We start from the raw sequence: 40,489 nt of genomic DNA, 5'->3' as shown, positions 1-40,489 counted from the left end.
AAGCTCATCCTCCTCGCCAACACCGTCCTCAAGCGCGACACGCCATGGCAACCAAACCCGCCGTCCTGAGACGGTTGCTTGATTCCGCGCGGGGGACAGGAGGCAAATGGCAGCAACACGCCACTCGCCCCCGTCACGCTCCGCGCACCCATCCTCCGCGCCACCGTGATGAGAGGGGACACAACCCGGCCTGATCCTCGTGCTGACGCATATCCCCGACGCGGACAACGCCCCACCTGCCTCAATTTGATGCAGAAATGACTCGCGTTTTCGCGGCGCGGTCTGCCACAGTGGTGGCACTACGTCAGAACCTTGGGAGGGGGATTTGCGGTATATTCCACTTGTCATCAGCATTTTCCTGATACCGGCGGGCCTGATCCTCGCGGCATGGCTGCCGTTTCTCGGCGGGCTGATCGCCGGGGTGGCGGGGATCGTGGCGCTGATCGGGCTTTACGATTTCTTTCAGGCCCGCAGCGCGGTGCTCAAGAATTATCCGATCTCGGCGCGGCTGCGCTTTGTCTTCGAGCATTTCCGCCCCGAGATCCGGCAATATTTCCTCGAAAGCGACCACGAGGAGACCCCCTATTCCCGCGAGCAGCGCGCGCTTGTCTATCGCCGTGCCAAGGGCATCGAGGGGCTGCGCCCCTTCGGCACGCTGCGCAACGTCAACGAGATCGGCCATGAATGGATCAACCATTCGATGGCGCCCACGCATCTCGACAGCCATGATTTCCGCGTCTCCATAGGCGGGCCGGATTGCACGCAGCCCTATGCCGCCTCGCCGCTCAACATCTCGGGGATGTCCTATGGCGCGCTGTCGCCCAACGCGATCGAGGCGCTGAACTGGGGGGCGAAGATCGGCGGGTTCGCGCATACCACCGGTGAGGGCTCGATCTCGCGGTTTCACCGCAAACATGGCGGCGACCTGATCTGGCAGATCGGCTCCGGCTATTTCGGCTGCCGCACGCCCGAGGGCGCGTTTGACCCCGAGACCTTCGCCGCCACCGCCGCCGACGATCAGGTCAAGATGATCGAGATCAAGCTCTCACAGGGGGCCAAGCCCGGCCATGGCGGCATCCTGCCCGGTGCCAAAGTGACCGAGGCCATCGCCGAGGCGCGCGGCGTGCGCGTGGGGCAGGATTGCATCAGCCCGCCGGGCCATTCGGAGTTTTCCACTCCCGAGGGGCTGTGCGCCTTCATCGCAAGGCTGCGCGATCTGTCAGGCGGCAAGCCCATCGGGATCAAGCTCTGCGTGGGCCACCCGTGGGAATTTTTCGCGATGGCCAAGGCATTTCACGCCACCTCGATCACGCCGGATTTCATCACCATCGACGGGGCCGAGGGCGGCACCGGCGCGGCCCCGGCGGAATTCGCCGATCACAAGGGGGCACCCATCCGCGAGGGGCTGATGCTGGTGCATAACACGCTGGTGGGCATAGGGCTGCGCGAGCGTATCCATCTGACCGCCTCGGGCAAGCTGGTGAGCGCGTTCGATTTGTGTCGCATGTTCGCGCTCGGGGCGGATGGCTGCAACATCGCGCGCGGTTTCATGTTCGCGGTGGGCTGCATTCAGGCGCAGGTCTGCCATTCCGGCAAATGCCCCACCGGCGTTACCACGCAGGATCCGGGCCGCTACCGCGCCCTCGTCGTGGCCGACAAATACAAACGCGTCGCCAATTTCCACCGCAACACGATGGTGGCGCTCAAGGAGGCGGTGGAATCCTCCGGCCTCACCAGCCCGAAGGAGTTCACCCCCCATCACCTCATGATCCGGGTCAGCAGTCGCGAGGTGCGCTCGGCGGCGAGCCAGTATCTGTGGCTGGAGCCGGGTGAATTGCTCTCGGGCGACGTAAGCCACCCGGCCTTTGCCAAATACTGGGATCGCGCGCGCGCCGATACCTTCGCCTTTGCCTGAGGCAGGCGGCCCGGCAGGCGCGGCTCAGACCTTCGTCGCCGAGACCGGCGGCGTCACCCGCCGCTTGAGCACCGCCTCGCGCCAGGAAATGAAGCTGACGGCGGCAACGATCACCATGCCGCCCAGCACCACGAAGACATCCACCCCCTCGCCAAAGACCAGCGCCCCCAGCGCGACCGCCCAGACCAGTTGCAGGAAAGTCACCGGCTGCGTCACCGTGAGCGGCGCGGCGCGAAACGCCAGCGTCATCGTGTAATGCCCTGCCGTTGCCACGCACGCCACCGCGAAGAGCACCCCCAATTCCCACAAGGTCGGCGGCACCCATACCGCCCAGGCCAGCGGCGCAAGGCCGAGCGTGACCGTGATCGACAGCATCGCCACCACCACGCCCGCGCTCACCCGCCCCGAGATCGCCTTGGCCAGCAGGTAGGATGCGCCGAAGAACACCGCCGTGAACAGCATCGCCAGATGCCCGGTGCCCACCTCGCGAAAGCCGGGGCGCAGGATGATGAGCGCACCAACAAGCGCCACCGCCACCGCCACGATCCGGCGCGCCGCCAGTCGCTCGCCGAGGAAAAGCGCCGCCCCCAGCGTCACGTAGATCGGCGAGAGGTAATTCATCGCCGTCACATCCGCGATCGGGATGCGCGCCATCGCATAGAACCACAGCGCAACGCCAAGCGTGTGAAACGCGCCCCGCGCGCCGATCAGGCCCCATGTGCCCCGCTCAAGCCGCAGGTCGCGCAGCGTTGCAAGTAGCGGCAGCAGGAACACCAGCCCCATCGCATAGCGCAGGAACGCCGCCTGTGGCGCGGGCACGCGCGTGCCCAGCACCTTCACGAGCGCCGTCACCCCCACGAAAAGAAGCCCCGTCACAACCATCCAGAACACGCCCCAACCGGGGCCTGCGATGGTGTCGGACGATGTCCCCTCCCGCGCGCTCATGGGCGGCATTAAGTCACGGCCTGCGCGGCCTGTCGAGCGGGTGCGGCCCGCAAAGCCATGCTCACGCTGCAACACTCTGTCCCGGATAAAACATAGCTCAGCCCGCGAGCAGCGCCCAGGCAATCGCCCACATCACCGCGCCCACGCCCGCATCCAGCAGCCGCCAGCTTGCCGGGCGGCGAAACAGCGGCGCAAGCAGGCGCGCGCCATATCCCAGCGCAAAGAAAAAGGTGAAACTCGCCGCCACCGCGCCCGCGCCAAAGGCCAGCCGGTCGGCATATTGCGCCGACACCGCCCCCAGCAGGACCACCGTATCAAGATAGACATGCGGGTTGAGCCACGTGAGCGCAAGACAGGTCAGCACCGCGCGGCGCAAGCCCCCCGCGCCCGTGCCCGCCTCCAGCATCGCGCCGCCGCGCCACGCCGCCGAAAAGGCGCGCGCGCCATAGACCAGCAGAAACGCCGCGCCGCCATAACGCATCACCCGCTCCAGCCCCGGCACCATCGCGGTGAGCGCGCCAAACCCCGCCACCCCCGCCGCGATCAGCACTGCGTCCGAGAGCGCGCAAACCAGCACCACCGCCAGCACATGCTCGCGCCGCAAGCCTTGCCGCAGCACAAAGGCATTCTGCGCCCCGATGGCGAGAATCAGCGACAACCCGAGCGCGTACCCCGCCAGCCCTGCCTGCATCGGCCCGTCTCCCCTGTTGCGTGACGCTTGCCTAACGGTGCGCGGTGCATTACTCAAACTCAATTATCTAATCCCAAATCAGGTTTGATAATGACGCTACCCGCCGATCACCTCGCCACGCTGCGCGCCATCCTGCAATCGGGCAGTTTCGAGGGCGCGGCGCGGGGGCTGGGGGTTACGCAATCGGCGGTCTCGCAGCGGCTCAAGGCGCTGGAGAGCCGCGTCGGCGCGCAGCTTGTGCGGCGCGGTGCCCCCTGCACGGCCACCGGAGCGGGCGAGCGGCTAGCGGCCCATGCCGATCAGGCGGCGCTGCTGGAGGCGCATCTGGCACGCGACCTTGCCGCGCTCGCACCGCCGCCACAGACCCGCCTGCGCCTTGCCGTCAATGCCGACAGCCTTGCCACATGGCTGCCCGGGGCGCTGGCGGCGCTCGACGGGCAGCTTTTCGATCTGGTGATCGACGATCAGGACACCGCGCATGACCGGCTTGTGCGCGGCGAGGTTCTGGGCGCGATCACCTCGCGCGCGGCCCCGCTGCCCGGCTGTGACGTGACACCGCTGGGGCGGCTGCGCTACATCGCCGTGGCCAGCGCGTCCTTCATCGCCCGGCATTTCGCGGGCGGGGTGAACGAGGCCGCGCTGGCGCGGGCCCCGATGCTGCAATTCGATGCCCGCGACCAGTTGCAACACCGCTGGATCACGCGCCACACCGGGGCCGCGCTCAGCCCGCCCTGTCACCGCCTGCCCTCGGCGCATGGCTTTGCCACCGCCGCGCGGCTAGGGCTGGGCTGGGGGATGAACCCGGAACCGCTGATCGCGCGTGACCTGCGGCGCGGCACGCTGGCGGCGCTTGTTGCCGATTGCCCGCTCGACACGCCGCTCTACTGGCAGTCGAGCCGCCTTCTGGGCGCGGCAATGGCCCCGCTCACCCGCGCGCTGCGCCGTGCGGCAAGGGCGGGACTGTTGCCGCCGATGTGACGGCGATTACCGGCCTGCCGACGCGCCCCCGCTTCATCTTGCCAAAAATACTCGTGGTGCCCGCGTCAAAGCTGCGCCATCACCTCGTCGGAGGCCTCGAAATTGGTGGTGACGCGCTGCACGTCGTCGTCATCCTCCAGAGCCTCGATGAGGCGCATGAGCTTTTCCATGCCCTCAAGGTCCATCTCGGTCGTGGTGGTGGGCTTCCACACCAGCTTGGTCGAGAGGCTCTCGCCGAGCGTGGCCTCAAGGGCCGTAGAAACCTCGCCCAGATCGGTATCGGCGCACCAGATCACATGGCCGTCCTCGCCGCTCTCGACATCCTCGGCCCCGGCCTCGATCGCGGCCATCATCACCGTGTCGGCGTCGCCCGCGGTGGCAGGATAGGTGATCTCGCCCTTGCGCTCGAACATGAAGCCGACGCTGCCTGTCTCGCCGAGGTTGCCGCCGTTCTTGGAGAAGGTCGAGCGCACGTTCGAGGCGGTGCGGTTGCGGTTGTCGGTCATCGCCTCGACGATCACCGCCACGCCGCCGGGGCCGTAGCCCTCATAGCGGATTTCCTCGTAATCCTCGGCATCGCCGCCCTGCGCCTTCTTGATGGCGCGCTCGATATTGTCCTTGGGCATGGATTGCGCCTTGGCCTCCTTGATCGCAAGGCGCAGGCGCGGGTTTTTCTCGGGGTCGGGGTCGCCCATCTTGGCGGCGACGGTGATCTCCTTGGAGAACTTGGAGAAAAGCTTGGCGCGGACGGCATCCTGCCGCCCCTTGCGATGCTGGATATTCGCCCATTTGGAGTGGCCGGCCATGTGGTCCTCATCAGGATAAGGGGAAAACTGGGGTCTTTTATCGCCGCAATCGGCGCAGGGCAACGGGCCAAAGCCTCATGGGCCCGCCTGGCATAGCCGCCCGCCCTGGCGCACCATCTCGATGCGGGTGGCGCGGCCGGTGGCATCATCGGTCTCGACATAGGTGCCCGAGAGCGTGACCGCGCCCATGGCGGGGGTAAAACGTTCCTTGCCCATCCCGGCGACAAAGCGGCGCATCGGCTCGGCCTTGTCCATGCCGATCACCGAGTTGTAATCGCCGCACATCCCGGCATCACCCTGAAACGCGGTGCCGCCGGGCAGGATCTGCGCGTCCGCCGTCGGGATATGGGTATGGGTGCCCACCACAAGGCTCGCCCGCCCGTCGCAGAAATGCCCCATCGCCATCTTTTCGCTCGTGGCCTCGCAATGCATATCCACCACCGCCGCCTGCACCGCGCCGCCAAGCGGATGCGTGCGCAGCACCGTGTCGATGGCCGAGAACGGATCGTCATAAGCGCGGCGCATGAACACGTTGCCCAGCACCTGCGCCACCAAAATACGCCGCCCGCGCCCGTCGGTAAAGACGCGCGCGCCCCGCCCCGGTGCCACCTTGGCAAAGTTGAGCGGGCGCAGCACGGCGCTGTTGCGCTCGACCTCCTGAAGCATGTCCTTCTGGTCAAACGCGTGATCGCCGAGCGTGACCACATCGGCGCCAGCCTCCAGCAGCCCCTTGGCATGGGCCGCCGTCAGCCCCATCCCACCCGAGGCGTTCTCGCCATTGACCACCACGAAATCGAGCGCCCAAGCCTTGCGCAGCGCGGGCAGACGCTCTGCCACCGCCGCGCGCCCCGCGCGCCCCATCACATCGCCAAGAAACAGAATTTTCATGGCACCCCTGTTAGGCGCAGATTTCCCGAAGGGCAAGCATCGCTCTGCGCGCATGGGCCTGCCCGCGCTTCATCTTGCCCCAAATATCCATGTTCCCGACCGCCACACACAACCCCCGGTCTCAGCCGCGAAACCCCGTCGCCACCACGAATTTCTCGGAACTGTCGGCGCGCGAGGCGGGGGGTTTCACGTTCGCCACCTTGGTGAACCGCTGCTTGAGCAGCTTCTGCAACTCGCCCTCGGCCCCGCCCGCCAGCACCTTTGACACGAACGTGCCGCCCTCCTCGAGCACGTCGAAGGCGAGATAGGCCGCCGCCTCGCAGAGCGAGATGATGCGCAGGTGGTCGGTCTGCTTGTGCCCCGAGGAAGAGGCCGCCATGTCCGACATCACCACATCGGCGCGCCCGCCAAGCCAGGCCTTGACCTGCTCATCGGCGCCCTCATCCATGAAATCGAGCTGGTGGATATCGGCCCCCGCGATAGGCTCCACCTCTTGCAGGTCGATGCCCAGAACGAAGCCCTGCCGCTTGCCCGGCTTTTCGCCGAGCGCGTTAACGCGCGGCACCGCCACCTGAAGCCAGCCGCCCGGCGCGCAGCCCAGATCGACCACCCGCGCGCCCGGCACGAGAAAGCGGAACTTGTCGTCAAGCTCCATGATCTTGAAGGCGGCGCGCCCGCGATAGCCCTCGGCCTGCGCGCGCTTGACGTAAGGGTCGTTCAACTGCCGTTGCAACCAGCGCGTCGAGGAGGCGCGCCGCCCGCGCGCGGTCTTGACCTTGACCGTCAGATCGCGTTGCCCGCGCCCCGAGGTGTTCTTGCCGTCCGGCCCCTTTGCCATCAATCCTCTCCCTCGGTGAGCACGCCATCGGCGGCCATCTGCGCATAAAGCATCCCCTCGCGCAGGCCGCGATCGGCGACGCTCAGCCGGTCGGTGGGCCAGCACCGCAAGAGCGCCTGAAGGATCGCCGCGCCGGACATGATGAGGGTCTGCCGGTCCTGCCCGATGCGCGGATCGCGCCTGCGTCCGGCGGGGCCAAGCGCGAGGTAGTCGCGGATCACGCGGTCGATCTCGTCGCTGGTCATGGTCAGCCCGTCCACCTTGTTGCGGTCATAGCGGCGCAGGCCAAGATGGCTTGCCGCCACCGTGGTGATGGTGCCGCTCGTGCCCACGATCTGAAACCCCTCGCGGCGCTGCTCGTCCTTGTAGGGGGCAAACTCGGCGAGGTTCTCCTCGAAATACCAGCTCATCAGCGCGAATCGCGCGGCATCGTCCTCGACATCGCGGAACTGCTCGCGCAGCGTCGCCACGCCCAGCGGCACGCTGATCCAATCCACCACCCGCGCGGCGGGGCCCGCACCGCTGTGCTGAAACCCCATATGCATCCGCATGATCGCGCGCTTGCGCTCGCCCTCGGGGACGCCGCGCAGGTCGATCCACACAAGCTCGGTCGAGCCACCGCCGATATCCACCACCAGAAGCTGCTCGGTGCGGGGGTTGACCAGCGGCGCGCAGGAAATCACTGCAAGCCGCGCCTCCTCCTCGGTCGCGATCACGTCGAGGGCAAGCCCGGTCTCGCGCTCCACCCGGCGCATGAATTCGGCCCCGTTTTCTGCCCGACGGCAGGCCTCGGTGGCCACCAGCCGCATCCGCGTGACACCATGGCGGCGCAGCTTCTGGCGGCACACGCGCAGCGCCTGAATCGTGCGGTAGATGGCGGCGCGCGACAGCCGCCCCGACCGCTCCAGCCCGGTGCCAAGCTGCACCGATTTCGAAAAGCTGTCGACCACGCGGAAAGAGCGCCCGTCGGGACGGGCGATCAACATGCGGCAACTGTTCGTGCCAAGATCGAGCGCCGCATAAAGCGGCACACGATCCGGCTGGCTCGGCGCGGGGCTCTCGACCGGGTCCGGGATAGCGCCCGCACCAATCGGACGCTTGGGCGTCATGATAACACGCCCTCCATTTCAAGTTGGCTTTAGAGTAGGCGCATCCGCGCCCCCGCGCAAGGGCCGCTGCCGGGGATCGTGGCGCGATCAGGGGCTGATGCTCGACGGCGGGCTCACGGGGTCGGATGCTGTTCGGGGGGCGTTCTGGCCCGGAGTTGTCATTCGATATGAAACAATGAGCCGCGCGAGTGCCCGACCGCGGGTGGGCGCTGCAACGGTTGCGCGTGGCACTTTATGCCTGCCAAATACTTCAACGATTGTAAGGAGTTCGACGTCGCAAAAGCGCCCGCCCGTCCGGGCGGTCGGGCGCTCGCGCGGCGGTGCCTGCGGCACCTTGGTTCCGCGCGGGGGGATAAACTGCGATTGGCAGATCCAAGCCATTCACACCACTTGCCACACCGCCTTGCACCGCATAACCACCCGGATCCCCCTCGGGCACCCTCTCTCGGACATCCGCCCCTTACCGGAAAATCCGCTCGCCCTGCTCGTCGATCACCTGTTTCGCCTTGCGGATCGAGAACGCCTCGGCCGTGGCCCGGTCGCGCAGCACGTCGGCGCGCAGGAAATGATGCACCTTGACCTCGCCGCCCGCCTCACGCTCGATCCGCGCGCCGACGCGAAAGCCGTCGCGCTCTTCCTGCGGGGCGGCGATGATGCGAAAGCCTTTGTAGTCTTCGACATGCTCGGCCCGCGCCTCGGGCTTGGCCGTGCCGCCGAACAGGCGTGACAGGATCGACATGGGGGGCCTCCTTCGTGGTCGGGGTGCGGGCCACGGGCGGGCCGCGCTCAGTAATGATACCGGCATTGGACGATCACGATATCATCGTCGGTGACACGATAAACCAGACGCTGCGCGCGGTCGATGCGCCGCGACCAATAGCCCGCCAGATCGCCCTTGAGCGGCTCGGGCTTGCCGGTGCCCTCATAGGGGTGGCGCAGACAGTCCTCGATCAGCCGGTTGATCTTGCGCAGCATCGCCTTGTCGGTGGTCTGCCAGTGCAGATAATGCGCCCATCCCCGACCCTGAAACGACAGGTTCACTCCCGCTCCATCGCCAGAAGTTCCTCCATCGTCACGGTGACCCGCTTCGACGGGTCATCCCCGGCAATCGCGGCCAGCAACTCGGCCCTGTTGGCGGGCGAGGCCAGCAGATAGGCGGTCTCGTCCATCGACTGATAATCCTCGAGCGAGATCATCACCACCGGCTTGCCCTTGGCGCGGGTGACAAGAACCGGCTCGTGATCCTCGTTCACCCGGTCCATCATGGCCGAGAGGCTCTTGCGCAGATCGGTGGAGGTGGTGTGTTTCATGGGGTAGGATGTACGTGATTGCGTATGGGGATTCAAGGGGGCGTGGGGCGGGGAACCTGTCATCCCAAGTGCAGGTGTTTTAAAAGGTGGGTTGGCTCCAACTGTAAACTGGCTAAATGACTTCTTGGTATTTATCCAAGATATCCGGACTTATTAGTACGAACACTCTTTGCTCGCTCAATTGTTGCCCCTGCGCCACCAAAGCATTTAAGTAGCGTCGTCTCTGATGGCCCTCAATCAAAAGATACTCGTAGTTTTGCATTGCACGATAGCGGTCTAGAAAACCACCGGGTGTGTATAGCACAATCGGTGCGAAATCCCATGAACCTAAGTTTAACGCAGTTGCAGTTGGGTGAGTATTAAACCCGTCTCTATTGAAAACTTCGTAATCAAATTCAGGAGCAAGTCTGTTGTCAGTCGCCGATCTAACGCTCTGGACAAAATGCTCCGGGGTCCACATTTCTTGCGTCCACGAAACTTTATCCAGTTCAAGATATGAGTGCGGATGGTCAGGACCGTACTTGTAAATCCATTGCTCACAAATTTCCTTATTAAGATGAGATATAATAGCATAATTTCGCTTCCACCATGAGTCAAATGACTCGAGATCAAAGCGACTATGCTCTTTAGCTTTTAAGGTTGAGTTCCAAACTGAAACTCTTTCTACAGGTGGAACAAAAATCCGCCTCACTGATCCAGAAAACTCCGCAACTTCCGCGACCTTGACGGGTGCTTCAACTTCCTCAACGCCTTGGCCTCGATCTGCCGGATACGTTCACGCGTCACGGAAAACTGCTGCCCCACCTCTTCCAGCGTGTGATCGGTGTTCATGCCGATGCCAAAGCGCATCCGCAGCACCCGTTCCTCGCGCGGCGTCAATGACGCCAGAACCCGCGTCGTCGTCTCGCGCAGGTTGTCCTGAATGGCGCTATCCAGCGGCAGGATGACGTTCTTGTCCTCGATGAAATCGCCAAGCTGGCTGTCTTCCTCGTCGCCGATGGGCGTCTCCAGAGAAATCGGCTCCTTGGCGATCTTCATCACCTTGCGGACCTTTTCCAGCGGCATTTGCAGCTTTTCGGCCAGCTCCTCCGGCGTCGGTTCGCGGCCGATCTCGTGGAGCATCTGGCGGCCCGTGCGCACCAGCTTGTTGATCGTCTCGATCATGTGCACCGGGATGCGGATGGTGCGCGCCTGATCGGCGATCGAGCGGGTGATCGCCTGACGGATCCACCATGTTGCATAGGTCGAGAATTTATAGCCCCGGCGGTATTCGAATTTATCCACCGCCTTCATCAGGCCGATATTGCCTTCCTGAATGAGATCGAGGAATTGCAGACCACGATTGGTGTATTTCTTGGCAATCGAAATGACCAGCCGCAGGTTGGCCTCGACCATTTCCTTCTTGGCCTGGCGCGCCTCTTTCTCGCCCTTCTGGACCTGGCCGACGATGCGGCGGAATTCCGAGATGTCGAGGCCCACATATTGGCCCACCTGCGCCATGTCGGCGCGCTGTTCGGCCACCTTGTCGGCAAAGCGCTCGGTGAACATCTGCCAGCCGCGTCCGGGCCGCTGGCCCATATCGTCGAGCCAGTTGGGATCAAGCTCGCGCCCGCGATATTCCTCGATGAATTCGCGGCGGTTGATGCGCGCCTGATCGGCGAGTTTCACCATCGCGCTGTCGATCTGCATGATCCGGCGGTTGATGCCGTAAAGCTGATCTATCAGCGCCTCGATCCGGTTGTTGTGCAGGTGCAGCGAATTGACCAGTTCGACGATTTCCGAGCGCAGTTTCTGATAGGTCGCCTCTTGCGCGTTGGAGAAAGAGCCATCCTCGTTGAGCGTGGCGGAAATGCGGTTGTCCTGCATGTCGCTGAGTTGCGCGAAATCCTCGGCGATGCGGTCGAGCGTTTCGAGCACGCGCGGCTTGAGCGCGGCCTCCATCGCGGCGAGGCTCATATTGGCCTGTTCGTCGTCTTCCTCGTCATCGTCGGAGGGGCGCAGCGGGTTGCCGTCGGCGTCAAGCTCCTGCACCTTCTCGCCGCTCTCTTGCGCGGCCCCGTTGGGGGGCGTGCCGACATTGGCGGCAACCACCGGCTCCTCGCCCTCCTCGCCCGGCTGATTGCCGAATGTCGCCTCGAGGTCGATCACGTCGCGCAGCAGGATATCCTCGCCCAGAAGCTCGTCGCGCCAGATGGTGATCGCCTGAAAGGTCAGCGGGCTTTCGCAAAGCCCCAGGATCATCGTGTTGCGTCCGGCCTCGATGCGCTTGGCGATGGCGATCTCGCCCTCGCGCGAGAGCAACTCGACGCTGCCCATCTCGCGCAGATACATGCGCACCGGATCGTCGGTCCGGTCGAGCTTTTCCTCCTTGCCGGAGCCAAGCGTGATTTCGCCGCGTCGCCCGATCTCGGCGATGGCGGTGGTCTTGCCGTCGTCCTCCTCGGCCTCTTCCTCCTCGATGATGTTGATGCCCATCTCCGAGAGCATCGACATCACGTCCTCGATCTGCTCGGACGAGACCTGATCGGGCGGCAGAACCTGGTTGAGCTGGTCGTAGGTGATAAAGCCCTTTTCGCGGGCCGCGGTTATCATCCGCTTCACGGCGGCCTGCGACATGTCGAGCGAAACTTCCTGCTCCTGCTCTTCGGGCTTCTGGTCGTCGGTATCCTTGGCGGCCATGCGCATCTCCTTGGCGATTGCGGGCAGGTGATTCGTTAACGCGAATCAATAGCGCGATAAGGTGATTCGCACACCGTCTACCCGGTATTTTCCTTGTCTTCCTTACGAAAATTCATCCACCCGGCGGTTTGCCCATGCCAAGTCGATCCAGAAGGGCGGCAAATTCGGCCCGTTCCTCGCGTTTGAGCCGCGCGCCGTTCTCACTAAGTTCGTATTCCGCCCGATCCTCCTGCTGGTTGCGAATCGCGCGGTTTCGCGCTTCCGCCGCCTCGCGCAGACGCCACGTCATCGTCTCATCAGCAAGCCCCGTGATATCCTCGACCGCCTCGCGCAATTCCGCCTCGATCCCCGCGCCCGCCGCCAGCTTGGCGAATTCCTCGCGCAGGGTGAGCGTCGCGCGCTCGGCATCACCGGGATGGCGCACCGGCGGGGCGATGGCGACATGGGGCAGCGACAGGAGCTTTTCAAGACTGTCCTCGCCCATCTCCACCGCGATCTGCGCGCGCAGCGTCTCGGCCCCCGCTCCGGCATGGCGCAGGATCGCCGCGCGCAGGCCCGCGTTGCGCGGATCGGCACAGCGCAGCCGCTCGATCTCCGGCTCGAATTCCTCGGCCACCTCGGGGCAAGACAGGATCGTGGCCAGGATCACCTCCTCGCGCATCCGAATCGCCTGCGCGGAATCGGCCGAGACCAGCGCCGAATTGCGTGTCGCAGCACGCGCGGTCTCGGGCGGGGCCCATTTGCCCTTGCCCCGCCCCTTGCCGTCCATCGGCTCCCGCCGGGGCGCGGTGCGGCGCGGGTTGAACAACTGCCAGCGCAGCTCTTTCAACGCGCGTTCATAATATCCGCGCAAGGCCGGATCGCGTATGAGCGCGGTCTTCTCATGGCAGAGGCGTTCCAGCGCGGCCTTGCGCTCGGGCGTGTCGAAATCGCGCCCTTCGGTCTCGCGCTGCCACAAGAGCCGCACCAGCGGCAGGGCGGCGTCGATGCGCGCCTGCACCGCGCCCGCGCCCTCGGCGCGCAGCAGGTCGTCGGGGTCTTGCCCCTCGGGCATCAGCGCAAAGCGCAGCGAGCGCCCCGCCTCCAGCAAGGGCAGCGCCAGTTCGACAAGCCGGTAGGCCGCGCCAAGCCCGGCGCGATCGCCGTCGAGCATGATGACCGGCTCCTCGGCGATCCGCCACATGAGCTGCACCTGATGCTCGGTCACCGCCGTGCCCAGGGGCGCCACCGCCGCCTCGAACCCGGCGGCCACCAGCGCGATCACGTCCATATAGCCCTCGGCCACGATCAGCGGGCCACCCTTGCCCGCCGCCTCGCGCGCGGGGCCGAGATTGTAGAGCGTGCGGGACTTGTCGAAAAGCTCGGTCTCGGGCGAGTTGAGGTATTTGGCATTGTCATTGGGGTCCATCGCCCGCCCGCCAAAGGCGATGCAGCGCCCGCGCGCATCGCGGATCGGGAACATGATACGATTGCGAAACACGTCATAGGGCTTGCCGCCCTTCGTGCTCTCGCGCGCAAGCCCGCAGGCAAGGATCAGGTCGGGGGACACGCCTTTGCCCGTCAGATGGTCCCAAAGCCCCTGCCAGCCATCGGGCGCAAAGCCGATGCCGAACCGCGCCAGCGTCTCATCGCTGAGCCTGCGGCCCTTGAGATAGTCGCGCGCCGCCGCCCCCGCCCCGCTGCGCAAATGCAGGCCGAAATACTGCGCCGCCTGCTCCATCACCTCGGTCAACTGCCCGCGCCGGTCGGCCTTGGCCTGCGCCTGCGGGTCGCGCTCGGGGACAGCCATGCCCGCCTCGGCGGCGAGGATCTTCACTGCCTCGATGAAATCGACATTCTCGGTCTCGCGCACAAAGCCGATCGCGTCGCCCTTGGCGTGACAGCCGAAGCAGTAGTAGAATCCCTTGCGGTCATCGACGTGGAACGAGGCGGTCTTTTCCTGGTGGAACGGGCACGGGGCCCACATGTCGCCCTTGGCCGGGTTGGATTTGCGGTTGTCCCACATCACCTTGCGGCCCACGACCTGGCTCAGCGACAGGCGCGACTGCAATTCGTCCAGGAATCCGGGGGGCAGGCTCATGGCCTATATATCGGGCCTCGGGGGCCGTCTGTCCAGAGGCCCGCGCGCGCCTACTGCGCCTCGCATTGCGTGACCCAGGCCCCGGCCACGTCCTTTTTGAGGTCCGTCTCGGGCAATTCATAGACCCAATCCACCAGCGGCTGCACGGCAGGCGCAAACCCCGCCTGCGCGCCCTCCAGCCCGGCGGTGATCTCCTGCTTTGCGGTGGTGGCGGGCTGTCCGGCGCGGCGCGCCTCGACCGCGGCGGCGACGATCTCGCCGGTGGGGGCGCAGATCGCTTTCTGCGCCGTGGCGGGTTGTGGGGCCAGCGGCAACGCGGCCAGAAGGATCAAGACTGTCTTTCGCATCGCGCCGGCCTCCTCTCGCGGATCATGCGCAGGCTAGGCGATTCCCGCACGACACGCCAGCAGGTCGCGCGCGGCGGACAGAGTGGGGAGCGGGGTGGCGAAACGTGAGGGCTTGGCTTGTTGCGGACGTTCGGGTTGATGTAGTGAGCCGCGCGAGTGCCCGACCGCCGGGTGGGCGTTGCAACGGCTTTGGGAGGCGCTTTATGGCGCAAAATACTTGAACGATTGTGCGGATTGCACCGTTGCAAAAGCGCCCGCCCGAGGGGGCGGACGGGCGCTCGCGCGGCGGTGCCTGCGCCACCTTGGTTCCGCGCGGGAGACAAGAGGCCAACGCCCCCTCCAAACTAAACCCCACCCTCCCGCGCCGCAACCCGTCGCATGACAAGCGTCACCTCGTGCACCAGGCTTGCCGCCATCGAGCGGAACACCATGATCTGATACGCATCGCCCCCCGCCTGCGTCACCGCGCCGACCATATGCGCCACATCGCTGCGCGCGGTGGCCCACGTGCCGAAACTGCCCGCGCGCAGATCGAGCGGCGTCAGCCGCGCCATCACCGCCTCTGCCCCCGGCCCCTCAAGCCGCAGCACCGCCCAGGCGTCCGACTGATCGCTGAGCGCGGCATGATCCGCCAGCGCCGCATCGGGCGCAGGCCCGATGAGCAACGCCAGATCGAGGCCGAACCACTGCACCGCGCCCCCCTCGCCCGCGATCACCCGCCCCGGCGCGGGCCAGCCCAGCCCGTGCGCCTCAGCCAAGGCCCGATCGAGCGCCGCCGCCTGCCCCTTGTAGAGCGCGAGCGCCGTCATCCGCCCCGGCTCCACCTCCGAGAGCCGCAGCGCCCCCGCCGTGACCGGCACCAGCCCCGCGCAGGGCGTCATTTCCACCAGATCACTCACGCATCCGCCCTCCCTCGGGATCGACCCAGCCCGGCGCGCAGACCTCGCAGAGCGTCGCAGAGCCGCGCAGGTGATCCACCGCGCGCACCCGCTCGCCCAGCCGCGCGCGCCCGCGCGCCAGAAACCCCAGCCCGATCACATGGCCCAGCACCGGCGAATAGCAGGCACTGGTGATATAGCCCTGATCGTTCGCCGCCACCGCCTCTGCCCCCTCGCCAAAGAGGTGCGATCCGGGCAGCAATTCCTTGACCGCGCCCACGGGTTTCAGCCCCACAAGCTGCGCGCGCCCCTCCTCCATCAGGCCCTCGCGGCTTGCCGCCGCCTTGCCGATGAAATCCTTCTTGCTGCTCATCATCCCCTGCATCCCGACATCAAAGGCCGTCACCCGCCCGTCGATCTCGGCATGGGTGATAAAGCCCTTCTCGATCCTGAGCACGTTCAAGGCCTCCATCCCGTAGGCCCCGCCCCCCAGCGCCTCTGCCCCCGCCACCAGCCGCTCGAAGAGCGCAGAACCAAAGCGCGCGGGCACGGCGATCTCATAGCCCGTCTCGCCGGAAAACGAGATGCGAAACAGCCGCCCTGCCACGCCGCCAACTGTCGCCGCGCCACAGCCCATGAACGGCAGATCGGGCACCGCGCCCAAGATATCAGCCAGCAGATCGCGCGCCCTCGGCCCCGCCACGGCGAATTGCGCCCACTGTTCCGTCACCGACACCGCCCGCATATCCCAGCCGGGCCGCAGCACCTGCGCCGCGAAATCCATGTGCCGCATCACCGCGCCCGCCGCCGCCGTGGTGGTGCTGATAAGGAAATGCCGCGCGCCCAGCCGCGCGCAGGTGCCGTCATCCATGACATGCCCATCCTCGCGCAGCATCAGCCCATAGCGCACGCGCCCCACCGCCAGCCGTGACATGGCACCCGTGTAGAGGAAATCCAGAAACCGCGCCGCATCAGGGCCTTGCACGTCGATCTTGCCCAGGGTCGAGACATCGCAGACCCCCACCGCCTGCCGCACCATCATGACCTCGCGGTCGCAGGACTGCCGCCAGTGATGCTCGCCCTTGCGCGGGAAATAGCTCGGGCGATACCACAGCCCCGCCTCGATCATCGGCGCGCCGCGCCGGACGCTCTGGCCATGCGAGGTGGTCAGCCGCTCGGGCGCAAAGCTCTTGCCGCGCCCCCCCGCCCCCATCGCCGCGATCGGCACCGGCACATAGGGCGGGCGAAAGGTCGTGGTGCCAGTGCCGGGGATCGTGCGCCCGGTGGCCTCGGCCAGCACGGCAAGCGCCCCGACATTGGAATTCTTGCCCTGGTCGGGGGCCATGCCCTGGGTGGTGTAGCGCTTCATATGCTCGACCGAGCGGAAATTCTCGCGCGCGGCCTGCGCCACATCCTTCACCGTCACATCGTTCTGGAAATCGAGCCAGGCGCGCCCGCGCCCCTCGACCCGCCACAGCGGCAGGATGTCATAGGCCCCGTCCGAGGCCGGTGGCACATCCACCGCCCGCGCCCTCAGGCCCATATCCTCGACCGCGCGCCGCCCTGCCTCCGCGCCGCTCTCAAGACAGGCCCGCGTCGAGAAATGTCCCTTTGCGGCCCCCGCCACCACCATCCCCGGCACCGCCCCCTCGGGCGGCAGAAACGCCGCAAGGCCCCCGTCCCAAACGGGCCGCGCGCCCATGTGGCAGGCCAGATGGACCGTTGGGTTCCAGCCCCCCGACATCGCCACCGTATCGGCGGCGATGCGCGTCTCCCCGCGCGCAGTGGCAATGCACACCGCCTCGACCCCCTTACGCCCGGCTGTCCCCGTCACTTGCGCGCCGGGGTAAAAGGCCACGTCATGGCCGCAGGTCGCATGCGCGCGGGCATCGACAAGGGCCGCGACATGCACGCCCGCCGCCTGCAAATCCCCCACCGTGCGATGCGCGCTGTCATTGTTGCCGAACACCACCACGCTGCGGCCCGCCGCCACGCCCCAACGGTTGAGATAGGCACGCACCGCACCCGCCATCATCACGCCGGGCCGGTCGTTGTTGCCAAATGCCACGGGCCGTTCCAGCGCGCCCGCCGCCAGCACCGCGCGCCGCGCCGCGATCCGCCAGAAACAACCCGCGGGCGCGTGGGCGCGGCCCTCCACCTCCGGCGCGACCCGCTCCAGCGCGCCGAACGTGCCGCCGTCATAGGCCCCGGTCACCGCTGTGCGCGTCATGATCCGCACGTTGGGCATGGCCGCCAGCCGCGTTGCCATCTCGCCCGCCCAGGTCGCGCCATCCTGCCCGTCCACCTCCTCGCTCTCGGCCAGAAGACGCCCGCCCAGCGCCACATCCTCCTCGGCAAGGATCACATCCGCGCCCGCCTCCGCCGCCACAAGCGCCGCCATCAGGCCCGCAGGCCCGCCCCCGATCACCAGCAGATCGCACTGCGCAAATGCCCGCTCATAGCGGTCCGGGGCCGCCTCACCCGACAGCGCACCCAGCCCCGCCGCGCGCCGGATCATCGGCTCGTAGACCCGCTCCCAGAACGCCTTTGGCCACATGAAGGTCTTGTAATAGAACCCCGCGCCGAAAAACGGTGCCATCAGATCGTTGACCGCCATCACGTCGAACCCGAGCGACGGCCAGCGGTTCTGGCTGCGTGCCACCAGCCCCTCGCGCAGCTCGACCGTGGTGGCGCGGCAATTGGGCTCCTGCGCCGCGCCCAGCCCCAGCGTGACCAGCGCGTTCGGCTCCTCGCTGCCCGCGGTCATCGGCCCGCGCGGGCGGTGATACTTGAACGACCGCCCCATCAGCCGCACCCCGTCGGCCAAGAGTGCCGAGGCCAGCGTATCGCCCGCGAACCCCTCGTGGCGGTGCCCATCAAAGCTGAACGCCACCCGCCGCCCCCGGTCGATCCGCCCCTTGCCGTCGATCCTCATCGCGCGTCCCCACCGGCCAGCACCGCGCCCGCAACCGCGTGGCTCACCGTGTCGCGCGTGACCACCAGCCAGGCACCGCAGCCCTGCCCGTGATACCAAAGCTCGCGGCTCTCCCCCGCCGGGTTGTCGCGGTTATGCAGGTAATCATCCCAGGCCGCATTCCATACGGCACCGTCCGGCACCGGCAGCGCCGCGCCGCGCACGGTAAACTCGCGCAGATCGCGCATCCCGCAGATCGGACAGGGTATTCTCACGCGCCCATCCCCTTCATCTTGCCAAAAATATCCATATCCCCATCCGCCAAAAGCGTCCTCAATGCAGGTTGTGCTGGCTGCCAGTCGCTTCCTCGTCCATCAGCCCGCGCCCCGTCGCGAACCGGTCGAGCCGGAACCGCGCTGCCGCCGGGTGCGGGCGGTCGGTGGCGATGAGATGCGCGAGCGCATCGCCCGACCCCGGCACGGCCTTGAACCCGCCATAGCACCAGCCGCAATTGAGATAGAGGCCCTCGATCCCGCTCTGGTCGATGATGGGGCTGCCATCGGGGCTCATATCCATGATCCCGCCCCAGCTACGCAGGAGCCGCGCATTGCCGATCATCGGCATCATCGCCATCGCGGCCTCCATCACATGCTCGGCCATCGGCAGGTTGCCGCGCGCCGCATAAGACGGGTAGAAATCGAGATCACCGCCAAAGACCAGCCCGCCCTTGTCGGACTGGCTGATATAGAAATGCCCCATGCCGAAGGTCACGACATGGTCGAGGCAGGGCTTCAGCCCCTCGGTCACGAACGCCTGCAACACATGGCTCTCGATCGGCAGGCGCAGCCCCGCCATCGCCGCCACCTGGCTTGAGCGCCCTGCCACCACGATCGCCACCTTTTTCGCCTTGATCGCCCCGCGCGTGGTCTGCACCCCGCGCACGCGACCGTTTTCCACGTCGATCCCCGTCACCGCGCAATTCTGGATCAAGTCCACGCCGCGATCACTGGCAGAACGCGCAAAGCCCCAGGCCACCGCATCATGCCGCGCGGTGCCGCCGCGCCCGTGCAAGAGCCCGCCATAAATCGGAAATCGCGCGTTGTCGAAATCGAGAAACGGCACCATCCGGCGCACCCCCTCGCGGTCGAGCAATTCAGCATCGTCGCCCTGGTTGCGCATCGCGTTGCCGCGCCGCGCGAACGCATCGCGCTGCCCGTCGGAATGGCACAGGTTCAGGACGCCACGCTGGCTCATCATCACGTTGTAGTTGAGGTCCTGCTCCAGCCCCTCCCACAGTTTCAACGAGTGGCTGTAGAATTCCGAATTCCCCGGCTGGCCGTAATTCGCGCGCACGATGGTGGTGTTGCGCCCGACATTGCCACCGCCGAGATAGCCCTTCTCGACCACCGCGACATTGGTGATCCCATGCCGCTTGGCGAGGTAATGGGCACAGGCCAGCCCGTGCCCGCCGCCGCCGATGATAACCACGTCATAGGCGGGTTTGGGCGAGGCGTCGCGCCAATGCGCGCCCCAGCCCTTGTTGCCGGTCAGCCCCTCTTTCAGTATCCGCAGCGCCGAAAACCGCATTCTGCCCCTCCGATGGCCCGCCCCCAGAGCTAGCAGGGCGCGGCCCCTTCGAACACCCCGCTTCGCGCCATTTTCAGGTCAATGCGCGACGCGGGGCGCGCGCGCACTCCCGCGTCACAGCCGCGCCAGCACCGCGCGCGCCGCGCGCAGCCCCGGTGCCTCGCCGCCCTCGCCAAGGCGCTGCATCGTGGCCGCCATCGCCGCGCGCTGCGCCTCGGGGGCGTCCATCACCCGCAACAGCGCGGGCGCGATGGCCTCCGCGCGGCAGGCATGGCCGATGAATTCCGGCACTGCCCACGTGCCGCTCACCAGGTTGACAAGGGTGAGCGTGTCCACCCGGATCAGCCGCGACAGGATCGCGCGGCTGAGCGGGGCCATGTCATAGGCGATCACCATCGGCGTCCGCGCGTGGGCAAGCTCAAGCGACACCGTGCCCGACGCCGCCAGCGCCAGATCGGCGGCGTGGAAGGCGCAGGCCTTCTCGGCGGCGTGGCCGGGATCGTCGGGTGACAGGATCAGGGGTTGCGCGGGCCAATCCGCCACCGCGTCGCGCAGCAGCGGGGCCATCGCCGCCGTGGTGGGCAGCACCAACCGGGTCTCGGGCCGCGCCGCCAGCACCTGCGCGAGCGCCGCACCAAAGACCGGCGCAAGCCGCACCACCTCGCCCCGCCGCGAGCCGGGCAGCACCAGCATCAGGGGTGCCGCGCCGATCCCGTGGCGCGCGCGAAACGCCGCCAGCGCGGCCGCGTCGGGATGCGGCTCGGCCACCACCGGGTGGCCCACGAAATCGCAATCCATGCCCGCCACCTGCATATAGGGCGGCTCGAACGGCAAAAGCGCAAGCACCTGATCGACATGGCGCGCCATCCGGCCCGCGCGCCCCGCCCGCCATGCCCAGACCGAGGGTGCGACGTAATGCACGATGCGAATCGCCGGGTTGGCCTTGCGCACCTGCCGCGCCACGCGCAGGCAGAAATCGGGGCTGTCGATGGTGATGAGCACATCCGGCGCGGCCTCCAGCACCGCCGCCACCGTCTCGCGCAGGCGGCGGCGCAGGTGCAGGTAGCGCGGCAGCACCTCCGCCAGCCCCATGACGCTCAGATCCTCCATCGGAAAAAGGCTGCGCAGCCCCTGCGCCTGCATCATCGGCCCGCCGATCCCGGCGAACTCGGGCGCGGCAAGCGCGCGCAGCCCGACCATGAGCGCCCCGCCCAGCCGGTCGCCGGACGCCTCGCCCGCCACCACAAAGACCCTCACCCCTGCCCCCCGGCGGCACGCACCCACAGGAACATCCCCGCGCGCGCCAGCACCTCGACCACCTGCGCGCGCTCGATCACCATCACACCGCCCGCCGCGATCACGATCCCGGCAAGCCCCGCCTGCGCGGCGCGCAGGGCGGTGTCGGGGCCGATCACCGGCATGTCCACGCGCATCTCCTGCCCCGGTTTGGGGGCCTTGTAGAGAAACGCGGGGGCCTGCGCCTGCGTATCGGCACCGCTCAACCAGTCGGCGGCAGACCCCAGCGCGCGGTCGGCGATGTCGAACGGGTCAAGCGACCAGTCAGCCCCCGTTGCCAGATCGTCGAGCATCGCATCGGTGCCGCGTGCATCCTCGCGCGCGATCACGGTGCCGCCGCGCACCACCACCGCCTGCCCCGTATCGGCGCGGCCCATCTCGGCCAGCGCCGCCTCGGCGGCACCGATCCCGGCCTCCATGTCAGGCAGCACGCCAGCCAACACCCCCGCCTCGGGCAGCAGGTCGGGTGCAATTTCGGCGGCACCGATCACGGCGATGCCCGCTTCCTCGATGATCGCCACGATCTCGCTGAGGGTGCCATCGTCGCCCTGCGCCATCGCCGCCATCAGCCGTGGCATAAGCGGTGCCGTGGCCGCGTCGATCCGCGCGGGATCGACCGCGGTCCGCCGCATCGCGCCCGCCATGCAGAGCCGCGTGACCCCGCGCGCGCAGAGCGCGTCGAGCAGGCTGCCGAAACTTTCCAGCCGAAAGCCGAGGCGCGGCAGATCGTCCGCGACCTGCGACGGGAATTGTGCCACCTCGCAGATCACCGGCACCTCGCCCCGCGCCAGCAGCACCCGCGCCAGATGCGGTGGCACGCCGCCCTGCCCGGCGATGAGCGCCAGGCCCATCGGCCTAGCCCTGACCGGGGGTGAGATAGGAGCGGTCCGTATGTGCGCCTACGAAATCCATGATCCGGCGGACATAGTCGCTCTCGGTCTCTTCGCCCAGACGGCGGGCGCGATCCTGGAACGCCCCCTCGCCCTGCGCCAGCATCTGGAACGCGGCGCGCAGCGCGGTGATATCGGCGCGCGGTACGCCACGCCGCTTGAGCCCGACAAGGTTCAGCCCGTCGAGATAGCCGCGCGGCCCCTGCACGAGGCCATAGGGGATCACGTCATTGGTGACCATCGTCACCGCGCCGATGATCGCGCCGTGGCCGATGCGCACGAATTGATGCACCCCCGACAGCCCGCCGATGATGACCTCGTCCTCGATCACGCAATGCCCGGCCAGCGCGGCATTGTTGACCACGATCACCCGGTTGCCGATCTGCACGTCATGGGCGATGTGACAGCCCGCCATGAACAGCCCGTCATCGCCCACCCGCGTGACGCCGCCGCCAGCCTCGGTGCCGGTATTCATGGTGACATGCTCGCGGATGCGGTTGCGCGCGCCGATCACCAGCCGGGTCGCCTCGCCGCGAAATTTCAGATCCTGCGGGATCTCGCCGATGCAGGCGAAGGGAAAGATCACCGTGCCCTCGCCGATCTCGGTCTGGCCGGTGACGACGACATGGGATTTGAGCGTGACGCCGGGGCCAAGCCGCACCTGCGGGCCGATATGGCAGAACGGCCCGATCCGGCAGCCTCCGCCGATTTCCGCCCCCGGCTCGACCACCACAGAGGGGTGGATCGCGGTCTCGCCCATCGGCCTAATCCTTCGGCATGTCCATCATCGCGGTGAATTCCGCCTCGGCGGCCAGCTCGCCCGCGACCTCGGCCCGGCCCGCGAATTTCCAGACCTTGCCACCGGGCTTGCCGCGCCGCGTCTCGACCTTCAGCTCCAGCACATCGCCGGGCACCACCATGCGGCGAAACTTGACCGCCTCGATGGCCATAAAATAGATCAGCATGTTGCGATCCGCGAAGCCCAGCGCCGTGCCCACCATCACCGCTGCCGTCTGCGCCATCGCCTCGACGATGGTCACCCCCGGCATGATCGGATGACCGGGGAAATGGCCCTGAAAATGCGGCTCGTTCATCGAGACATTCTTGATCCCGCGCGCGCTCTGCCAGCCGTCGATATCGAGCACCCGATCCACCAGCAGGAACGGATAGCGATGCGGAATGATCCGCTGGATGAGATGGATATCCGCGGATTTCAACGGCGCGCTCATGGCTGTCCTCTCGATGTTGCAACGCGATGTCCCTAGCAAGGGTGCCCGCGCGGGGCAAGCGCGGCGGTGGCTACTGTTCGGCCGGGGGCGCGGGGGCCGCCGGGGGCGCGGGGGCCTGCGCATCGGGCGCATCGGGCGCGGCGTCCGCCGCTCCCTCCTGCGGGGCCTGCACCTCGGGGCCGGTGCCGATCCGCGCGTCGATGCGGGAGATTGCGATATCGGTCACGTCGGCCACATCGGCGCGCAGGATCACGCTGCGCACATCCACGAGCACCACCGCGTCGGCCTCGCGCAGCAACTCGCCCAGCACCGGCTGCACCACGCGCATGAACTGCACCGGTGCCAGGTCGCGCTGGCGTTCGAGATCGCGCGACAGCCGTTCGCTCTCGCGGCGCAGTTGCGTGACCTTGGCATCAAAGTCATCGGCCATCTTGCGGAATTCGGCCGGCGGGGTGGTCGCGCGCAACTCCGTCAGTGCCTGTTCCTCGCTCTCCAGATCGCGCGCGACACGCTCGTTGCGCGCGATGAGCGCGTCGCGCTCGGCATTGATCGCGGCCTGGAGCCGCTGGCCATAAATGGTCTCGGAGAGCAGACGCTCGATATCTATCACCAGCACATCGCTTTGAACCACGCCCAGTTGCTGCGCCTGTGCAGGCATCTGGGCAACCCCGGCCAGCAGGGCCAGAAGCGCAAGGCGTAAAAGCGGCGCGCGCATCCTCAGAAGTCGGTGCTGACCGTGAGGTCGAAACTCTGCTCGACATCACCCGGCTCGGATTCCAGCGCCTTGGAGAAATTCATCCGCAGCGGTCCGAAGGGCGATTTCCAGAACACCGACAAGCCCACCACGTGGCGCGCCTGAAAATCATCGGAATCGACCGCGAAACCCTTGTCATCAATCCCCCAGATCGACCCGATGTCGTAGAAGGCACCGCCGGTTATGCCGTATTCGTCGGGCAGGCCCAGCGGGAATTCCGCCTCGAATTTCAGCGCCGCGAAATAATTGCCGCCAAGATGGTCACTGCCCTCGATCGGCCCCATCCCGCTCGACTCAAATCCGCGTATCACCTGGTGGGTGAACCGGTTGATGAAGCGGCTGTCCTGATTGCCGCTGAACTGGATCGCGCCACCCTCGAAAATCGCGCGCAGGGTCACGTCCTCGTTGAGAACATCGGTCTGTCCGACCAGTCGGGCGGTGGTCTTTACAAACTCATTATCGCCACCAAGCCCGGCAAATTCCTGCCCGAAGGACAGCAATATGCCCGACTTGGGATTAAGCCCACTCCGGCGCGTGTCGAACGTATAATTATAGCCCACGGCGCTGGTCCACAAATCCCCTTCGTTGGTCTCGGCCCGGAGAATATTGCTCACGCCTTCGAAATCCGACATCTCCTCGTAGCGCCCGTTGTAGAACAGGCTCAGCCGCCCGTTTTCCCCGGTGGGAAAGGTCAGGCTGGGACGGAACACACCGATGGCGGTGTCGAATTCGGTATTGGTCTCGGTATTCGTCTCGGTGAACGCGAAATCGAGGCCCAAAGCGACATTGCGGCTCAAAAAGGCAGGCTCAACGAAACCGACACTATAGTTGACCGTGTCGGCGGTGCCGAAAATGCTGAAATTGAGCTCCTGGCCACGCCCAAGGAAATTGCGCTCCTTCAGGCCGAATTGAAGCCCAAGCCCCGCCTCGCTCGAAAAGCTGGCCCCGATCGAAACAGAGCCCGTCGTTGTTTCCTCCACCTCGGTTTCGATGACCACGAGATCGGGGCGCGACCCCTCGCGCGCGTTCACATCGACATTCGCAAAGAATTGCAGCGCCCGGATGCGCTCGGCGGCCTGCCGGATGGCGCGCGGGTTGAACGGATCGCCCTCTGCGGTATCGAACTGGCGCCGGATGACGCGGTCAAGCGTCGTGGTGTTGCCCTCGATATCGATGCGCTCGACAAACACGCGCGGCCCGCGCGTGAGCACGAATTCCACATCAAGCGTCAGGTCGCGGTCATTGCGCGTGACACGCGGCTCCACGCGCAGGAAATCAATGCCCTGCTTGACGCCAAGCCGTTCCATCCGGGTGATGGCATTCTCGACCACCTCGGGCGAATAGATGTCACCTTGGTCCATCTTGAGCGTGTCGTCATAGGCCTCGGCCTCGACGCCGGCATAATCGCTTGTGGTGGTGATCTTGCCAAAGCGGAATTGCTGGCCTTCCTGCACCGTGAAGGTGATGAAATAGGCATCGCGCTCACGGGCCAGCTCGGCATTGACGCCGGTGACGCGAAAATCGACATAGCCGCGCGAATTGTAGAAATCGGTCAGCACCTGCCGGTCAAAGGCCACGCGATCCTCGACGAAGGTATCGCTCTGGATCAGGGCGCGCAAAAGCCCCGCCTGCTTGCTCTGGATGGCGCGGCGCAGGCGGCGGTCGGAATATACGCGATTGCCGGAAAAGCCGATGCGCTTTATTTCGATCGCCTTGCCCTCGAACACCTCGAACACAAGATCGACGCGGTTATCGCTGCGCCGGATCACCTTGGGCGTGACCCGCGCCGCGACCCGCCCGTTCTGGGCATAGGCCTCGGCGATGATGGCGGCGTCGCGCTCGGCCTGTGTCGGGCTGAACACCTGCCGCGGCTTGCTCTGGATAAAGCCCGACATATCCTCGTCCTTGATCTTGTCGTTGCCCTCGAAGGCGATGATATTGATCGTCGGGAATTCTGTCACCCGGATCACGAGGCGGTTGCCGCGCGGCTCGATCTCGACCGTCTCGAACAGGCCGGAGGCGAGGATGCGCTGATAGGCGGCGTCAAGCTCGCCCGCGCTGACCGTCTCGCCCCGCGCGATGCCCGAGTAGGACAGGATCGTGTCGCCCTCGATTCGCTGGTTGCCCTCGATCGTGACATCGTTGAAGCGATAGCTCTGCGCCTGAGCAGGCGCGCCAAACGCGATCACGCCCAGCCACAGCGCCGCGATCAGATGGAAAACGCCACGCTTCACAAAGGCAGCAAGCGGACGAGCCGCGTTGTAATCGCTCATCGGTCAAACCCAGTCAGACACCCCATTGAGCATCGTCACTACCCGGTCTGCCGTGGCTTGTCAAAACGCGAATGGCCGGGTCACAGCGTGCCCAGATATCCCGCCGCCATCAACGCCACCACGAGCGCCACAACGAAGAGCAGCAGATCGACATTGAGCGCGACCAGCACGCTCGCCCCGCGATAGGCATGTTTGAGGCCGGTCATGATGCGTTCCTTTCCGCCAGGGAATCGGGCAAGCCACAGGATGCCCGCCCGCAATGGCGGTTTTTTGCGCGGATCATGGCAAAAATCGGGCGCGCCGGGCGGGGCGGGGTTACCGCTCCGCCATGAACGCCGCGAGCCGGGCCAGCCCCTCCTCGATATCTTCGGTGGCGCGCGCGTAGGAAAACCGCAGCGTGCCCGCGCCGCGCACGGGATCGAAATCGAGGCCCGGTGTCACCGCGACGCCCGCGCGCTCCAATATCTCGGCAGCCAGCGCGCGGCTGTCATCGGTCAGGTGGCGCACATCGGCATAGACGTAGAACGCGCCATCGGGCGGCGCGATCCGGTCGAACCCGGCCTTGGGCAACCCCTCAAGCATCAGCGCGCGGTTGCGGGCATAAACCGCGCGGTTGGCCTCAAGCTCATCGGTGCACTCCATCGCCGCCAGCGCCGCGATCTGGCTGGCATGGGGCGGGCAGATAAAGAGGTTCTGCGCCAGCCGCTCGATCGTGCGCACGTGATCCTCGGGCACCACCATCCAGCCGATGCGCCAGCCGGTCATCGAGAAATACTTGGAAAAGGAGTTGATGACATAGCAGTCGTCGGTGATCTCCAGCGCGCTCACCGCGCGGGCCTCGTAATGCAGGCCGTGATAGATCTCGTCGCTGATGAACTGCGCGCCGCTGTCTTGCGCGGCCCCGATCAGCGCGCCCAGTGCCGCGCGGTCCAGCATCGTTCCGCTGGGATTGCCCGGACTGGCCACCAGAAGCCCGGCCAGATCGCGCCCCGCCAGATCCCCCGGCACCGGTTGCAGGCGGTTTTCCGCCGAGGTTTCGATATCCACCGGCACCAGATCAAGCGCGCGCAGGATCTGGCGATAGCTCGGGTATCCCGGCGCGCCGATGCCTACGCGCGCGCCCGCGTCAAAAAGCGCTGTGAAGGCAAGGATGAACGCCCCCGACGATCCCGGCGTGATCACCACGCGCGCCGGGTCGAGATCGACGCCATACCATTCGCCATAGTGTTGCGCGATGCGCGCGCGCAAGTCCGGCAGCCCCAAAGCCACCGTATAGCCAAGCGCGCCAGCCTCCATCGCGCGCGCCAGCGCCGCGCGCGCGGCGGCAGGTGCCGGCGTGCCGGGCTGGCCCACCTCCATGTGGATGATGCGTCGCCCCGCCTCTTCGGCGCGGCGCGCGGCCTCCATCACATCCATGACGATGAACGGATCGACCTTGGATCGGCGGGCACGGCGCATTACATTCTCCTCGGGTTGGGGCGGCACGGGTCCGTTTCACTGGGAAAGGCAGGCAAGGTCAATGCAGGCAGTCCGGTTTTTCGCGGCGGTCCTCGTGGCAACCATGATCCTTGCCGCGCCCGCGCGCGCGTTGACGCTGCTGCGCGACCCCGATATCGAGCATGGCCTGCGTCAACTCGCGGCCCCGGTGCTGCGCGCGGCGGGGCTCAGCGCCGAGCGCGTGGATATCCTCGTGATCGACGCGCCCAGCCTCAACGCCTTTATCGTCGACGCCAATTCGATCTTTCTGCATTCCGGCCTGATCCTGCGGATGGAGAACGCAGCCATGCTGCAATCGGTGATCGCGCATGAGGCCGCGCATATCGCCAATGGCCACCTGATGCGCCGCCCCATCAACCTGCGCAACGCCCGCACCGCCGCCGCCCTCGGCACGATCCTCGCCGGCGTCGCCGGGGCGGCGGCGGGCAGCGGCGAGTTCGCGGCGGGGGCGGCGGCGGGGATTCAGGGCGCGGCGATGCGCAGCTTCTTTTCGCATACCCGCGCCGAGGAAAACGCCGCCGATACCAGCGGGATGCGCTTCATGCACATGGCGGGGATCGACCTCACGGGCGCGGTGCAGGTGATGGACCTGTTTCGCGGGCAGGAATCGCTGTCGCTGACGCGGCAGGATGCCTATGCGCGCACCCACCCGCTCTCGCGCGACCGGTTTCGCCGGGTGCGCGCGCTGGCCGAGGCGCAGGCGGGCAAGGCTGCGCCGGACCCGACCGCCGATTACTGGTTCGCGCGCGCCAAGGGCAAGCTCTCGGCGTTCCAGCGCGCCCCGAAATGGACGCTGGCGCGCGCGGGCGAGACCGGCTTTGACGATATCCGCCTGATGCGCGAGGCGGTGGCCCATCACCGCCGCTCCGATCTCGGGCGCGCGCTGCCCGCCATCGACGGGGCCATAGCCGCGCGACCCGATGATCCCTATCTGCACGAGTTGCGCGGCCAGATCCTGATGGAAAGCCGCCGCATCGGCGCGGCCGTCGCCGCCTATGGGCGCGCGGCCGATCTCGCGCCGCGCAATGCGCTTATCCTCGGGGCCTACGGGCGCGCGCTGCTGGCCGACGGGCAGGTAAAAAAGGCCGCGCAATTTCTCGAATCGGCGCGCGCGCGCGACGGGCGCGACGTCCGCGTGCTGCGCGATCTGGCGCAGGCCGAGGCGCAGATGGGCAATCGCGGCATGGCCTCGGTGCTGACAGCCGAACGTTATGCGATGGCAGGCCGCCTCAAAGATGCTAGTATCCACGCCAAGCGCGCCAGCGACCTGCTGCCACGGGGCTCGCCCGGCTGGCAGCGCGCGCAGGATATATTGGTGGCGGCAGAGGCCGCCGAGAAACGGAGAGACTGACCTTGCCTTACCGCCTTCTAACCGCCGCCCTGCTCGCCCTTGGCCTGGCCCTGCCCGCCCAGGCGCTTGATCTGTCGTCGCTGAGCGAGACCGACCGCGCGCTCTTGCGCCAGGAGATCCGCGCCTATCTTCTGGACAACCCCGAGGTCATCATGGAGGCCGTGGCCGTGCTCGAAGAGCGCCAGGCCGCCGGTCAGGCCGAGGCCGACGTGGAACTGGTGCGCGCCAATGCCGACGCGCTCTTTGATGCCCCCGGCGACTGGGTTGGCGGCAATCCGCAGGGCGATATCACGCTGGTCGAATTCATGGATTACCGGTGCAGCTATTGCCGCCGCGCCGTGGCCGAGGTCGATGGCCTGCTTGGTGCCGATGGCAATATCCGCTTCATCCTCAAGGAATTCCCGATCCTCGGGGCCGAATCGGTGGCCGCGTCGCGCTTTGCCATCGCCACCAAACAGGTTGCGGGAGATGCCGCCTATAAATCGGTGCATGATGCGCTCATGGCCTATACCGGCGCAATGAACGTGGCCGGGTTCACCCGGCTTGCCGATGCGCTCGGGCTTGACGCCAATGCCATCACCGCCGCGATGGACAGCGAGGCCGTGACCGAGGTGATCGCCGCCAACCACGCGCTCGCACAACGGCTGCGCATCAACGGCACGCCCGCCTTCGTGATGGAGGACCGGATGCTGCGCGGCTACCTGCCGCAAGAGCAGATGCAGCAGATCGCCGAAGAGATCCGCACGCAATAGATGATGCAGATCAGATGGCCCGTCGCGGTGGCGCTGCTCATGGGCAGCGCCGCCACCGCGCAACAGCCGCCGCTGCAATCGCGCAGCCCCTTGGGCGAGGCCATCCGCAACGCGCTCATTGCCACGCCCGAGGTTCTGCCGCCCGCCTCGGGCCTCACGCGCGCGCCGCTCGATCTTTATGGCGACGATATCGCCCGCGATCTGGACGCGCTGCGCCGTGCCGCGCCGCGCCTTTTCAGCGCCGATCAGCCCGGCCTCGGCCCCAAGGGCACGCCCACCCGCATCGCGCTTTTCACCCGCGCCGATTGCCCCGACTGCGCCACCGCGATGCAGGAATTGCAGGCGCTTGCCACGCGGATGGGCTTTCGCGTGGCGCTGTTCGATCTGGCGCGCGATGCCGCCCTCGCCCGCGATCTCGGCCTCGACACGGCCCCGTTCTACGTGATGCCCGACAGGATGCTGCGCGGGCTGATGCCCGCCATCGTGCTCGAACGCTACCTGTCGGAGTGACCGCCCCGGCCTCGTCTTGGTCCAAATGCCCATCCGCCCTCCATGCCCGCCCCCCCCCGGCAAGGCCCCTTTCCCCCGCCCCCCCGATCGCATAAACAAGCGCGCAAAGTGACCGCCGAGGGGACCCAAGCCGATGCAAGAGCCAGCCATCACGCCCGACCTGATCGCGGCCCACGGGCTCAAGCCCGAGGAATATGACCGCGTTCTCGACATTCTGGGCCGCGCGCCGTCCTTTACCGAGTTGGGTATCTTCTCGGCCATGTGGAACGAGCATTGTTCCTACAAGTCGTCGAAGAAATGGCTGCGCACCCTGCCCACCTCAGGCCCGCAGGTGATCTGCGGTCCGGGCGAAAATGCGGGCGTCGTCGATATCGGCGACGGTCAGGCGGTCGTCTTCAAGATGGAGAGCCACAACCACCCCTCCTATATCGAGCCATATCAGGGCGCCGCGACCGGCGTCGGCGGTATCCTGCGCGATGTGTTCACCATGGGCGCGCGCCCGGTGGCGGCGATGAATTCGCTCAGCTTCGGTGCGCCTGACCATCTGAAAACCCGCCAGTTGGTTCATGGCGTGGTCGAGGGGGTGGGCGGCTATGGCAACTGTTTCGGCGTGCCGACCGTGGGCGGCGAGGTCCGCTTTGACCCCGCCTATAGTGGCAACTGCCTTGTCAACGCCTTTGCCGCCGGTCTCGCCGATGCGGATGCGATTTTCTACTCGGCGGCCTCGGGCGTGGGAATGCCGGTGGTCTATCTCGGGGCCAAGACGGGGCGCGACGGGGTGGGCGGCGCGACGATGGCATCAGCCGAATTCGACGACAGTATCGAGGAAAAGCGCCCCACCGTGCAGGTCGGCGACCCGTTCACCGAGAAACGCCTGATGGAGGCCACGCTGGAGCTGATGGCCACCGGCGCGGTGATCTCGATCCAGGATATGGGGGCGGCTGGCCTGACCTGTTCGGCGGTGGAGATGGGCGACAAGGGCGGGCTTGGCATCCGGCTCGATCTCGACCGCGTGCCGCAGCGCGAGACGGCGATGAGCGCCTACGAGATGATGCTATCGGAGTCACAGGAGCGGATGCTCATGGTCCTGCGCCCCGAGAAAGAGGCAGAGGCACGCGCGGTGTTCGAGAAATGGGATCTCGATTTCGCCATCGTCGGCGAGACGATTGCCGAGGACCGTTTCCTGATCCTGCATGGCAACGATGTGAAGGCCGACCTGCCGCTTTCAACGCTGGCCTCATCCGCCCCCGAATACGACCGCCCCTTTACCGAGACCGAGGCCCCCGCCGCGCTCGACCCCGAGAGCGTGCCGGGCATTGATCCCATCGACGGGCTGCGCGCGCTTCTCGGCTCGGTCAACTATTGCTCGCGCGAATGGGTCTATCAGCAATATGACACGATGGTGATGGCCGACACGGTGCGCACTCCCGGCCTTGGCGCGGGCGTGATCCGGGTGCATGGCACCGGCAAGATGCTGGCCTTCACCTCGGACGTGACGCCGCGCTATGTCGCCGCCAACCCCGAGGAAGGCGGCAAGCAGGCAGTGGCAGAGGCCTATCGCAACCTCACCGCCGTCGGCGCGGTGCCGCTCGCCACCACCGACAACCTCAATTTCGGCAACCCCGAAAAGCCCGAGATCATGGGGCAATTCGTCGGCGCGCTGCGCGGCATCGGCGCGGCCTGTGCGGCGCTCGACATGCCGATCGTGTCGGGCAATGTCTCGCTCTATAACGAGACCGACGGCGCGGCGATCCTGCCCACGCCCACCATCGGCGCGGTGGGGATCATCCGCGATCCCGAGACCGCGATTCTGGGCCAGGCCCGCGACGGCCATGTGGCGCTTCTCTTGGGCGAGACGCGCGGACATCTGGGACAATCGGCGCTCCTTGCAGAGGTGTTCAACCGCGCCGAGGGTGACGCGCCGCCGGTGGATCTTGACGCCGAGCGCCGCCACGGCGATTTCATCCGCGCCAATCACGCGCTCATCAAGGCCTGCACCGATCTGTCCGATGGCGGTCTGGCGCTTGCCGCCTTCGAGATGGCCGAGGCGGCGGGCGTGGGGGTGTGCCTCGATGCCGACGACATGGCCACGCTTTTCGGCGAGGATCAGGGCCGCTATCTCATCGCGTGCAATTTCGATCAGGCCGAGGCGCTGATGATCGCCGCCGGTCGCGCGGGCGTGCCGCTCGCAAGCGTCGGGCGTTTCACCGGTGACGCGGTGTGTTTCGGGCGCATCGGTGCCCCGCTTGCCGAACTGTCGGCGCTCTACCGGGGGGCCTTCGCGGGCACGTTTGCCTAATGTACGCCACCTGACACAAAGTGCCCGATGCTGCGCGCGGGACGGTTTTTGGCCTTAAGGGGACGTTCAAGTCGAAGCCCCCTCTTGCGCGGACTCATGGGCGCAGCCCGCCGCGCAGCGCCCGTCCGCCCCGTCGCACCGAAGGTGCGCCGATTATGGTCGGCACGCCTTTGGCGTGACGGGCGGGCGCTACGCGGCTCATCTCAAACCATCAACGTCTCCCCCAGGCCCTTCACGATGCTTGCCTTTCCGCACTCTGCAACATGGCAAGCCGGATCATCGTCGGGCAAGACCTGTCAGACGCCGAACACTAGAGAGTGTGTTTCTTAAAAACGGGAACCGGTTTTAAGCCCCTCGAACAGGCGAAATCAATCGGTTAGAGCAGGGCGCGAGACTGCGAATGAACGCAGGCACGCTATAAAGGGGCGTGATCGCGGCTCAACACTCCGCGATCACGTCCGCCTCGGTCACGATCATGTCGAGCGGCTGATCGGTCGGCTCCAGCGGCAGGCCATTGGCCTCTTGCGCGGCCCAGGCAAAGCCGATGGCGAGCGTCGGGCGGTGCGCGCGCAGCATCTCAAGCGTGCGGTCGTAGAAGCCGCCGCCATAGCCCAGCCGCCCGCCCGCGCGGTCGAACGCCACCAGCGGCACGATGAGGATTTCCGGCTCGATGAAGCGATCCGCCTCGGGCACCATCGCGCCGAACGGCCCCTCGCGCAGCGCGCAGCCCGGCTCCCATAGCGAGAACCGCAGCGGCAGCCCCGCGCCCTCGATCACCGGCACGGCCACGGGGCCATGCGCTGCCGCCTCGGCCATCGCGGGCAGTGGGTCGATCTCGGTGCGGATCGGCATGTAGCCCGCGAGCGCCACCCCGCGATAGCCCGCCAGCACCGCCGAGAGATGCGCTGCAGGCGCCGGGTGGCCCGCCCCATGCGCGGCCTTGCGGCGGGCAAATGCCGCCTTGCGCGCCTCGGCCTTGCGCGTGGCCAGCCCGCTCACAGCAGCACCAGCGAGGCCAGCCCGAGAAAGGCGAAAAAGCCCACCACATCGGTGATCGTGGTGACAAACGGCCCCGAGGCCAGCGCCGGGTCGATCCCGAACCGGTCAAGCGCCATCGGGATGACGATGCCCCCCAGCGCGGCGGCCATCAGCGTCAGGAGCATCGCCACCGCGATCACCGCCGCCAGCAGCGGCACCCCGAACCAAAGCCCCACCACCCCCGCCATCACGATACCGAACGTCGCCCCGTTCGCGCCGCCCACCGCCAGCTCGCGCAGCACCACGCGCATCGCGTTGCGCGCCGTCAGGTCGCGCGTCGCCAGCGCGCGCACCGCCACCGTCATCGTCTGGGTGCCCGCATTGCCGCCCATCGAGGCGACGATCGGCATCAGCACCGCCAGCGCCACCATCTGGTCGATGGTGGTGGCGAATTGCTCGATCACCACCGAGGCAAGGATCGCGGTCAGCAGGTTCACGAAAAGCCATATCGCACGGTCGCGGATGGTCTCGGTCAGGCGGCCGGAAAAGCCGCCCTCTTCGCCCACACCGGCGAGGCGCAGGATGTCCTCCTCGTGCTCCTCGTCCAGAACGGTCATCGCGTCGTCGATGGTGATGACCCCCACCAGCCGCCCCTCTTCATCCACCACGGGGGCGGAAATCAGGTGATACTGGTTGAAAGCATAGGCCACGTCGCCCTCTTCATCGGTCACGGTAAAGGTGTGAAACGTCTCCTCCACCAGATCGCGCAGCAGCGTGGCCCGCCGCGCCGCCATGATCCGGCCCAGCGTGACATTGCCCACCGGGTGCAGCCGCGGATCAACCAGCGTGACGTGGTAGAACTGTTCGGGCAATTCCTGCGCGCGGCGCATGAAGTCGATCACATCGCCCACGCTCCAATGCTCGGGGGCCATCACCACCTCGCGCTGCATCAGGCGACCGGCGGAATAATCCGGATAGGTCAGCGATTGCTGCACCGCCAGCCGGTCGGCGGCCTCGAGAATATCAAGGATCGCCTCCTGCTGCGCATCCTCGAGATCCTCGACCAGATCGACCACGTCATCGGAGTCAAGCTCGCGCACCGCCTCGGCCAGAACGTCGGGCTGCAACAGCCCGATCACCTCCTCACGGATGGACTCGTCGAGTTCCGACAGGATGTCGCCATCGAATTCCGGCCCGTAAAGCGCGATGAGCCGACGCCGCGCGCCGCTGCTGATCTGCTCCAGAAGGTCGGCGATGTCGGCGGCGTGCAGCGGCTCGGTCTCGGCCCAGAGACGGGCGCGATCCCCCTTCTCAACCGCCTCCATGATGCGCGCGATGCGCGCCTCGCTCAGCGCGTGCGCGTCTTCTTCTGCGGCGTCGGTTTCGGGCGGCAGGTCTTTGTCCGTCTCGGCCATGCGGCCCTCCCCTCGCTGCTTGGGCTGGTTTCCTCGTCCCGTGATTACTGACTGTGCGCCCTGAAAACAATCGCATTGGGCGCGGGCCGGGGCGGACAGGGCGCGCATTGGCCCTAGATCACGGCGATATCGTATCTGCGCCGAAGGAGCCCGCCATGACCGACCAGAGCCGCCATCTGCGCGACGCCATCCGCGCCATCGACGAGGCATTCGGGCCGGGCTATGCCCGCGACAACCCCGCCCTTGTCGCCAGCCTCGTGCAAAGCGCCACCATCGAGGCGGCGGTGGCCAAGGGCTATGGCGCGCATCAGGAGGCGCTCGCCGCCGCGCGCGAGATCAGCGCCGAGATGGGGGCCACCATCCTCAAGCTCAAGCCGCGCATCTTTGGCTAGGGGGGCGCATGGCGCAGAGGCCCGAGGCTCTGCGGCGGGGCGCTTGTGTAAGGGAGCGGACGGTTGCCCCCTGTTTCCCGCGCGGAATCGAGGCGCGCCGCCGCGCGAGCGCCCGACCGCCCGGACGGGCGGGCGCTTCTGCAACGTCTCACACCAAATAATCGTTCAAGTATACGGCACCATAAACCGCATTCCAAAACCTTTGCAGCGCCCACCCGCGGTCGGGCGCTCGCGCGGCTCATCGCATCACATCGAATGGCGAGCCCAAACCTGTCATAATGCCAACCTCTTCAAGCGCGACCAGCATATACCAAGCCCCCCTCCGCACATGTTCCCCGACATGCCTCACGCCACCCGGCTGAGGATATCGAGCGCGGCGGCGTGCTGCATCCGCCCCGCCGCCGCTACGGCGCGGCCGCCCTCGTGGACGGGGCCGCCCTGCCAGTCGGTGACGATGCCGCCCGCCGCCTCGATCACCGCGATGGGGCCCTGAATGTCGTAGGATTGAAGCCCCGCCTCGACCACCAGATCAATCTGACCGGCGGCAACCAGCGCATAGGCATAGCAATCAAGCCCATAGCGCGTGAGCCGCACATGGCGGGACAACTCGGCAAAGGCCGCGCCCTCGGCGGCGGTGCCGACCTCGGGAAAGGTGGTGAACAAGATCGCCTCATTCAAGGGCCGGTCGCCGCGCACCCGCAGCGGGCGCGCGCCGTGCGGCCCGGTCATGCAGGCGTAGCCGAACCCGCCCTCGAACCGCTCGCCGATATAGGGCTGGTCGATGAGGCCATAGACCGGCCCCGAGGCATCGGCCACGGCGATGAGCACCCCCCATGTCGGTGCCCCCGCGAGAAAGGCCCGCGTGCCGTCCACCGGATCGAGCACCCATGTCAGGCCGGTCTCACCAGGCGTGTGGCCATATTCCTCGCCAAGGATCGCATCCCCCGGCCGCTCGGCGGCTAGGATGGCGCGCATGGCGCGTTCGGCGGCGCGGTCGGCCTCGGTCACGGGATCGAACCCGCCGCCGTCGAGCTTGTTATCGGCACAAAGCGCCGCGCCGCGAAAATGCGGCAGGATGGCCGCGCGGGCCGCATCGGCCAGCCGGTGCGCGGTGGCGCGTATCGCTTCCTGGTCAATCGCACCCATCATCGCCGCCTGCCTCCCGATCATGGCCGGGGAATACCCCGCCCTCGGGTGCGGCTCAAGCCACCTCGCTCAGAACGCGGGCAAGATCGAACAGGCGGCGGCGCTGGTTTTCCGGGATCGCGTAATAGGAGCGCACCAGGTCGAGCGCCTCCTTGTCGGCGATGATGTCGGCGGGCAGCGTCGTGCCGCCTTCCTCGCCATCCTTGGGCAGGCCCTCGAAGAAAAAGGCGATATCCACCTCCAGCGCCTCGGCCATATCCCAAAGCCGCGATGCGCTCACGCGGTTGGCGCCAGTCTCGTATTTCTGTATCTGCTGGAATTTGATGCCCACAGCTTCGGCCAGTTGCTGCTGGGTCATGCCCGTCAGCCAACGGCGATGGCGAATACGTTTACCAACATGAACATCCACGGGGTGCGGCATAAGATTTCCTCTTCAACCCTTGTGCGGTCCGGACCGATACGGCCCAACACGACCAGACTTCCAACCAAACGCCACGCATCCCGGCAGCGTATGGGGAAACTACTTAAGCGGCCCCGAAATTCAAGACAATTCGCCACGCGGTTGCGTTCCTCGCCCGTCTTACCCAACGTCAACTTGCGTAAAGCGGCATATTCGTGCCGCCCCCTGTCCATTCGGATAGGCCGGGAGGGCATGGCACCAGCGGTGCGCCCGCACCACGGACCCGAATCGGTGGACAGGCCCGCGCCCCGCGCTTACCCCAATGGGCGCAAACCAAACGGAGGCAGACCGATGCGCGCCTATCGAATGACCGCCGGTGGGGCCGCCCCCACGCTCGAGGATATCCCCGCCCCCGCGCCGCAGGCCGGAGAGATCGCCCTGCGCATCGCGGCCTGCGGGCTCAATTTCGCCGACCTGCTGATGATCGCGGGGACGTATCAGGACACACCCGAGCCGCCCTTTACCCTCGGGATGGAGGTGGCGGGCACGGTCACGGCGCTTGGCCCCGACACGCAAGGCCCCGCCCCCGGCACCCGCGTCGCGGTCTTTGGCGGCCAGGGCGGGCTGGCCGAGGCGGGCTGTTTCCCGGCGGCGCGCGCCGTGGCCCTGCCCGAGGCCATGAGCTTTGCCGACGCCGCCGCCTTTCAGATCGCCTATGGCACCAGCCATGTGGCACTCGATCACAAGGCGCGGCTGCGCCCCGGCGAGACGCTTCTGGTGCTCGGTGCCGCGGGTGGCGTGGGTCTCACGGCGGTGGAGATCGGCAAGCTGATGGGCGCGCGCGTCATTGCCTGCGCGCGCGGGGCCGACAAGCTCGACGTGGCGCGGCAGGCCGGGGCCGATCACCTGATCGACGCGAAAACCGACGATATCCGCGAGGCGTGCCGTGCGCTTGGCGGCGTCGATGTGGTCTATGACCCGGTGGGCGGCGAGCAGTTCAAGGCCGCGATGCGCGCCTGCCGGCCGGAGGCGCGTATCCTGTCCATCGGATTCGCCAGCGGCGAGGTGCCGCAGATCCCCGCCAATCACCTGCTGGTCAAGAACCTGAGCGTGATGGGCCTTTACTGGGGCGGCTATCTGAATTTCCGCCCCGAGGTGGTGACCGAGAGCCTCGCGACGCTCTTCCAATGGTATGAGGCGGGCCGCCTACGCCCGCATATCAGCCATATCCTGCCGCTGGAGCGCGCGCATGAGGCGCTGGAATTGCTGCGCGCGCGCAAATCCACCGGCAAGGTGGTGGTCACACCATCCGGAGACTGACCGGCGCAGGCTGCGCGACGAAGCCCTGCCGCAACATCTCTGACAGCGGCTCTAGCAGCATGCCACCGTCAGGGCGGGCGTAGAGGTTGATCCTCTGCACGCCGAGATCGGGCAGCGCGGTGCCCGGATCGATCGCCTCCTGGTGGGGCGGGATGCTGTCTTCGAGCAGCGCGCCGACGGCGAGATCGGCACTTACCAGCGCCTCGACCGCGCGGTCGTCCTCCGACAGCACCGCCATCTCCCAGTCGATCCCCGCCTCCTCGAGCCGGCGCAGCACGATGGGGCGGAAGATGCAGCTGGAGCAGAAGGCGAGCCGCAGCGGGCGGCGCTTCCACGCCACGCCGCCGCGCGCCCCGGTCCAGCGCAGGGCCATCTCGGTCAGCGTCTCGCCGCCCGGCTTCACGGCTTCCTCGGTGGTGAGAATCACGTCCACCTCGCCGCGCTCGAATTCCTCGTGGAGTTTCATGGTGCTCGACGAGCGCAGGTGCATGTTGATGCGCGGATAGGCGGCGTTGAACTGCTTGAGCACGCGCGGCACCACCGGATAGACGATGTCATGCGGCACGCCCAGGCGCAGCTCGCCCTCGTAGCGATCCTCGGTCAGCCGCGCCACCGCCTCGTCGTTGAGCGCGAGGATGCGCCGCGCGTAACCCACGAGTTGCTCACCCGGCGCGGTGAGCGACACGCGTCGGTGGCCGCGGTCGAAAAGCGCAAGGTCCAGCATCTCCTCCAGCCGCTTGATCTGCATCGACACCGCCGATTGCGTGAGGTGCAGGATCGCCGCCGCCCGCGTGACCCCGCCATGATCCGCGACCGCCACGAGCGCGCGCAAGGTGGTGATGTCGAGATTCCGCATGAATCAATCTCCGTGATGGGTTTAGTTGTAAACATTCATTTTCATTATTTCCAGAATTCGGGCAAACATCAACCGATGAAATGAAGAATACGAAATACATCACGAAAACGAAAGGGGAGATCCCATGTCCATCCATATCGCCACCATCGCCCTGCCCGACCTGCGCCGCCTGCCCCTGCGGCAGATGCGCGAGATCGCCCGCCAACGCCGACAGCTCGCGCGCCTCGATGACGCCGCGCTCGCGGATATCGGCCTGAGCCGCCGCGAAGCACAGCGCGAGGCCGCGCGCCCGTTCTGGGACCTGGCAGGAACCGCCTGCACATAAGCCACGGGCAAGTGTGCGAAACCTGCTTTTAAAACATATTGAAAACCGTCGGAAATACTTGAAAACGCCCTCCGGCTCACCGATATTCATCTGCAAAGCCCCGGTATCGGGGCCGCCATCAACCGGAGGTATCCATGGCAGAGTTCAACACGATCCGCACAGGCGCGGGCGCCCGCTCGACCGAGATCGACGCAGGCCTGCGCGCCCACATGAACAAGGTCTACGGCACCATGTCCGTAGGGATGCTCATCACCGCGCTGGCGGCATGGGCGATCTCGGGGCTTGCCGTGACCACCGATCCGTCGGCCGCGGCCGCAGAGCTTGGCAACGGCAAGATGCTCACCGGCCTCGGCGCGGCGCTTTACCTCTCGCCGCTCAAATGGGTGGTGATGCTGGCACCCTTGGCATTCATCTTCCTCGGCTGGGGGGCGCTGTTGCGCCGGGCCTCGGCGGCGGGCGTGCAGCTTGGCTTTTTCGCCTTCGCGGCGCTGATCGGCATCTCGCTCAGCTCGATCTTCCTGGTGTTCACCAGCTTCTCGATCGCGCAGACCTTCATCGTCACGGCCATCGCCTTTGCCGGCCTGTCGCTCTGGGGCTACACCACCAAGAAGGACATTTCCGGCTGGGGCGCGTTCCTCATCATGGGGGTGATCGGCCTGATCGTGGCGATGATCGTCAACATCTTCCTGCAAAGCCCGGCCATCATGTTCGCGATCTCGGCCATCGGCCTGCTGATTTTCGCGGGGCTGACCGCCTATTACACGCAGGAGATCAAAGGCACCTACGTGGCCCACGCGGCGCAGGGCGATCAGGAATGGCTCGACAAGGCGGCCTATGACGG

At 66.8% G+C, this 40,489-nt stretch carries 40 protein-coding genes (1 of these 40 running past the window's edge); 10 read left to right on the top strand and 30 right to left on the bottom strand.

Annotated features, from left to right (window positions below; all coding sequences use genetic code 11):
• Nucleotides 1-325: 325 nt before the first annotated feature.
• The gene (locus tag ABIE58_RS12815) at nucleotides 326-1,915 is read left to right on the top strand and encodes an FMN-binding glutamate synthase family protein (protein WP_354545113.1); all 1,590 of its coding nucleotides are present in this window, start codon (nucleotides 326-328) and stop codon (nucleotides 1,913-1,915) included.
• Nucleotides 1,916-1,939: 24 nt separating this feature from the next.
• Here the strand turns inward: ABIE58_RS12815 and ABIE58_RS12810 are convergent, their stop codons facing one another.
• Both ABIE58_RS12810 and ABIE58_RS12805 read right to left on the bottom strand, forming a co-directional pair.
• Nucleotides 1,940-2,860 (bottom strand): DMT family transporter, encoded by a 921-nt coding sequence (locus tag ABIE58_RS12810; protein ID WP_354545112.1) that lies wholly within the window; start codon nucleotides 2,858-2,860, stop codon nucleotides 1,940-1,942.
• Nucleotides 2,861-2,957: 97 nt separating this feature from the next.
• Nucleotides 2,958-3,551 carry a LysE/ArgO family amino acid transporter gene (locus tag ABIE58_RS12805; RefSeq protein ID WP_354545111.1) on the bottom strand — a complete coding sequence of 198 codons (594 nt, stop codon included), beginning with the start codon at nucleotides 3,549-3,551 and terminating at the stop codon, nucleotides 2,958-2,960.
• A gap of 90 nt (nucleotides 3,552-3,641) precedes the next feature.
• Here ABIE58_RS12805 and ABIE58_RS12800 point away from each other — a divergent pair, with 90 nt between their 5' ends.
• On the top strand, nucleotides 3,642-4,529 hold the full coding sequence (locus ABIE58_RS12800) for a LysR family transcriptional regulator ArgP (RefSeq protein ID WP_354545110.1): 888 nt from the start codon (nucleotides 3,642-3,644) through the stop codon (nucleotides 4,527-4,529).
• Between the two features lie 65 nt (nucleotides 4,530-4,594).
• Here ABIE58_RS12800 and ABIE58_RS12795 read toward each other — a convergent pair whose 3' ends face one another.
• From ABIE58_RS12795 to ABIE58_RS12685, 23 genes are all read right to left on the bottom strand, one after another.
• Entirely contained in the window at nucleotides 4,595-5,335 is a 741-nt protein-coding gene (locus ABIE58_RS12795; RefSeq protein WP_354545109.1) for a YebC/PmpR family DNA-binding transcriptional regulator, read from the bottom strand.
• Between the two features lie 75 nt (nucleotides 5,336-5,410).
• Nucleotides 5,411-6,223 carry a TIGR00282 family metallophosphoesterase gene (locus ABIE58_RS12790; protein WP_354545108.1) on the bottom strand — a complete coding sequence of 271 codons (813 nt, stop codon included), beginning with the start codon at nucleotides 6,221-6,223 and terminating at the stop codon, nucleotides 5,411-5,413.
• Between the two features lie 121 nt (nucleotides 6,224-6,344).
• Nucleotides 6,345-7,061 (bottom strand): RlmE family RNA methyltransferase, encoded by a 717-nt coding sequence (locus ABIE58_RS12785; RefSeq protein WP_354545107.1) that lies wholly within the window; start codon nucleotides 7,059-7,061, stop codon nucleotides 6,345-6,347.
• On the bottom strand, nucleotides 7,061-8,170 hold the full coding sequence (locus ABIE58_RS12780; protein WP_354545106.1) for a Ppx/GppA phosphatase family protein: 1,110 nt from the start codon (nucleotides 8,168-8,170) through the stop codon (nucleotides 7,061-7,063). Before ABIE58_RS12780 ends, ABIE58_RS12785 begins: the two co-directional genes overlap by 1 nt.
• A 460-nt stretch (nucleotides 8,171-8,630) precedes the next feature.
• Nucleotides 8,631-8,909, bottom strand: coding sequence for an HlyU family transcriptional regulator (locus ABIE58_RS12775; protein ID WP_354545105.1), 279 nt, complete (start codon nucleotides 8,907-8,909; stop codon nucleotides 8,631-8,633).
• 47 nt (nucleotides 8,910-8,956) lie between these two features.
• A complete protein-coding gene (locus ABIE58_RS12770) occupies nucleotides 8,957-9,211 on the bottom strand; it encodes a Txe/YoeB family addiction module toxin (protein WP_354545104.1) in 255 nt (84 codons plus the stop codon).
• Nucleotides 9,208-9,480 (bottom strand): type II toxin-antitoxin system Phd/YefM family antitoxin, encoded by a 273-nt coding sequence (locus ABIE58_RS12765; RefSeq protein ID WP_354545103.1) that lies wholly within the window; start codon nucleotides 9,478-9,480, stop codon nucleotides 9,208-9,210. Before ABIE58_RS12765 ends, ABIE58_RS12770 begins: the two co-directional genes overlap by 4 nt.
• A 112-nt stretch (nucleotides 9,481-9,592) precedes the next feature.
• Complete coding sequence (locus ABIE58_RS12760) at nucleotides 9,593-10,171, bottom strand: hypothetical protein (RefSeq protein WP_354545102.1); 579 nt, start codon at nucleotides 10,169-10,171, stop codon at nucleotides 9,593-9,595.
• Nucleotides 10,168-12,159, bottom strand: a complete 1,992-nt coding sequence (rpoD, locus tag ABIE58_RS12755; protein WP_354545101.1) for an RNA polymerase sigma factor RpoD — start codon at nucleotides 12,157-12,159, stop codon at nucleotides 10,168-10,170. The genes ABIE58_RS12760 and rpoD overlap by 4 nt, the downstream gene beginning before the upstream one ends.
• A 112-nt stretch (nucleotides 12,160-12,271) precedes the next feature.
• Nucleotides 12,272-14,239 (bottom strand): DNA primase, encoded by a 1,968-nt coding sequence (gene dnaG, locus ABIE58_RS12750; protein ID WP_354545100.1) that lies wholly within the window; start codon nucleotides 14,237-14,239, stop codon nucleotides 12,272-12,274.
• A gap of 50 nt (nucleotides 14,240-14,289) precedes the next feature.
• On the bottom strand, nucleotides 14,290-14,586 hold the full coding sequence (locus ABIE58_RS12745; RefSeq protein ID WP_354545099.1) for a DNA primase: 297 nt from the start codon (nucleotides 14,584-14,586) through the stop codon (nucleotides 14,290-14,292).
• A gap of 344 nt (nucleotides 14,587-14,930) precedes the next feature.
• Nucleotides 14,931-15,485 carry a sarcosine oxidase subunit gamma gene (locus ABIE58_RS12740; protein WP_354545098.1) on the bottom strand — a complete coding sequence of 185 codons (555 nt, stop codon included), beginning with the start codon at nucleotides 15,483-15,485 and terminating at the stop codon, nucleotides 14,931-14,933.
• Nucleotides 15,478-18,399 (bottom strand): sarcosine oxidase subunit alpha family protein, encoded by a 2,922-nt coding sequence (locus ABIE58_RS12735; RefSeq protein WP_354545097.1) that lies wholly within the window; start codon nucleotides 18,397-18,399, stop codon nucleotides 15,478-15,480. The genes ABIE58_RS12740 and ABIE58_RS12735 overlap by 8 nt, the downstream gene beginning before the upstream one ends.
• Nucleotides 18,396-18,653, bottom strand: coding sequence for a sarcosine oxidase subunit delta (locus ABIE58_RS12730; RefSeq protein ID WP_354545096.1), 258 nt, complete (start codon nucleotides 18,651-18,653; stop codon nucleotides 18,396-18,398). The genes ABIE58_RS12735 and ABIE58_RS12730 overlap by 4 nt, the downstream gene beginning before the upstream one ends.
• A gap of 58 nt (nucleotides 18,654-18,711) precedes the next feature.
• On the bottom strand, nucleotides 18,712-19,965 hold the full coding sequence (locus ABIE58_RS12725; RefSeq protein ID WP_354545095.1) for a sarcosine oxidase subunit beta family protein: 1,254 nt from the start codon (nucleotides 19,963-19,965) through the stop codon (nucleotides 18,712-18,714).
• 114 nt (nucleotides 19,966-20,079) lie between these two features.
• The gene (gene lpxB / locus ABIE58_RS12720; RefSeq protein ID WP_354545094.1) at nucleotides 20,080-21,222 is read right to left on the bottom strand and encodes a lipid-A-disaccharide synthase; all 1,143 of its coding nucleotides are present in this window, start codon (nucleotides 21,220-21,222) and stop codon (nucleotides 20,080-20,082) included.
• Complete coding sequence (locus ABIE58_RS12715; protein WP_354545093.1) at nucleotides 21,219-22,112, bottom strand: LpxI family protein; 894 nt, start codon at nucleotides 22,110-22,112, stop codon at nucleotides 21,219-21,221. Before ABIE58_RS12715 ends, lpxB begins: the two co-directional genes overlap by 4 nt.
• A 4-nt stretch (nucleotides 22,113-22,116) precedes the next feature.
• A complete protein-coding gene (gene lpxA, locus ABIE58_RS12710; protein WP_354545092.1) occupies nucleotides 22,117-22,911 on the bottom strand; it encodes an acyl-ACP--UDP-N-acetylglucosamine O-acyltransferase in 795 nt (264 codons plus the stop codon).
• Nucleotides 22,912-22,915: 4 nt separating this feature from the next.
• Nucleotides 22,916-23,380 carry a 3-hydroxyacyl-ACP dehydratase FabZ gene (fabZ, locus tag ABIE58_RS12705; protein WP_354545091.1) on the bottom strand — a complete coding sequence of 155 codons (465 nt, stop codon included), beginning with the start codon at nucleotides 23,378-23,380 and terminating at the stop codon, nucleotides 22,916-22,918.
• Nucleotides 23,381-23,450: 70 nt separating this feature from the next.
• On the bottom strand, nucleotides 23,451-24,095 hold the full coding sequence (locus tag ABIE58_RS12700; protein ID WP_354545090.1) for an OmpH/Skp family outer membrane protein: 645 nt from the start codon (nucleotides 24,093-24,095) through the stop codon (nucleotides 23,451-23,453).
• A gap of 2 nt (nucleotides 24,096-24,097) precedes the next feature.
• Nucleotides 24,098-26,407, bottom strand: a complete 2,310-nt coding sequence (gene bamA / locus ABIE58_RS12695; RefSeq protein WP_354545089.1) for an outer membrane protein assembly factor BamA — start codon at nucleotides 26,405-26,407, stop codon at nucleotides 24,098-24,100.
• Between the two features lie 80 nt (nucleotides 26,408-26,487).
• Nucleotides 26,488-26,613, bottom strand: a complete 126-nt coding sequence (locus ABIE58_RS12690; RefSeq protein ID WP_354545088.1) for a hypothetical protein — start codon at nucleotides 26,611-26,613, stop codon at nucleotides 26,488-26,490.
• Between the two features lie 109 nt (nucleotides 26,614-26,722).
• Nucleotides 26,723-27,865, bottom strand: a complete 1,143-nt coding sequence (locus tag ABIE58_RS12685) for a pyridoxal phosphate-dependent aminotransferase (protein ID WP_354545087.1) — start codon at nucleotides 27,863-27,865, stop codon at nucleotides 26,723-26,725.
• A gap of 61 nt (nucleotides 27,866-27,926) precedes the next feature.
• Here ABIE58_RS12685 and ABIE58_RS12680 point away from each other — a divergent pair, with 61 nt between their 5' ends.
• From ABIE58_RS12680 to purL, 4 genes are all read left to right on the top strand, one after another.
• Nucleotides 27,927-29,255: a M48 family metalloprotease gene (locus ABIE58_RS12680; protein WP_354545086.1), complete on the top strand. Its 1,329-nt coding sequence runs from the start codon at nucleotides 27,927-27,929 to the stop codon at nucleotides 29,253-29,255.
• A gap of 2 nt (nucleotides 29,256-29,257) precedes the next feature.
• The gene (locus tag ABIE58_RS12675) at nucleotides 29,258-30,007 is read left to right on the top strand and encodes a DsbA family protein (protein ID WP_502950095.1); all 750 of its coding nucleotides are present in this window, start codon (nucleotides 29,258-29,260) and stop codon (nucleotides 30,005-30,007) included.
• On the top strand, nucleotides 30,008-30,517 hold the full coding sequence (locus ABIE58_RS12670) for a thioredoxin domain-containing protein (protein WP_354545085.1): 510 nt from the start codon (nucleotides 30,008-30,010) through the stop codon (nucleotides 30,515-30,517).
• A 133-nt stretch (nucleotides 30,518-30,650) separates the two neighbouring features.
• On the top strand, nucleotides 30,651-32,816 hold the full coding sequence (purL, locus tag ABIE58_RS12665) for a phosphoribosylformylglycinamidine synthase subunit PurL (protein WP_354545084.1): 2,166 nt from the start codon (nucleotides 30,651-30,653) through the stop codon (nucleotides 32,814-32,816).
• 438 nt (nucleotides 32,817-33,254) lie between these two features.
• Here purL and ABIE58_RS12660 read toward each other — a convergent pair whose 3' ends face one another.
• Both ABIE58_RS12660 and mgtE read right to left on the bottom strand, forming a co-directional pair.
• Nucleotides 33,255-33,815, bottom strand: coding sequence for a 5-formyltetrahydrofolate cyclo-ligase (locus tag ABIE58_RS12660; RefSeq protein WP_354545083.1), 561 nt, complete (start codon nucleotides 33,813-33,815; stop codon nucleotides 33,255-33,257).
• Nucleotides 33,812-35,209, bottom strand: coding sequence for a magnesium transporter (gene mgtE, locus ABIE58_RS12655; RefSeq protein WP_354545082.1), 1,398 nt, complete (start codon nucleotides 35,207-35,209; stop codon nucleotides 33,812-33,814). The genes ABIE58_RS12660 and mgtE overlap by 4 nt, the downstream gene beginning before the upstream one ends.
• A gap of 155 nt (nucleotides 35,210-35,364) precedes the next feature.
• On the opposite strand from mgtE, the gene ABIE58_RS12650 reads away from it, so the two are divergent.
• On the top strand, nucleotides 35,365-35,601 hold the full coding sequence (locus tag ABIE58_RS12650; RefSeq protein WP_354545081.1) for a hypothetical protein: 237 nt from the start codon (nucleotides 35,365-35,367) through the stop codon (nucleotides 35,599-35,601).
• Nucleotides 35,602-35,946: 345 nt separating this feature from the next.
• On the opposite strand, the gene ABIE58_RS12645 is transcribed toward ABIE58_RS12650, so the two are convergent.
• A complete protein-coding gene (locus ABIE58_RS12645) occupies nucleotides 35,947-36,771 on the bottom strand; it encodes an inositol monophosphatase family protein (protein WP_502950094.1) in 825 nt (274 codons plus the stop codon).
• A 31-nt stretch (nucleotides 36,772-36,802) separates the two neighbouring features.
• Nucleotides 36,803-37,168: a helix-turn-helix domain-containing protein gene (locus tag ABIE58_RS12640; RefSeq protein WP_354545080.1), complete on the bottom strand. Its 366-nt coding sequence runs from the start codon at nucleotides 37,166-37,168 to the stop codon at nucleotides 36,803-36,805.
• A gap of 330 nt (nucleotides 37,169-37,498) precedes the next feature.
• Here ABIE58_RS12640 and ABIE58_RS12635 point away from each other — a divergent pair, with 330 nt between their 5' ends.
• The gene (locus ABIE58_RS12635; protein WP_354545079.1) at nucleotides 37,499-38,467 is read left to right on the top strand and encodes an NADPH:quinone oxidoreductase family protein; all 969 of its coding nucleotides are present in this window, start codon (nucleotides 37,499-37,501) and stop codon (nucleotides 38,465-38,467) included.
• Here the strand turns inward: ABIE58_RS12635 and ABIE58_RS12630 are convergent.
• Nucleotides 38,448-39,323: a LysR family transcriptional regulator gene (locus ABIE58_RS12630; RefSeq protein ID WP_354545078.1), complete on the bottom strand. Its 876-nt coding sequence runs from the start codon at nucleotides 39,321-39,323 to the stop codon at nucleotides 38,448-38,450. The two genes, ABIE58_RS12635 and ABIE58_RS12630, sit on opposite strands and share 20 nt — an antisense overlap.
• Before the next feature lie 124 nt (nucleotides 39,324-39,447).
• On the opposite strand from ABIE58_RS12630, the gene ABIE58_RS12625 reads away from it, so the two are divergent.
• Both ABIE58_RS12625 and ABIE58_RS12620 read left to right on the top strand, forming a co-directional pair.
• Entirely contained in the window at nucleotides 39,448-39,648 is a 201-nt protein-coding gene (locus ABIE58_RS12625) for a DUF1127 domain-containing protein (protein ID WP_354545077.1), read from the top strand.
• 134 nt (nucleotides 39,649-39,782) lie between these two features.
• Nucleotides 39,783-40,489 carry the 5' portion of a Bax inhibitor-1/YccA family protein gene (locus ABIE58_RS12620; RefSeq protein ID WP_354545076.1) on the top strand. 73 nt of this gene lie beyond the right edge of the window, so the window shows 707 of its 780 coding nt (coding positions 1-707); its start codon is at nucleotides 39,783-39,785; its stop codon lies off the right edge, out of view.

The sequence above is a fragment of the Roseovarius sp. MBR-78 genome (assembly GCF_040547535.1).
Classification (GTDB): Bacteria; Pseudomonadota; Alphaproteobacteria; order Rhodobacterales; family Rhodobacteraceae; genus Roseovarius.
Note: the sequence above shows the minus strand (reverse complement) of the source record. Positions and strands in the feature narration are given on the sequence as shown.

What these genes read in the sequence shown, in the direction of transcription:
- ABIE58_RS12780 (WP_354545106.1), bottom strand. Translation starts at nt 8,170, where the DNA reads ATGACGCCCAAGCGTCCGATTGGTGCGGGCGCTATCCCGGACCCGGTC.
- ABIE58_RS12765 (WP_354545103.1), bottom strand. Translation starts at nt 9,480, where the DNA reads ATGAAACACACCACCTCCACCGATCTGCGCAAGAGCCTCTCGGCCATG.
- ABIE58_RS12635 (WP_354545079.1), top strand. Translation starts at nt 37,499, where the DNA reads ATGCGCGCCTATCGAATGACCGCCGGTGGGGCCGCCCCCACGCTCGAG.
- ABIE58_RS12785 (WP_354545107.1), bottom strand. Translation starts at nt 7,061, where the DNA reads ATGGCAAAGGGGCCGGACGGCAAGAACACCTCGGGGCGCGGGCAACGC.
- ABIE58_RS12645 (WP_502950094.1), bottom strand. Translation starts at nt 36,771, where the DNA reads ATGATCGGGAGGCAGGCGGCGATGATGGGTGCGATTGACCAGGAAGCG.
- ABIE58_RS12775 (WP_354545105.1), bottom strand. Translation starts at nt 8,909, where the DNA reads ATGTCGATCCTGTCACGCCTGTTCGGCGGCACGGCCAAGCCCGAGGCG.
- mgtE (WP_354545082.1), bottom strand. Translation starts at nt 35,209, where the DNA reads ATGGCCGAGACGGACAAAGACCTGCCGCCCGAAACCGACGCCGCAGAA.
- bamA (WP_354545089.1), bottom strand. Translation starts at nt 26,407, where the DNA reads ATGAGCGATTACAACGCGGCTCGTCCGCTTGCTGCCTTTGTGAAGCGT.
- purL (WP_354545084.1), top strand. Translation starts at nt 30,651, where the DNA reads ATGCAAGAGCCAGCCATCACGCCCGACCTGATCGCGGCCCACGGGCTC.
- ABIE58_RS12790 (WP_354545108.1), bottom strand. Translation starts at nt 6,223, where the DNA reads ATGAAAATTCTGTTTCTTGGCGATGTGATGGGGCGCGCGGGGCGCGCG.
- ABIE58_RS12735 (WP_354545097.1), bottom strand. Translation starts at nt 18,399, where the DNA reads ATGAGGATCGACGGCAAGGGGCGGATCGACCGGGGGCGGCGGGTGGCG.
- ABIE58_RS12690 (WP_354545088.1), bottom strand. Translation starts at nt 26,613, where the DNA reads ATGACCGGCCTCAAACATGCCTATCGCGGGGCGAGCGTGCTGGTCGCG.
- fabZ (WP_354545091.1), bottom strand. Translation starts at nt 23,380, where the DNA reads ATGAGCGCGCCGTTGAAATCCGCGGATATCCATCTCATCCAGCGGATC.
- ABIE58_RS12670 (WP_354545085.1), top strand. Translation starts at nt 30,008, where the DNA reads ATGATGCAGATCAGATGGCCCGTCGCGGTGGCGCTGCTCATGGGCAGC.
- dnaG (WP_354545100.1), bottom strand. Translation starts at nt 14,239, where the DNA reads ATGAGCCTGCCCCCCGGATTCCTGGACGAATTGCAGTCGCGCCTGTCG.
- ABIE58_RS12805 (WP_354545111.1), bottom strand. Translation starts at nt 3,551, where the DNA reads ATGCAGGCAGGGCTGGCGGGGTACGCGCTCGGGTTGTCGCTGATTCTC.
- ABIE58_RS12625 (WP_354545077.1), top strand. Translation starts at nt 39,448, where the DNA reads ATGTCCATCCATATCGCCACCATCGCCCTGCCCGACCTGCGCCGCCTG.
- ABIE58_RS12680 (WP_354545086.1), top strand. Translation starts at nt 27,927, where the DNA reads ATGCAGGCAGTCCGGTTTTTCGCGGCGGTCCTCGTGGCAACCATGATC.
- lpxA (WP_354545092.1), bottom strand. Translation starts at nt 22,911, where the DNA reads ATGGGCGAGACCGCGATCCACCCCTCTGTGGTGGTCGAGCCGGGGGCG.
- ABIE58_RS12810 (WP_354545112.1), bottom strand. Translation starts at nt 2,860, where the DNA reads ATGAGCGCGCGGGAGGGGACATCGTCCGACACCATCGCAGGCCCCGGT.
- ABIE58_RS12715 (WP_354545093.1), bottom strand. Translation starts at nt 22,112, where the DNA reads ATGGGCCTGGCGCTCATCGCCGGGCAGGGCGGCGTGCCACCGCATCTG.
- rpoD (WP_354545101.1), bottom strand. Translation starts at nt 12,159, where the DNA reads ATGGCCGCCAAGGATACCGACGACCAGAAGCCCGAAGAGCAGGAGCAG.
- ABIE58_RS12685 (WP_354545087.1), bottom strand. Translation starts at nt 27,865, where the DNA reads ATGCGCCGTGCCCGCCGATCCAAGGTCGATCCGTTCATCGTCATGGAT.
- ABIE58_RS12630 (WP_354545078.1), bottom strand. Translation starts at nt 39,323, where the DNA reads ATGCGGAATCTCGACATCACCACCTTGCGCGCGCTCGTGGCGGTCGCG.
- ABIE58_RS12640 (WP_354545080.1), bottom strand. Translation starts at nt 37,168, where the DNA reads ATGCCGCACCCCGTGGATGTTCATGTTGGTAAACGTATTCGCCATCGC.
- ABIE58_RS12700 (WP_354545090.1), bottom strand. Translation starts at nt 24,095, where the DNA reads ATGCGCGCGCCGCTTTTACGCCTTGCGCTTCTGGCCCTGCTGGCCGGG.
- ABIE58_RS12650 (WP_354545081.1), top strand. Translation starts at nt 35,365, where the DNA reads ATGACCGACCAGAGCCGCCATCTGCGCGACGCCATCCGCGCCATCGAC.
- ABIE58_RS12800 (WP_354545110.1), top strand. Translation starts at nt 3,642, where the DNA reads ATGACGCTACCCGCCGATCACCTCGCCACGCTGCGCGCCATCCTGCAA.
- ABIE58_RS12725 (WP_354545095.1), bottom strand. Translation starts at nt 19,965, where the DNA reads ATGCGGTTTTCGGCGCTGCGGATACTGAAAGAGGGGCTGACCGGCAAC.
- ABIE58_RS12795 (WP_354545109.1), bottom strand. Translation starts at nt 5,335, where the DNA reads ATGGCCGGCCACTCCAAATGGGCGAATATCCAGCATCGCAAGGGGCGG.
- ABIE58_RS12745 (WP_354545099.1), bottom strand. Translation starts at nt 14,586, where the DNA reads ATGCGAAAGACAGTCTTGATCCTTCTGGCCGCGTTGCCGCTGGCCCCA.